The following is a 42,919-nucleotide window of genomic DNA, read 5'->3' as shown; positions in this document are numbered from 1 at the left end:
GCGCTGCAGGAGGGTCTCCCTCCGTAGGCGACTGGCGAACCCGAAGGGCGTTGGGGTTCCCGAGCCACTGCGTTGGGCGGCTGTGCCGACTTGAAGCATGTGGCGTCCCGTTGTAGCACCTGGCGTTTTCCCTCCAGGGCAAACTGTCCGTCCCGTTGTAGCACAAGCGCGTGAACAGGGGAAGCAACAGAAGTGCTTTCTTCAATGCTTAATGAGCACCCGCTATGTACGAAACTTGATATTATCCAAACCCCCTACTTCCTTTCTGGATGCGCCTTTTCTTCTGCTGAAGGAGTCCCCATGCGGTTAATCACTGCGATCAGTTGGTACAACCGCCCTAAATCTCTTTGATTGAAGTACAAAACCAGACGCGGTAGCTCAAACGTCTCATCTTGAGCTTCTTGCGGTAAAGCCTGACTTTTTTCAATGCGTCCTGTGACAAGAATGTCGCTGAAATCAGCATTGAGTTGTTCTACCTCAGCATCCGATAACTCTGCTTTGAGACGGATAACCAAGAGGCGATCGCCCACGTAACGGCTAGAGTGATAAACTTGGTAAAAACTGGTAATAGCATTGCAAGCGACATCCAAGTTGTCTGTCACCGTGTAAAGACTTGGGTCATCAGGACTAACCAGACCTTTTTGCACTAGTTGTTTGTCAATATATTCGCTCCAGGATCGCCAATAATCGCCACCAGGGTGGTCAATTAATACCAAAGGTACTGGACCAAACTTACCTGTCTGGCTCAAAGTCATGCACTCAAAAGCTTCGTCTTGAGTGCCAAAACCACCTGGAAACAAAGCTATGGCATCACTCTCCTTGAGGAGAAACAGCTTCCGCGTGAAGAAATATTTAAAGTGAATCAGCTTAGGATCTCCCTCAATAATCGGGTTTGCCTGTTGCTCAAAGGGCAGCTGAATGTTTAAGCCAAAAGAATTTTCCCGTCCAGCACCTTCGTTACCTGCTTGCATAATTCCGCCACCGCCACCTGTCATCACCATAAATCCTAATCGACAGACATCGCGAGCAAATTCATACGCCATGCGATATTCTGGTGTTTCTGGCGATAAGCGAGCCGAACCAAAAATAGCGACTTTGCGAACATGTCGGTAAGCATAAAACAGCTGGAAACCGCGCTCCATATCTGTTAATGAAGATGACAATATTTTCCAATCGAGGCGCTCAATTTCTTCACTCTTGTGAGCCAGACGCACTATAGTAGCTAGTGCCTGGATAATATACTGCCGATGCTTTGACATCGGTAAGTCTTCAAATAATTTAGCGATATCGGCTTGAACAGACTCTAATGTGTCAAACGACGCAGATGAGGTCATGATAACTGCTGCCAAAATGGCATTACATTTTATCTAAATTTGATCTGGAATGATAAATTGTTACCCGGAGTCCAAAGTCTAAAGTTTTTTGACTATTGACTTTTCGGTATTTTTCGACTACAATAAGCACCTTTTGTTAAAGATAATCCAAGGCGCTGTTGACAGCTATCGTCGCCAACCTATAGACAAGATTGCAAAAGTTAGTTTTGCACTTCTTGGGGAAAGGGGAAAGGTTTTTTATATTCTTTGCTCCTTACCCTGCAACTGACACGAAGTTTTATCTTGATGAGAGCAAACGGTTCGATATGTGGTTATATTTGCAACAGACGCAGCAAAGTACATCCCTACAATAATTTAACATTTATTTTATAAATAACTGCTGACAACAAACAAACTCCCCAAACATTGGCTAAACCAAAAAGTTCATAAATTTATGGAGAGGCGATTGTCGCCCCTCCACTGTTTACAAATCTTTACTTTAAGCTGTTTGAAATCAAATACTCTGTAGCAGTTTTCCGGCGGTTGTGTTCAAAGATATTTTTCCAAAGTGTTAGATAGTGTAGTTTTCGGTACAGCACCGACCACCATATCAACTTTTTGCCCACCTTTAAAAATCATTAATGTGGGAATGCTGCGAATGCCATACTGGCTGGCAACATTCGGATTTTCATCGGTGTTAAGTTTCACTACCTTAACTTGGTCTTTGTACTGGATAGCAATTTCATCGACAACAGGACCAACCATCCGGCAAGGTCCGCACCAGGGTGCCCAAAAGTCAACTAAAACAGGAATTGCGCTATCGAGTACTTCCTGTTTAAAGGTAGAGTCTGTAACTTGATCGCCTTCTGACATGCCTATAAACCTTCGCCTATTAATATGTTAGACTTTGCTGAAAATTCTACCATAGCAAAAACCACTGCTTAGCAGTGGTACACAGACTTTTGCATATGGATGTTCAACTTATTGAAAAATAATTTAATTATTAAGGAACCGCCCGAAGCATGTCCGGGCGGAGTGTGGTGTGAGGAGTGAACGGAAACATGCGTCTCCGCTATCTCTATTCTAGGCGACATATGCGATTTTTCCAGTAAGAGTTTAAGAGTCGAGAAAAATTTCATTAACTTATCCCCTAGCTGTAATAGTATCACTCCGTTTGACTATTACAGCCGGGGGATTTGTGAGTTGTTAATGGTTCGCACTATAAAACAGAGTTTGGGTGCGGTTTAGCCAGTGGTGAGATACCCTTCATTTACCCATACCTAATTGTTGTGCTTTTTGATAAACTTTACCTTCGGTTAACAAAGAAGGAGCAATCACAACTTCCACTTGTTGCATTTCTTTAATATTTTTTGCCCCCAAAGTGCCCATACTCGTTTTCAAGGCTCCCAAAAGATTATGAGTTCCGTCATCAAGCTGTGCTGGTCCAGTGAGGATTTGCTCTAGGGTACCAGTGGTGCTGACACGAATGCGCGTACCACGTGGCAAGACTGGACTGGGAGTTGCCATCCCCCAATGATATCCCCGTCCGGGAGCTTCAGCAGCTCTTGCAAAGGGAGAACCAATCATCACTCCATCTGCACCACAAGCAATGCACTTACAAATGTCGCCACCCGTGATTAAACCCCCATCAGCAATCACTGGAATGTATTTGCCAGTTTCTTGGTAATAATCATCCCGTGCGGCTGCACAGTCGGCGATCGCCGTTGCTTGTGGAACACCTACACCCAGCACACCACGAGAGGTACACGCTGCACCAGGACCAATTCCTACCAGTACGGCTGCTGCGCCTGCTTTCATCAAATTGAGAGTTACCTCATAAGTTACACAATTTCCCAGTATCACGGGTATAGGCATTTCTTGACAAAACTTTGCCAGGTCAAGTGGTGTAACAGATTCTGGAGAAAGGTGTGCAGTAGAAACCACTGTTGCTTGTATAAAAAATAAATCAGCACCAGCTTTTGCCACTACAGAACCAAATTTGCTTGCTCCTACCGGAGTCGCACTCACGGCGGCGATACCACCTTGTTGTTTAATTTCTCTGATTCGTTGTTCAATTAATTCTGCTTTTATCGGTTCAGCATAAAGTTCTTGCATCAAGGGAACAAATTCTTCTTTCCCGACAGAGGCAATACGGTCTAAAATTGGCTCTGGATTTGCATAGCGAGTGTAAATTCCTTCTAAGTTCAAAACACCCAATGCTCCTAGCTGTGACAAAAGCACAGCCATACGAACATCAACTACGCTATCCATTGCACTGGCAATAATTGGGATTTCGCGCTCAATATTGCCGATACGCCATTGAGTGTCAGCCAAACTTGGATCGAGTGTTCCATTACCGGGGGCGAGAGCAATTTCATCTATACCGTAGGCTCTGCGAGCTGTTTTTCCCCGCCCAATTTGAATATCCACGCTTGATGCTCCCAAATCTGTTTTAGATAGGGTATCAAAATTATGGGGGGATTTGCAGGGGTTTTTTGGATGAAACCGCACTAAGCAACAGAGAACGCAGACGACAAGAGATAAACACAGTTGCAATCGTCTGTCAAATATTTGATCCAGTAAATCTCGTAAGGCTTTCGGTTTTAGCGTAACTTTCTACACGGTTACTCATTTAAATTCGTAGTCAGTGGTAGCGTTAAATACAAAGTTAGTCTCAGAAGCGATCGCCAGAAAAAATTAGTCAATTCAAGTGCTTATCCTGACATTAAATTTAAGTAATGCTACGATAATATTTTTGAACTAACTAGTCTTGTACCTATTCAAACTCAGAGTCAGCAAATGGATATAGTAACTTTGACGACTTTCTTGACCCCATTTTTACCGTACCTACTGAAAGTAGGAGAGAAAGCAGCCGAAGAAACTGGTAAGGAACTGGGTAAAGGGTTTGGTGCTAATGCTTGGGAAAAAGCTAAGGCTTTGTGGACTAAGCTGCTACCAAAGATAGAGACAAAGCCAATGGCAAAAGGTGCGGCTCAAGAATTGGCTAGTTCTCCTGATGATTCAGATGCAAAAGAAACACTCCAGAAGCAACTCAAGAAATTGCTTGATGAAGATAAAAATTTGGCTGCTGAAATTGCCCGGTTGATGCAGGAAGATTCGGAGGCAATTTCTAAAGTTGTGAATAGCTTTAATCAAACAATATCTGGGAATGACAACACAGTCCAGAATACTGCGGGTGATGGGAATAAAGTTTTTGGCAGAGTCGGAGATGGTGCAACTATCAATTAAGTAAAAAAGCTAACTCAAAAAGCTAAAAGATAGGAAGTTAAAACAGTGCGGAAAAGACGCTTGAAAAGGTTATGGAAGCGGATAATACTTTTTCTGTCCAAGTTAGCTGGCTTTTTGAGAGGGAATCGTCGGAGATTAAAACGTAAGCGACATTCTCAGGTTGAACAACCAGTTTTAGGTAACTCACAAAAGGCTGAAGCTTCTGTAACCAGTTTAGCTCCCCATATTCAGTCTCAGGTTGAACAAACAATTTCAGGCAACGAAAATGTTCTCCAAAACATCAAGGGCAACAACAATATTAATGTTGGTGGGGTAGAAGGCAGCCTCACGATTAATTATCGTCGCCCAATTGACAGACCTTTTCAAGCACCGAGTTTACCTGCCAATTTTGTTGATCGCCCAGTTACTGTAAAAATCAAAACTCGTTTACTGGCAAATACATCTTCTGCTGGTGCTTTGCTCATCAGTGCCATTCACGGCTTAGGGGGCATTGGCAAGACAACTTTAGTTACTGCCCTTGCCCATGATCAAGATATCCAAAAACGTTTTTCTGGTGGTGTGCTTTGGGCAACTTTGGGACAACAACCAGATATTATCTCGCTGCTGAGTAGCTGGGTGCAAGCCTTGGGAGACAATGAATTTCGTGCCATTAATGTAGAGGCAACTTCAGCCCATTTGCGAAGCTTACTACGTGATAAGGCAGTTTTACTGGTAGTTGATGATGCTTGGGAACCAGATAAAGTTAAACCCTTTATGGTAGCAAGTTCCCAATCCCAGCTATTAATCACTTCTCGGCGTGCTGATGTGGCTGATGGTGTAGGTGCTTCTTTGCAACAATTGAATTTGATGACGCCACAAGAATCTCTGGAATTACTTTCTAAATCTTTAGAACGAGAAATAGAAGCAGTAGAGAAACAACAGGCTTTGAGAGTAGCCCAGACTGTGGGATACCTACCCATCGCACTGAATTTGGTAGCAGCCAGAATTAAATGGGGAATGACATGGGTGAAGCTGGAAACGGCTTTTAAACAAGAGGTTGCAAACTTAAAAGTCTTATACGGGGCGCGTCAAGAAAACTCTTTAGAAGCAACTTTTAATTTGAGCCTGAAAGCTTTGCGGGAGTATGACGAACAAGCTTGGAAAAATTTTATTTGGTTGGGGGTTTTACCAGAGGATGTAACAATAGCCGCACCAATGGCAGTGACACTCTGGGATATGGAATCACAGAAAAAAGCTGATAAGCGTTTAGAGCTACTTTGGAATGATGCCTTACTTCAGTCTGATTCGCCTATATCTGTCGGGGGTGTTGAGTGTAAAGGCTACAGGATACATGACTTATTGCATGATGTGGCTCGTAGTCGATTAATGAAATCTCCGCCTACGGGAATGGGTTTGAATTTACTTGATGTTCACAGCCAACTGTTAGAACGGTATCGGCAAAAGACTCAAAAAAACCTTTGGCATACCCTACCTAATGATGGCTACATTCATCAGCATTTACTTTGGCATTTGGAAAAAGCTGAACGGGTAGAAGAAATTCACTCCTTATTGCGGGAGGAGTCACAGACAACAAGCAATGGCTGGTTTGAAGCGCGGGAGAAATTAGGACAAACTGCGGGTTACATCACAGATATTTCTCGTGCTTGGGAATTAGCACAAGCGAATTGGAATGAATCAACCCTGCCCCAAGTTGTAAGTTTGCAGTGTCGCTATGCTTTGATAACTACATCCGTGAATAGTTTGGCAGCTAATTTACCAGTAGAACTGCTGCTTGCATTAGTCAAAAATAATGTGTGGACTCCTGAACAAGGACTAGCTTACGCTCTACAAAACCCAAACCTAGAGCAGAAAGTCAACTCGCTGACAGAACTAGTCAACTATTTGCCACCAAATCTTCAAGAACTCGTACTGCAAAAAGCCCTCGCTGCTGCCAGCGAAATTCAGGATGAGAGCGATCACGCCGAAGCTTTGAGTGCTTTAGCACAGAAACTGCCAAGCGAGTTGTTGTCACAAGTCCTCGCTGCTGCCAGAGAAATTCAGTCTCAGGAGTATCGCGCCAAAGTTTTGAGTGCTTTAGCACAGAAACTGCCAAGCGAGTTGTTGCCAGAAGCGCTCGCTGCTACCAGGGAAATTCAGGATCAGAGGTATCGCGCCAATATTTTGAGTGCCTTAGCTGACAAACTGCCAAGCGAGTTGTTGCCACAAGCCCTCGCTGCTGCCAGGGAAATTCAGAATGAGTATCTTCGCGCCAATGTTTTGAGTGCCTTAGCTTCCGGTTTGTCACAAATGCCATCTACCGAACTTTTTCCCCTCTGGCGAGATACACTTGATAAACTATCTCTTCGCACGCGCCCTGACTTACTGGAAGATATCAAGGCATTGTTTCCAGTTATCTTTGCATTAGGTGGTGAAGCAGCAACGGGATGTGGCGCGATGGTGGCGGTAACTAGGGGTGTAGGGGAATAGGGGTGTAGGGGTGTAGGGGAAGTAGGGGAAGTTAAGAGAATGGTAGGTTGGGTAGAGCGGAGCGCGAAACCCAACAAACGTTTGATATTGTTGGGTTTCGTTCCTCAAACGCCAGACTTGCCTAGGTCGGGAAAGCCGTCATTCGCGCTGGCTCCCCAACCTACGCCAGTATTAGTTTTTAGCTTTATCTGAACTCTATTGGCTTCAAACCGATCAACGGGAGTGGGTATACATTATTACACCCTTACACTCTTATTTATTGACAATATTCATATTTTGTGGTTCAACGCATGAAAGCCCAGTTCGTTGCTCAATTTCAGCCGCAAAGGTTAAGCCGCTTAGAGAACAGAATTGTTACAATAATTTTAGAACCCATGTCAGATTAGCAGTCCTTGATCCAATCTGAAACTCTAGAATTACTTGAATGGTCACGCCTGTGCCAGCATTTGTCTACCTTCGCGGCAACAAAGCTGGGGACTATCGCTGCACGCCATCTACAAATTCCTGGCTCCCAATCCCAAAGTGAGCAGTTGTTAGCACAAACAAAAGAAATTTACGAACTGGAAAACCGCCTAGGTACGGGGCTTTCGTTTGATGGAATCCAAGATATTGGTGATTCCCTAGAACGCGCCGAACTGCAAGGAATTTTGCAGGGAGATGAATTGTTGGCGATCGCCACCACTCTTGCAGGCACCAGAAATGTACGTCGTGTAATCGACAAGCACCCAGATTTAACAGTACTCAATGATTTAATTACTGATTTACGGACTTATCCAGAATTAGAACAAGAAATTCACAGATGTATTGACGAAAGGGGTCAAGTCACTGACCGCGCCAGCCAAAAACTTGGTGAAATTCGCACTTCCTTACGGCAATCACGCAGTCAAATCACCCAAAAACTGCAAAATATCTTACAAGTAAAAGCGAATGCCGTCCAAGAACAAATCATTACTCAAAGGGGCGATCGCTTTGTTATTCCCGTAAAAGCGCCTCAAAAAGACGCCATACCCGGTATTGTCCACGATACTTCCACCAGCGGTGCAACATTGTATGTGGAACCGAATTCTATCGTCCCAATGGGAAACCAGTTGCGGCAGTTGCTCAGAAGAGAGCAAATAGAAGAAGAAGCAATTCGTCGCACATTAACAGAGCAAGTCGCGGCTGTCAAGCCAGATTTGGAACAATTGTTAGCAATTGTTACTACCTTGGACTTGGCATTGGCAAAAGCGCGTTATAGTTTGTGGCTAAAAGCAAATCCCCCACGCTTCATTAACCCAGAGGAAAACGAAAGCATTACCTTACGGAAGTTACGTCATCCACTTTTGGAGTGGCAGCATTACCACGAGCAAGGACATTCTGTCATTCCCGTTGATTTGCTGGTTCAGCCACAAATTCGGGTAGTCACAATTACCGGACCAAATACTGGCGGAAAAACTGTGACGTTGAAAACCCTAGCTTTGGCAGCATTGATGGCGAAAGTCGGCTTATATGTGCCTGCACGGGAACCAGTGGAATTGCCGTGGTTTGACAAGGTGCTGGCAGATATAGGTGATGAACAATCCCTCCAGCAAAGTTTATCGACTTTTTCTGGTCACATCCGCCGCATTAGTCGGATTTTATCAGCGCTAGACGAAGCTTCTAAAGTAGGGGAAGTAGGGGAAGTAGGGGAAGATGGGGAGGTAGGGGAAGATGGCGAGGTAGGGGAAGATGGGGGAGAAAAAGAGTTAATGTACATTAATTTTACTCCCCCTACTTCCACTGCTCCCTCCACTCCCCCTACTCCTCCTCTCCCCCCGTCCTCCCTAATCCTCCTCGACGAAGTGGGTGCAGGAACAGACCCCGTTGAAGGAAGTGCTTTGGCAATATCGCTCCTACAATATCTCGCAGACCATGCTCTGTTGACAATTGCAACCACTCACTTTGGTGAACTCAAAGCGCTGAAATACGAAGATGACCGATTTGAAAATGCTTCTGTAGAATTTGACGAAAGTACCCTTTCACCAACTTACCGTCTCCTTTGGGGAATTCCTGGACGTTCCAACGCCTTAACAATTGCCCAACGCCTGGGGTTGAAATTAGCAGTTGTGGAAAGTGCGAAAACGCAACTGGGAGGAGCAACCGATGAAGTCAATCAGGTGATTGCTGGGTTGGAAGCGCAACGCCGCCGTCAGGAAACCAAAGCAGAACAAGCACAGGATTTGTTGCAGCAAGCGGAACGTTTATACAAAGAAGTATCCGAAAAAGCCACAGCATTGCAGGAAAGAGAGCGTGCTTTGCGTGTCTCTCAGGAGGTAGCAGTCCAGCAGGCTATCGCCCAAGCTAAAGGCGAAATAGCTCAAGTGATTCGCCGCTTGCAGCAAGGTAAACCAACAGGACAAGATGCTCAAAGCGCAACAAAAGCTTTAGGAGAGATAGCTAGTAAATTTATACCAGAGCCTCCTCCCAAACCGAAGGTGGGATTTGTTCCCAAAGTGGGCGATCGCATCCGTATACCCAAACTCGGGCAAACAGCCGAAGTTTTAACCGCCCCAGATGAGGATAGAGAGTTGACTGTCCGCTTTGGAATCATGAAGATGACGGTGAAACTAGAAGACGTAGAATCATTAGATGGTCAAAAACCTGAACCAGTTGTCAAGGAAGCGACGAGGAGCAAACCAGAGCCAAAAATCACAACCTTGCCAGAAACTCCTGCAATTCGCACGTCTAAAAATACGGTAGATATACGCGGACGTAGAGTAGCGGATGCGGAAATCATTTTAGACAAAGCAATTTCAGAAGCTACAGGGCCAATATGGATTATTCACGGACATGGCACGGGTAAGCTACGGCAAGGAATTCACGCTTTCTTAAAGCAACATCCAAGAGTCAGCCGTTATGAAGCAGCAGAACAAGCTGATGGCGGTACTGGTGTGACAATTGCTTACATAGGTTAAAACTAAAATCACAAAACAGAGAAACCCCTTCGGGTTCGCCAGTCGCCTGCGGAGGGAAACCCTCCCGCAGCGCTGGTCTCACCGGTTTTTGAAAAAATCCGGGTTTTTCTTGTGATAGACAGTATAACTAAAAGAATCACCAGTGAACAATTGGGCTATTTTGAACAGCGATTGGATACTAGGGATGATCTATATGCCAATGTTCATTGTTACTAAAAAATAAAAAAAGTTATTTGTGTTTGACAGATAAAGCACAATTGATTAAGATTATACTTTTTTCAAAACAGTTTTTCATCATAGAGTTAAGACAAAGACCTCTGCTGTTCACCAAAGTAATAGAAGCTGTAGCTCCCGGCTTCGGCTGATACTGATTGGAAACCAACCTTAATCCTTAAGATCTGGTTTCAAAATGGGTAACAGCACCAGCCCTCACTAGCCTGATCACCTATGCTAAAAGTTATGCACTCTGCCGCCGATTCACCCGCTCCGACTTCTCAGTGGGAGGATTTAATAAAGCTTCCAGCCCCAAACTCAGTTCATTGGGACAATATCAAAACTCAGCTGGACTTAGTGCTGTTAGCTTTAGAAACATTGACTGGCATTGGCTCCGAAGCAATGCTACAAGCGGCAATTAGTCTGAATTTAGAGTCAAGAGTGCCAGACCGTGTAGCGTTATGGCGACTGCGCCAATCAAATCCGCTACGTAAAGGTCAAGGAGGACGAAAAAAACTAGATGTGGAGGAAGCTAGGGCACTTGTTCTGATTACTTGTTACCTTACCAAACAACACCAAGAATTAATTCGCCGTGCTGTTGGTCTTTTAGAACAAATGGCGGAAGACAACCGCGAACCTCATCAGGCTGCTTTACTTGGAGATTATATTGATACTTTCTGCAACACTTATCAAGAGCGGATGGAGGAAGATGCAACAATCTCCACTAATGAATTAACCCACCTTGCACTAAAACTGCTTATAGATTTACTTTTTTACAGTAGTCCTGGTGGACATCGCCGTCTGTGGCTAGCACTTATCGACCGTTCAACCAAATTCTAGATTTGAGATTTGAGATTGTGTGATCAAAAATCAAAAATCAAAAATCAAAAATCAAAAATCAAAAATATCCTGCTCGCAGTTCCTGCCATGCCTGTATCAAATTCTGTGATCCGTCGGTATACACCGCCCACCTGCACGCTAGAAGTCTTAGCGCAGAGTTCAGCTTTGTCTCAGTGGATGGGTAAATCCGTCCTCAAGCAGCTACAGTTTGAACTTCGCTTTGATGATCCGCGATTGCCAGAGGAAAAGAGAATCGCAATTAGAGGCGACAGCGACCAGCTCGAGACTTTGTGTGCAGTAGTGACAGGTTACGTCCAAGAATTCCTGGAAATGTCTCCTGAAAGGTTTTGGACAAATTTCTCAGATACAAACTTTTCAGGAACACAAGACGTAACTGTAGTATCTGATCAGACTGAACAAACAAATTTTTACAACCCCCCTTCACAAAAAATTCCTACGAGAAACTCCTTTACTCACCCAAGCGATGCAGATATAAAAATCAAGCCTAGCGATCACTTAACTCACAATTTGTTTCTTGGTTCTTTAGCAAATCCAGCATCTGGCCCGGTGATTCAACTGAGTCTGCTGCAATTATTCGATTTAGCAACAGCCTTGGATGAATATTCTGCTGATGTCGTGGCGCTACCAAATCTCACACCTCGTTCTACAAGGAGGAGTGGCATACCCGCTTGGGCACCTGTTGCAGCAGTTCTAGTCATAGCTGTGGGTTTAGCACCAGTAACTTGGCAGTATGCTAACCGTGTCAGACAACAGCAGACAGCCAAAAAACCAACTTCGACAGAACAAAAGATTGCTCTACAAACCCCGCCTTCACAGGACTTGTCCGCATCTACTGCTATTCCTACACTCCCTCCCTCAAGTAGTAGTTTATCTTCCCCACCACTCCCACCCTTTGGATCTACCTTAGGAGTGCCCAATTCCAAAGCTTCTCCATCGATCGCTCAAACATTGCCTAGTGTACCTGTTACACCTCAAACATCTGTAAAGTCCACATTCCCTTCTGTTGCTCAAACATTTCCTAGTATTGGGAATGTCGCCAAAGCACCTCTAACACCTTTAGGAAATCCGTTGAGCATACCTGGAACAACAAATCCACCTGGTGGAACAACAAAAACTCCAAGCATCTCAACCTTTCCACAAAACACAGCACCAAAACAAGAAATAGCTCTTCAACCCAAATTACAGCCCAACACTACAGCATTAACGTCGAAGAGTGAGCTTCCTTCTACATTGGCTCCAAAAAATTCGACACCTAACAATTTGCCCAGCACAAATAACACCTCCAGCACCCCAACAGGAGCCTCACTCCTACGGGGTACTTCCCCCAAAGACGCTACGCGAATAGCAGCAGATCCTGGGAAAAATTTCCCCAACGGACAGGGAATCCAAGATGGGGAAACCTCATCACTTGGAACTTCACCTTTGTCAAGCACAAGTGCCAGCCGTGAGCCAGTTTCCTCACAACCAGGCACATCTACACCAAGTGGTACTGATGCATTAATTTCTAGATTGCGGCAAGCTCGCGCAAACAGGGCTAATATTCCTACAGAAGTTGCTACTAATAGTACAACTCGTGGAGCCACGTTGTTTGACACACCTCAAGTATCTGAAGCTAGAGACGCACTGAAAAAACGCTGGCAACCGCCTTCTGGGTTGAAACAAAGCATTGAGTACAGTTTGTCTGTGGGTGTTGATGGCACAATTGAGCGAATTTTACCGATGGGAAAAGCTGCAAGAGATTATGTAGATCGTACAGGAATGCCTCTAATTGGTGAACCTTTCGTTTCTCCTAATAAAAATGGACAATCAGTAAGAATCAGAGCTATTTTTCGTCCTGACGGCAAGGTGCAGACTTTTTCAGAAACTGAGTAACTCAGACTTGGCTTGGCGTTTGGTGTATCTGATCCGCAAGACATGTTGCGTCTTGCGGATCAGATACCCCATGAGTGAAAAACAGGAGGGCTGGTTTGACCAACCCTCCTATGTCATATGAAATGAATTTTAATAACGGGGTTTTTTACGGGTTAGTCTTTGCTTTTTGCGTCGCCGTTCGGCAGCAACAACTGCTCCGTCCACTTGGTATCCAATTAAGGGTATAACCTGATATTTGCGTTCTTCTTCTAAGTTTTTCAACTCGGTGTACTTCACCCAGTGGATGCAGTCTACAGGACAGGTGTCAATTGCCTCTTGAATGACCTCATGTGAATCGCCATCTTGACGTATAACACGCGATCGCCCATAATCTGGTTCAATATAAAACGTATTACGGGCGACATGGGCACAGTGTTTGCAGCCAATACAGGTAATTTCGTCAACGTAAACACCTTTTTGGCGCAACACACCCCCTAATTCAGGTTCAAAACCAGAACGTTCTGGGGCGTCTCGTAAAAAACCCCCCAATTCTGGTTCAAAACCTGAACGGTGATCTTCGCTTTGTTCCGGCGACGGCAAAAAATCAGACATTACGCACTCCAGCGCTGTACAAGTAAGCGAATGGAACCATCTTCATTTTTTTGTTGTTCAGCAACTTGAAATCCAACACGAGCAGTTTCTTTGACGACTGTATGATACGCGTATCGCTGTGTAACTTGCCGTAAGAAACCTTCTACTGATAAATTTTGTTGCCAATATTGTAAGTCAGCAACCAGTTCGTATTCTTTGCCATTCCATTTAAAGCCGATATCGTAACCATTTTCCTGCTCAATGGTAACTTCGGCATTATGAGTTTGACCGCGATAACCACGTACCTCACGTGGACCGTGCTTCCAATCTACACCTAAATCGCTCAGTGCATCCTTCAAGGAATCAACGTTACGGATTTGGGTCTTAATCTGGCTAAAGTGTGACATGGCGGTTGTGAATGAATGAACTAAACAATGAATGAAAACTTACCAATCGCTAAATGTGGTTTGCGTATTTACCACATTCGATTGCTGCACAATGGTCGCAAAATATTCTGAGCTTGGCTCGTGAGTTAGTACCTGTCCTAGCTGTGCCTCTATAGCTGCTGTAACTTCAGCGCAGGAAGCACCTATGATACCAGTGACTTTTTCTTGTACCCGACCGTCTGGAAAAATTACGAACTCTAATGTCTCCATGCTCTTTGCCAACCAAAATACTAGGCTTGGACAGTACTGCTATAGCAACTGACTACAAATGCAGCCCTCTGAAACAGCATTTTTCCTTAGCTACAAATTTGCCATTTGTTAACTAATGTTCCATCTCTCAAAATATATATCTCAGAAACTTAACAAAACTTATTACTCTTATTAGTTGTTACACCTGTTATTTGTAAGTTTCCCTTAACCATATCAATTTAGTCAAGCTAAAAATTCAACTTTTCATTTCAGTGGGGAAACGGCTAAAAACCAGCATTATTCAGAGAAAGAGGTGTAAAAACAGTGAGATTTGTTGAATACTTTTCTCATTATTCTCCGAATCATCCAATTCTCAGCTACAAAACTAGCCAAACCAGGACTCCCAACTGTTAAACGGTAGGATAAGCTGTTATCTAATTCTAAAAAGTTCATCATGAATGCAGAGCAAGTGACAGGTTCTACTCATCTCCCGAAAGCGATGCGCGTAGGAGTACTGGGGTTTGGCGGACTGGGACAAGCAGCTGCCAAAGTACTCGCCCCAAAACGTGAAATGCTTTTAGTAGCAGCGGCAGATAAACAAGGCTACGCCTACGCCGCTGATGGTTTAAATGCTCAAGAATGCATTGCAACTTATCAATCTCAAGGTTCGGTAGGTTATCTAGAACCCATTGGAACTTTAACAAATCAAAGTGTTGAGGATTTAATAGAAAAATCTTATCCTGTAGACGGGTATTTTCTGGCGTTACCCAATCTCCCCAATGATTTCATTGCCTCTGTCGCTCGCCAGTTTATCAAATCTGGATGGCGCGGGGTACTGGTGGATGCGATTAAACGCACCAGCGCTGTGGAACAACTGCTGGGAATGAAAGAAGAACTGCAAGCAGCAGGAATTACCTACATGACAGGATGTGGCGCAACACCAGGACTGTTAACAGCCGCAGCAGCTTTAGCCGCCCAAAGCTACGCCGAAATTCATCGAGTGGAAATTACTTTTTGGGTAGGAATCGCGAACTGGGAGGCTTACCGCGCTACCATCCGCGAAGATATTGCCCATATGCCGGGTTATAGTGTGGAAACTGCTAGGGCAATGACGGATGAGGAAGTAGAAGCACTTCTAGATCAAACCAATGGTGTGCTGACTTTAGAAAACATGGAACACGCTGATGATGTGATGTTAGAGTTAGCAGGAATTGTGGGGCGCGATCGCGTAACCGTTGGTGGCATAGTTGATACCCGCAATCCCAAAAAGCCCATTAGCACAAACGTTAAAATCACTGGTCGCACTTTTGAGGGTAAAATTTCCACCCACACCTTCACATTAGGGGATGAAACCAGTATGGCAGCCAACGTCTGTGGACCAGCGTTTGGTTATCTGAAAGCTGGCGTTGGATTACATCAGCGAGGTATCTATGGATTATTCACCGCTGCTGAAATTATGCCTCAGTTTGTGAGGTAGTGATTCGCTAAGTAGGTCAACTTTAAACAACGTAAGATAGAGCTATTAAGGCAGAAAGCAGGTGTGGTGAAGGATTTATTCATTTTGATTATTTTACGTTTAATTAGATTGACTTACTTATCAGCTTAAGTCTTTAATTGTTTATATTTTTTAGGCTGGGTTGAAAAATAAAACCCAGCTTATTTTTTTGACTTTGGACATTAAACAAATCTTTTGTCGTCATATCATAACTCCCAAACATCTCCATATCAAGAGCTTACCAACAAGAGGTTTAGACGGCTTCTAAACCCTTTAGCGTGGCGCTAATAGCACATCACCCACACCGTTTAGCGTGGCGCTATTTGAACGAATCTTTCATACCTGCCCACTCATTGTTTAAGCCAGACGTGGAGTAGTGATGTTTTTGATAGTGACCTAGAACGGATAAAAATTTGTTCCGGAAAATCACACTTGAAACGGGAATTCATTAAAATCCCAGAGCAGACTGGAGTATCGAAAAAAATCGGAAACACTTTAGTAAAACAACAAGAAAAGTTATTTGAGTTGTGGCATCGGGTTAGAGATGGAACTTTGAAGTGCTGTGAGTTTCAACTTCTAGTTCAAGAAATTCGCAATTCAATCAAGTCCTCCTTGTAAGAGGCTGCTCTAACGTCTTAAAGATGTTCAAGTCGTATATAGTTACAAACATTCCATGAAATTGAAAAGACGGAAAATACTCTATTTGCTGACTAGTATGTTTACATTAGTCGGTTTCAAAAATAGTATCCAGCGAGCTCAGGCACAGTCTAGCTCAGTGGTCGGTGTTAATAAAAATTTACTTGCCGCTTTGGATTTAGAACCAGACAATACAACCTATTCCGAAGTCATCGATTACAGTTTGAATGGTAGAGATCAACTACAGAAAAGTTCTGCTCAAAAAGTTGTACTCGACAACTTGGGAACAAACTCTAAAAACAATCCAGAACAAATTTATCAAGCATTTATTCAGGCTACGGCAGGTGGTGTTGAAGACAAACCAGTGCTTATGTATCAAGGTATTAATACCTCACCATACTCTGAACAAATTAAGGATTACCCCACTCGTTTAATGCAGAGACCTAATGGTAAAAATCTAGTTAGCGGAACTCAATTTAATGCTACATTTAGTCCTTATCCAGCAATAGGAAAAGTTCCTAACATTAATGAGCAAGGTCTAACTTTTCTTCATGAAGATATTAAAGAAGCCTGTGTTTGCATTGGTAATTTCGATAATCAACGAAAGTTCCAGACTAAATGGTTGGGGAGAAATGCACTTGCGTGCGATGAATTTTGGAGTAGTACTAAAATAATTGCGTTGCTTAATCTTGTTTCTCGCATCAACAGAAAAAATCCGGAAGTAGATTTTGACTCTTATAGTGTTAGAGGTATAGACACATCCGGGAATCAAAATAGTTTTCGCTTCCAAGATTTAGCTAGGGATATGGTCAGCTATGAACATAAAATCGCGACCTCAAATTCCTTGGGTGCAATGTTCAAGAGATTTTCTCTCCCACTGGATTTAGAGAAGTGGCTTAAACTCATCACAGGTAATCAGGACTTGATATTTCGCGGTACATACGGGAAAAAACCTTTTATCGAAGAACCAGAGTTAGTTGAGACCACTACAAACAAGGTGATTTTGAATGCCGATCAACAGCTTCCTAGATGGCAGTGTAACGTGGTATCTGCCTATGATTTAACAAGGATAGTATCCATGTTGGGTTGGCATAATTACATCCCAAGGCAATCGCGCATACCACATGCAAATTGGGAAAGTCTTACAACTGTCATTACCGCGATGGGAGCAGATTCAGCTCGTTTAACTGATTTAGCCATTCAAGTATTGGGTTTACAAAATGACCTTGAATCTGTTGCGATTATCTCAAAACTCGGCAATGGGAATACTTCTACTAGGGAGAGAACTGAAGCTGTCTACCTTGCACTCGTACATTTTGTAGATAGTCGTCCAAAAGCATTAGGAAAGCCAGCCAAACTGTTCACATTTACTATGGCTTTACGAGGAGGAAAGGCGCTTCAACCAAGAGACCCCAACCGAGAAGTGGTAGAACTTGATGCCAGGATGGCAACGGAAGTTACCGAGATTGTGCGGAGAGTATTGGCATTGGAATTAGATCTTGTGTAGTCCATAAAATTTTGAGAGTTTTCACAAGGGTTATAGCCTATGAAAAGTGCTCGAAAAACCCGACAGGTTAAGTTTTTCGAGCAAAATCGAGCAAATAATTATTAACAATTAATATTATTAAATGTCTTTTTCAGATTAAGATAATTGTTTATAGATTGACCTTGCCTACTAAGGGTATAATTGATATCCTTCCAATACACCGCAAAAGCCTCCCGAATTGCTTCTTCTTGGACATTAGGCGAATTTAGAAATTTTAATTTGCTATCAATACCTTTCTTTTGAGTCCATCTACCTCGCCAGTAATTCTTGTCAGCACCATATCCATAATAAATACTCGCTCTGTAGTAGCCAAGACGAATCAGGAGGATTTCTCCAAATTGGTACTTACCGATGAATGAAAGTGGATTTTCAAATTGTACTGCTTTGGATCTCCTTATAATAGACCTGTTTCACGAACTCCAAGTACTTCCAACATATCTTGGAAAGTTCCCTTGCTCTTATCAGATTGCTTTTTTTGAGAAATAACAACTCCCATCTCAGGTGTAAGCGACTTAAAGTTTTCTCCCATCAATAAGGAGTTTTTGTGATAACTTAGACTCAATAAATTGCCATCACTAGAAAGTAGTTGACAGATTATAAGCATTGTATAGTAGATGATTTTTGCAGCGCGATTTGGATTCCCAGGTTTCACCTGGGAACGAGTCTAAGGCGGAATAAACACTATTAGTAAGTCTGTTGTAGATTCTCAATTGTCAGATATTCTTCTTCATCAGCTATTTGACTCTTGTAATCAATGTTAATTTGAGTTGGGTAGCCGAGTGTAGAATTATACTTGACATCCAAGCTATCTGCTTTCTTGGCGATCGCATCCCTGATGACATCAAAAAGCCTGGGAACTGTATCATATTTTTGGAAGAATTCTGGATTAACTGGACCAGTGGCAACAGAAGTCACAGAAGTTGTTCTGCCGTTACGCACTTCAATGATGACTGGTCCTCTTGCTTCGGCTGTGCAGAAGCAACTCCGGCTAAATGTATACCGATAGTTGGAAATATTTTGCCGATTCCACAAACGCTGATTAGTTTTTAATTGCTGTGAATCATTTTGACTTCTGGCTGATGATTGTGCTACGACTATAGGGGATTTCGATATTACTGGTGTGTGCAAACTTAGAGACATCACTAATCCTGCACCAATAACAATCGGCAAGCGTATAGGCATTGATTTCATATTCAAGATTCTAAGCATTTAGCAAACTCCTGGGAATTTTTTCGCTCTCGCCTAATTTTGCGAAATACTTACCACATTACGGTATAACTAGTTTCTTTGTCAAGTTGCCTTCACAGATCTTAGGTAAGTGAGTTAAATAGCCTTTCCTTAAGCTTTTAAAGTATAAAACTTACTCAGTATAAATGATTGGTACGAGATGCTTTGAAATCTGGAAAAACCTGATCTCCTAATGTAGTTAGTATATAGGACTCGTATTTGATTTTTGACGAAGCTAGGTACACTTTCTGTTCCCTGTTCTCTGTTCCCTGTTCCCTGTTCTCTGTTCTCTGTTCCCTACTTCTACTTTGTCAATTCACCCTATGGCTAACGCCACGCCTTACGGCTATCGGGTGTGCGCAGAGCGCACGCCTTACGGCGAACGCCAGATGCCTACGGAGGGAAACCCTCCTGCAGCACTGGTCTCACCAAAAAAAACCGGATTCCTATATATGAATTTTACAAAAACCTATTTTTATGACGTTTTTCTAAAAATTTATAAAAAAAATACATTTGTTTACACACCTACTTTTACAAATAAATAACATGAATAAAAGTGTTTATTAACAAACATGTTTTTGACTCTTATTTAAGCGTCTACCAGTCATCAGCAGTTCAATTATCGATTCCTAAAAAAACAAAGAACGTGGAGTATTATGAACAGACGCAAAATTGTTAGCCTCCTTTCTAACAAATTGGGTATTCCAGGAGATGTAATTCTGATAACTTTGAGCGTTATCATAGTGTTAATAGCTACACTGTATCCATTTAATTTTCATTTTCCAAAAAGTTTTTCGCTACCAGCCCTTGTTGCCAGTTTTGATAACACCAGTTTTTTTAAAGACCAGGTAAACAATATTTTACTATTTGCGCCTTTCGGTTTCAGTTTGGCTAGTCTGTTACAGAGAATGAAGATGAAGCCAATAAATCAATTTATAATAGTGATACTTCTGAGTGCTGGCTTATCATCAACAGTTGAAGCACTGCAAGTGTTTCTCCCTTCTAGAACACCGACTCCTGCTGATATTTGTAACAATACTATAGGTGGATTAGTGGGTCTAATCTGCTTTTGTCTGTGGAATTCGGAAAGCTTTCTCTACACCTTAATACGTTTAGAAAATAGTAGAAAGAAGAATTCTCTTAAAAAACTTACTGTATTCTTTATTGGATACATACTTGTATCATTTCTTTTTTCTGTTCTCTGGCAGAATACAACTAATCTGAGTAATTGGTCTTTGAACTATCCACTCTTGATTGGCAATGAGAGAACAGGTAATAGACCTTGGCAGGGACAGGTTTCAGATGTTTATATTGCTGATAAAGCAATTTCTAAGCATGAAATATCACAACTTTTTAGTCAGAAGAATTATAGTGAAATTTTTGGTAAGTCTTTGCTAGCTTCCTATCCATTGAGTGGAACAGGAACTTATCAGGATCGTACGGGTCAACTCCCCGAACTATTATCCCAAGGTCAGTCACCAGATATCAAAGATGAAAAAGGTGTTGTTTTAAGTTCCAACCATTGGCTGAAAACAACAGAACCTGTAAGTTTATTGAGTAAAAGCATACGTGAAACTTCTCAATTTACAATAATTACTACCGTTGCTACTGCTGATACCGCTCAGGTTGGACCTGCACGCATCATCTCACTTTCAGGAGATTCTCTTCATCGCAATTTTACACTAGGACAGCAGGGAACCGACTTAGACTTGCGAATACGAACACCAATGACTGGAGCAAACGGGGCTGATACAAAATTAACTATTCCGAATGTTTTTGCAGATACTAATTCCCATCATATAGTCATCACTTATTCTGGAGCGACTGTTCAAGTTTATATAGATAAATCAAATTCTTATTCTTTGAATCTCTTGGAATGGTTTCCGAAAGAGCAGAAATTATTTTACTATGCACTAACTTTTATCCCTCTAGGGCTTTGCTTAGCGCTCTTAACGACTTTAGCGAAAAGAAAGTTAGCTTTTAATAGGTTATTGCTTCCAAGTGGGATATTATTACCCTCTGTGATACTGGAAAGTATTTTGGTAACTGACGGCGGTAAAAGTCTCAGCCTAAAAGGTCTGTTGCTTGGTATATTATTAACAGCCGGGACAACACTGATATTAAGATGGCGAGCTTCGATGGTGCTTAAAACAGTGAACAGTTAACAGTTAACAGTGAACAGGGAACAGGGAACAGTTAAGTGTTAACAAAAGCAAAAACACCTGGCTATACAGACAAAGCCTGCCTCCGCAGGCTAGATGTATTAGTCCGCGCAGGCGGTGAGACAGCGCTGCAGGAGGGTTTCCCGACCTAGGCGACTGCGTAAGCGCAAAGCGTACGCCAAGGGCGAACGCGTAGCGTCTCCGCAGGAGATACCCGAAGGGACTTGGTTTGTATAGCCGAGCCACTGCGTTGGACGGGTTTCCCGGCTTGTAGACGCCGGAGGCGGCTTCCCGCAGGGTAGCACCTGGCGTCCAGACTTCCAGTCTGAGGGGAATTTACATATTTGGGATGCTCCCTCCGTATTTTCTGTTGTAACTGGTAACTGGTAACTGATAACTGATAACTGGTAACTGGTAACTGATAACTCTGTCCTGTTATACAAACTAATGTAGTGGGAGACGACTGTTGTGTCACCTCACCCTGATATAAGTCAAGATTCAATTGTTGAATTACTTACCGCTCAAGGCTTAAAGATTGTTCCTCCAAATCTTATTGAAGAACATCCAACAGCAAAATTACCCTTAGTTCGTTTAACAGGTTCTCCAGAAGAGATCGGAGCAGAACATGGTACTAAGCTTAGTCACCGCATTGAAAAAGCTTTTGAACTTTACAGAGCAAAACTTTTTGCCCAATGGACTGATGCTTCGCTCAAGGCGACTTCGTTAGCATTTTTTGAGCGGATTCAAGAATTTTCACAGGAGTATGCTGTTGAACTAGAGGCGATAGCATATCACGCAGGGCGACAACTTTGGGAAGTCGTCATGCTCATGTCCCGAACCGAAATACTTCGCTCTAGTGCACCTAATGAATGTACCTCTATCTACTTCAAACAGAGTCGTATTCTCGGGCAAAATTGGGATTGGGTAAAAGAGTTTGAAAACTTAGCTGTCATTTTTGATGTAACACGACAGGATGGTTTCCGCTTTGTTGCTTTAGGAGAGCCAGGTTTTGTCAAAATCGGCTTCAATACTGCGGGTATTGGAGTTTGTCTCAACATTCTTAAATGTCGAGCAAGTACAGGAGGAATTCCTGTACATATACTTTTGCGAAAAGTTTTAGATTCTACCTCACTCAATCAAGCGTATCATGCAATCATTGCTGCTGAGCGAGCAACGATGAGTAACATTCTGATCGCTGATGATTTAGGTAGGTATGTGAATCTTGAACTTGCTGGGAACGAATTATTTACTCTCAATGAAAACGAAGTTGAAGTGAATAATGTTGTTGTTCACACGAATGGATTTCTTACTTCAGAAACAGAAAAGATTGACTTACCCGAAGAAACCGAAAGTTCAGCGGCGCGAATTGTTCGAGCAAAGTTTCTTACGTCCACTCAATCGGGACGACATGAAGCTGATATGTTAAAAATTCTTCTTGATCAAGAAGGAAACTTACCAATATGTCGCCAGTCAGAGAGAAATATCTTTGATGGACTCACCTATGGAACTGTATCAACGGTTGTTATGAATTTGAGGGAAAGAAAACTGATTTTCTCACAAGGTAATCCTCGTAATGGAATGTTTTCTTGTGTCTCTATTTAGGAACATCCAATTTTGCCAAAACACCCAAGGGCAATTCTAATGAGCTTTGAGAATACCTTGAGCTTTACAAGCGAAGCAAAATAATGATTTGATATAATCTCCGGTAAAATACTTGTGATATGTCATTGCGAGTGGAACGAAGTGGAGCGTAAGCGCAAAGCGCAGGCTAAGAGCGAACGCGCAGCGTGTCCCCTTGAGACTCAGCAATCACAGGGGTTGAGATTGCCACGCTACGCTACCGCTCCGCTCGCAATGACAAGTGATCATCCGGACTTGATATGACAGGTTATCCTGAATAACGATTTGTTCTGCTGCTTTTCAGACTTTTCGCACGCCAGCCAAAATCAACGCGATCGCCTCTTGAGAATGTTGTCCTAACATTGCTTTACTCAAAAGCCTCTTGCCTTGAGGATAATGCTGAATATTTCCAATGCCAATAAAGTAGAATAAGCAAGTTCCCATAATGTTAATGGCTGATTGGAAAGGATCGAGTTTACGAAACGCACCTGTGGTGACTCCTCGTTCTAAAATTTCGACTAATACTTTGTCAATATTAAGAGAACTACTGCGTTTGTAATATTGCCCTTGGTTTTGCACTGCTTCGTGAAACATAATCATCGGTAACTTTGGATTGCGCGATACACAATCAAGCAATGCTGTGAGAAATGTCTCCAAGGCAGCTTCAGGAGAAAGATGATCTAAATCTAATTGAAGACTTGTTTGCACAAGATCTGAGTGCGATCGCTCCAACACCGCCTGATACAAGCCTTCCTTGTCCTTAAAATAGTAATAAATCATTGACTTTGCCACACCCGTTTTAGCGGCAATTGCTTCTGTCCTAGCGGCGGTGAAACCATGCTGAGCAAATTCCTCTTGGGCTGCTGCCAAAATCACAGCTTGAGTTGCCTCGGCATCTCGGACTTGTTTAGTATTCAAAGACTTTGCAGCTTTTGTTTGACGTGCCACGGTTTTTAGTTCGTCATTAGTTCGTCAACAGAGTTGTCAGTTAGTATAGCCTGTATTGCTTTTGCCGAGTTCATTATAAGCTTTTATCGACCAAAAAGTCAGTTGACAAGAGAGCCAAAAATCTGTTCTGATAGAAATTAGTCAACTGACAAGTCGGTCGATTAGACAAGAAAAATGCAAACACCAAAGAAAATCATCATTATCGGCGGCGGAATTGGCGGTGCTGCGACTGCACTTGCTCTACATAGAGTTGGTTTTGAACCAGTTATCTATGAGCGAACAAAGGAGTTACGGGAGGTAGGGGCTGGTATTGCACTTTGGGCAAATGCGACACACATCCTGAAAAATTTAGGCTTGTTGGAGGAGGCGCTGCGCCTTGGCTATCTGACAACAAACTATCAATTCAATTCCCAAAGCGGCAAGGAGTTGGTTAATATACCCATTGATACCTTTGAGTTGCCTGTTATTGGCATCCATAGGGCTGAATTACATCAGCTATTTTGGCGTAATGTACCGCATGAAAAATTTGTTTTAGGACAAACTTTCCTTGGATTTGAGCAAGAAAGAGAGAAAGTTCACGCTTACTTCAGTTCTGGCTTAACAGTCGAAGGGGATGCTTTGATTGGGGCTGATGGTTTGCGATCGCGCGTACGAACCGCCCTCCTCGGTGAGCAACCACCCATCTATCGCAACTTTAAGACTTGGCGTGGTTTAACAGATTACGTTCCTAGAGGATATCGTCCCGGCTACATTCAGGAATTCTTGGGGCGTGGCAAAGGCTTCGGTTTCATGATGCTGGGCAAGGGACGGATGTATTGGTATGGAGCAGCAACTGCACCCTTAGCACAGCCGGATGCCCCAATTGGTCGTAAAAAAGAGCTTGAAACCATGTTTCAAGATTGGTTTGCGTCGGTTCCTGAGTTAATTACAACGACGGATGAAGCCAATATTCTGACAACAAATTTGTATGATCGTGCCCCGACTCAATCTTGGAGCAAGCAGAATATTACACTGTTAGGTGATGCTGCACATCCAATGCTACCAACTATGGGACAGGGAGCATGTACAGCATTAGAAGATGCTTTTGTAGTCGCTAAGTGTCTGAAAGAGCAAGCAAATCCGACAGCTGCTTTCCAACAGTATGAGTCCTTGCGGTTTCCTCGCACGAAGTTAATCGTTGAACAATCCTTGCGGTCAGGGAAAATGGGTGAATTAGATCATCCTTTTGGTGTGGCATTACGAAACACATTTATGAAGTTCATGGGTTCAACTATCAGCAACAACTTCAAGTCGCTTCATGCTTACAGAGCTTAATTATAAACAGATGACATTTCAAAAAGCACTCATCAACCACTTGATGTTAAAAGTTATTTACTTAAAAATCTTGGTAAATAGTAGATAATACATTTATCTGTCAGTGGATGCAGGTCATGTTCTGTTGCCTCAATCCAACTTGCGACAACCCGCCGAATCCTGATGGCACAATGTTTTGCTCTAACTGCGGTACAGGGCTAGTAGTGCTAAGAAACCGCTATCGCCCAATTAAATCATTAGGTGGTGGGGGATTTGGTAAAACTTATTTGGCAGAAGATACTGATAAACTCAATGAGCATTGTGTTATCAAGCAATTTGCACCGCAAGTCCAGGAAACAGGCGCACTAAACAAAGCCACAGAACTATTTGAGCAACAAGCAAAGCGACTGCAACAGTTAGGAAAACATCTCAAAATTCCCGCACTGTTGGCGTATTTTGAGCAAGATAATCGCCTGTATTTAGTGCAGGAGTTTATCGACGGGCAGAATTTATTAGTTGAATTACAACAGCAGGGAATTTTCAACGAGCAAAAAGTCAGAGAATTATTGCTTGATTTGTTAGATATTCTCAAAACAGTTCATCAATACAAAGTCATTCACCGCGATATCAAGCCAGAGAATATCATTCGTCGCAAGTTACAACTCAAATCTATGGCTATGTTCGTTATAGCTTATTTCCAACTAATCCCATATCTGTAATTGCTAGCAAAGATAGCGATGTTTTCTTAAAAAGAACCCTCACAGGGCATTCTGGTGAGGTTTATTCCGTCGCGATTAGTCCAGATAGTAATACCCTTGCCAGTGGGAGTAAAGACAAAACCATCAAACTGTGGAATCTCGCAACAGCAGAGCAAATCCGCACCCTCACCAGGCATTCCGATGAAGTTAATTCCATCGCCATCAGCCCAGATGGCAAAACCCTTGCCAGTGGTAGTGCTGACAGTACCATCAAACTGTGGAATCTGGCAACGGGAGAGCAAATCCGTACTTTCACAGGGCATTCTGGCTCGGTTGATTCCGTCGTCTTTAGCCCAGATGGCAAAACCCTTGTTAGTGGTAGTTTTGACAAGACCATCAAAATTTGGCGGCTACGGTAGTCAGTGCTGAGTTAGGAGTTTTGAATATTTAGCTAGATTAGGATTTCTATAGCAATTGACAATGTTTTAATCTCGTGTTTCTTCAAAAGGATTAAAAACCACAATCTCTATCCCATCAAAATCTTTTTCATTACGAGTCACTAAAGTATAGTTATAATATTTTGTTGTAGCAGCAATAAGGGAATCTAAAGGAGGTAACTTTCGCCCCTTTTTCTCTAACTCTCCTACCAACTCACCCCATAACAATATTACGGATAAGTCTAAGGGTAAAATTCTCTCCTCGAACTGCACAAGTAATTCATTCTCAAACCAATCTTGAATATTCTTTTTTCGCAATGATTCAGGTAGTTTTTCAATTCCCTTTCTAATTTCACCAATGGTGATTACACTCAAAAAAGTTCGTTTTGCATCTACACCTTTAAGCCACCCGATTACCTTTTGGTTTGGCTGGACAGATATTAATTCAGAAATAATATTTGTATCTAAAATATAGTTCATAATTCTACTTGGCGGTTGTCAATATCTCTTTGACGTTCTAAATCTATATCCACACCAACTAGAGGAGAGTTTTGAAAGAATTCAACTAAATTTTTTGATTCGATTGTGAGGTATTGATTTTCTATTTCTCTAGTCAAATAATAGATTAATTGTATCTTTTCTTCTCGGCTTAAATTATCAATCTCTTTTAATAACATTTTCACGGATAAATTGCTCATTTTAATATTCCTGTTAAAAAAAACCAGATTATTAATTTACCGCTAATTATAGCATTGCCAATTGGGATATATAATGAATAGTAAGGTAATAGTGTTTTAGAAATTAATTTCAGCGATATTAAAGTATGAGTAGAGAATTAGCGTCAGTCAAGATTATCTAGAGCTATAGCAAGCGATAAGTCAGAGGCTTGACGCAGAGTGTATCGCACAGCTAATCAATAAAAGTTACCAAGAACACAGGACTATTGATCCTGATTATTCTTTTCTTGCTGGACTCTTTTGGCGATCACTTCCTCCATTAGCACCGCTAGGGAATTAATCAACCATATCCAGCAATCAGTAAATTTGCAACTGCCACAAAAACAATTACTAGAATTAATAGAAACAATCTTAGTTTATAAATTTCCTAAAATGAGTAGAGAGGAGATAGAAGCAATGTTTGGCTTAAGCGATTTAAAGCAAACGCGGGTTTACCAAGAAGGACGTTTAGAAGCAAAATTAGAAGCTGTACCTAAGCTTTTAGCATTGGGCTTAACTGTGGAACAAGTAGCACAGGCTTTAGATTTAGATGTTGCACAAGTCCAGCCAGCAGAACAGCGAACGCAATCAAAGGAATAGTAATACCAGTTCTCTGTAAACTTGCACTTAATACTTACTCTTTAATTCTTGGCGTTCTTGGCGTCTTGGCGGTTCGTTTAATAAATATTAAGTGCATCTTCATGGAGAATTGGTATAAGGTAATTTTCAAATTATTTTCTATAAACATCTTTCCGATGCTTGCACTGTAAAAGTTGCACGAGTTGACTTTCATCATCAATCTCATAACGAACTCTATAATCACCAACCCGGATACGATACTCGTTATCAGAGCCTTTTAATTTGACAACTCCATCGGGACGCGCTTCCTCTGCAAGATTTTGGATTTTCTCAACAACACGCTCTATAACATCATTTGGCAAGTCGTCAATCTGCTTTTGTACCGACTTTGAAATAATGATAGTGTAGCTCATGATGCTTGATTTGAGCGGTTAGCAAGATATTCATCCATAGTCGTGTACTCACCAACTGCATACTCAGCGCGAACGGCTTGAATTTCTGCCTGTGTTTGTGCATCATCTTCGTACAGCGCTTCTTCAGTTTCAAAAATTTGTTGCTCAATTATCTCTTGAAGTTGACGTTTTTCTTCTAAATTCAGAGAAGATATCACTTCTGCTAAAGCTTCCAAGGAGAGTTGTAGTTTAACAATGGCTGGCATTTTTCTCCAATTGGTTTTGTTGTTTTTCGTATTCTTAGACTATGAGGTTCGCCTCATACTCTGTGTTGGGTACAATACAAGTCGATAGTAGGGGCACAGCATACTATGCCCCTACCTCATGCTATGCACTACAGATTCTTCAAATAATCCAAAAGCGCCTCATTCACCAAATTAGTCATCGCCTTGCCTTGACGCTGAGAGATTTCCTTCAATCTGTCGTAAACCTCATCCTGCAGGGTAACGCGATGACGGTTTTTGCTTGTCGCAGTTGTTGTGTTAGCGATCGCCACTTCCTGACGATCGCTCTCTTCTGTAATTGGTGCAGTCGTAGAATCTGCCATTGCCTCAACTAAACCATCACCATCGTCTGTGATTTCTGGTGATGCAACAGTTTGAGATTCGTAGTTAGCAGCAAACTCGCGGATAGCATCAAAACCCATGCGATCGCAAAAATCACCGAATGTTTCTTCTGTCTGGCGCTGCTGTTTGAAGTAAACAAAAATCGGTTCTAGCTGGGTTTCTATATCATTATCGTGCAGCCGTTCCATGTAAGGTAACGCCAGCCGTGTTTGATTTGGCGAACCTCCCAGCCAAACTTGGTAAGATTCAGGTGCGCTACCCACAAAGCCAAGTTCCGCCATGTAAGGACGAGCACAACCGTTGGGACAACCTGTCATCCTTACCACAAAATGCTCGTTTGGTAAACCTGTTTTATCCAAAAGCGCACGAATCCGTTCTAAAATTCCTGGAATTGCCCGTTCTGATTCAGTGATAGCCAAACCGCAAGTGGGCAAAGCTGGACAAGCCATAGCATACCGTACAAGGGAGTCGATTTTTTCTGGTTCAAAAATCACTCCGTGACTGCTAAGAATCTTTTGAATCGCTTGCTTGTTCTTTGGTTCGATATCGTAGAGGACGAGGTTTTGGTGGGGTGTTAGGCGGATGGGCAAGTTATACTTTTCAACAATTTCCCGCAAAGCGGTTTTGAGTTGGAAGTCGCCTTCATCCTTAATTCGACCGTTGTCGATGGAAATACCTAAGAACAGCTTACCGTCGCCTTGTTCATTCCAACCGAGGAAGTCATGATATTTAAACTCTGGCAGTTTTTTAAAGGGTGCGAGTGATTTGCCAAAGTATTCTTCGACTTGGGAACGGAACTTATCAACGCCCCAATCGTGGATGAGATATTTTAACCTGGCATGACGGCGGTCAGTGCGATCGCCATAATCTCTTTGAGTCGCAACAATCGCTTTGACGAGATCGTAAACGTCATTCTTATCTACATAACAAATTGGATCTGCTACTCTGGCAAAGGTTTCTTCTTTATTATGTGTTCGTCCTAAACCACCGCCAGCAAAAACGTCAAATCCCTCTAACTCTTCCTTGTCATTGGTTATGACTACCAAAGTCAGGTCTTGACTATACAAATCAATCGAATTATCTCCTGGAACCGTCACACAAGCTTTGAACTTGCGCGGCATATAGTAAGTTCCGTAAAGAGGTTCTTCTTTGTCGTGAAAGATTGTGCCAGTGCCATTTTTCTCTCGCGCCGCCTTCACCTCTGGGTTTTCCTCAGCGCTAATTGCCATTTCCCCATCTAGCCAAATTTCGTAGTAAGCGCCTGTTTGGGGTGTTAGCAAGCTGGCAATATTGTCAGCATATTCCCAAGCATATTGATACTCAGGCTTATTTTTGAAAGGTGCTGGAGGTGCCATAACGTTGCGGTTCACGTCGCCGCAAGCGCCCAGCGTTGAACCCATGTTTTTGATAATAGCTGCAAATGCTGCCTTAAGATTTTTCTTTAAAATCCCATGCATCTGAAACCCTTGACGAGTGGTTACTCGTAAGGTGTTGCTACCATATTCATCTGCCAGCTTGTCTAAAGTCAGAAACAGCTGTGGCGGGACAAACCCACCCGGATTTCTCGTCCGCAGCATGAATTGGTAGTCTTTTTCCTGTCCCTTGACCCGATTATCACGGTTATCTTGTTGGTAGGAACCATGAAACTTTAGTATTTGTATAGCATCTTCACTAAAGTGAGTTGTATCTTGAAGTATTTCGGTTGCTACAGGTTCACGCAAAGAATTGCTGCGTTCCTTGATTGCTTCTACTTTGGAGGGCTTACGGCTTGTGGTCGGAGGAGCAGATTTAACCATTAGAGTGGATCGGAGTTTTTTCAAAAAATGATCACAATGTGCCGTAAAGTACTTGAGAAGCACCCTTTCGGCTGATTTTTTTCCGATAATCCGGTCGGAATTAAGAGAAATACGATGATCTTAACACGCCGAAAAGCCGGGTTTTTCAGTGATGTCACACTTAAATAAACCCAGCAATATTACTTATACTATTGTTATGAGTTATAACTTACCATTTGGCACTTGAAAAGAGGCAAATGATTCGTTTATAATTCCTCAACCTAACGGGATATAGTTCCTGTGAGGATTCGCTTATCGCTGTGGTTCAACCCGACAATTGAACTACAGCTTTATCTAAAACGATAACCAACACCACCACTGACGTTGAAAGCAGAAGCAGGGCTATTTTTGTAAGCATCAACTCCTAAGTTAGCGTTGCCATAAAGCATAAAGCTATTACCGACTTCTGATTCTATACCAGCAGTCAGGGCTACACCATCTTTGTTGCCCAACGGACTTGGTTTACCATCTTTCTCCACAAAAGAGTAACCAGCACCTAAATAAATATTGGTACCTTTAGCAATCCCTAAATCTGCGGAAATTTGTGGGATGATTGCAGTTGTTTCATTACCCCAAAGAAGTTGACCACGTGCAGATAAAGGTGTGTCTCCTAATTTATAACGAGCTGTGACATTTCCACCAACAGCTGCGGCATCACCCTTTTGCCCACCATTGCTGAGACCAGCAGAACCACCAACACCAACATAGCTAGCGTCAGTACCGTTTTCTGTTGGTCGAGGCAAAGCAGAAGCTTGACCCGCCGAGAGAAAAATTGGAGCAACCACAACAGACGACAATGCAGAAATTGTCACTAAAGACTTAAGCAACCGTTTCATAATCTTTACCGATATTTTGTAGGTATTGATTTTAAATACATGTCGAAAAACTAACTACAAAGTTCCAGAAATTTTAGAAAAAATTTCCTTCTCTGTTGTTATTAATGCAGAAGATATCAAGTAATTTTTCTATATATAAATAAGACTTTTATTATTACACGGTGTTATTTTTTGATCCGGAATTTTATTTGGCAAAGTAGACACTTAGTTGACTGGCACATAATTTTCGTAGCACAGATATGGCTTTGGGGCAATTTCGCGACATTCAGTCAGTTTTCATTAAGGATTGCAGTACAGACATTGTGCTGGATCTGCCTCTTCTAATTCATCTGGAAATAGCTTATGTTCAGAAAATCCACATTTTTGACATTTATATACTGCTGCAATCGTGAGTTGTGTGGGTGCGTGACAATACGCGCAAGGTAATCCTTTTATTCTTTGAACTAGTTCAAAACCGGGACAAGAACAGTTGGGACAGGCGTGATTGAGTTTTCTGACTAAGTCATGAGTCGATGCAGCAATATTTTTCATCCTTGTGGGATTATATAAAGCCCGCATATCCGTTTCCAGATAAACTTTGCCATCTTTGGAACTGTTTAAAGCAAGTTGAACTGCTTCTACAAGTTCCTCTGTAGTCTTGATACCTTTGATCATTTCATCTTGACTTGTGGGTGAGGAACTCAAGCTTACGACTAGGGCATGTTCCGGAAAGCCAACTGCATCTGCAAAATCTTGCGCTTGTTCTAAACTGTCCACAATCCGATGACTGAAGTTTGTTTGAGTAGAAATTTCTTGACCAATAATTTCTAGTCCGTTTGTTTTGTCTAATAGAACGACAACTTCCCGATTACAAGGCAGAAATGGGCTAGCAGGGTGTGGACCAAATGTACCTTCACTAGCTATTGCTAAAGTTTCACCCATAGCTAATGCTGTTTCTGCTTTTAGCCTTGCTGCTTCGATTTGCGTTCCTATCCGTTTGATTTCTCTTGTAAATGTACCGAAAGAGTCAGTATTAAATTTTTGGGGGACTACAACTTTGATGCCTAACTCTTGTTCAAGGATAGGAGCAATAACCTTTTCCTTATAGTGCATCGTTACCAGTACTGCTACTCGGTTGCTAAATAGAGGATGGTGATTCATCATTCTTTACAATCACTTAGATAAGATAAACCGGAGAGCACTCTTGTTTTTATGGGAGTGACTAATTTAGGTTCTTTTCTTGACTTTATAGTGATTTAGCGTCAAGGAAAACTTTTTTAAAATCATCAAGGAGTCATTGGTCAAGACAATAGTTACTATAAATGAAAAGTTATAGTTTTTTCTTACTTGGGCAAAAAGATAATAGTTATTATTGAAAAAACTCTATGTAATAGAGTCGAGCCATAAAAGTAAATATTTAGTTAAGATTTTTCTTATAGGATCCATATAAGATTTCTTTAATGATTTTGCTTGAGACATTAACCACTGCTGATGAAAAAGTGGTAAGTTGATTTACAACAGTAAATTCTGCTAATGACAAACACCTCAGTTCATCCAACTGAGGCGCGAATAGATTTCATATTAGGTGTGAATAACACATAAAAAAGCAATGAACATAATTGTTCTGTTGCCCTGATTTGGATACCCAAAAACAATTGTAATTAACAAGTTTTAATGTTATGGCTGACTTTTCAAATCAATTTTCTCGACGTAAATTTTTATTAACCGCTGGAGTTTCTGCTGTAGGATCTGTATTCCTCAAGGGTTGTTTGGGAAATCCTCCCGACACTGCCAGCACAAGTCCAGTGCAACAAGTTGTTGCAACCAATATCAGTGCAGCAGATAAACCAGAAACAACCAAAGTTAAGCTAGGGTATCTGCCTATTGTTGAAGCTGCTCCTTTGATTATTGCAAAGGAAAAAGGTTTCTTTGCTAAGTATGGTCTGACCGAAGTTGATATCTCCAAACAAGCTAACTGGGGTTCGGCTAGAGACAACGTAGAAATTGGGGCTGCTGGAGGTGGTATTGATGGTGGTCAATGGCAGATGCCTATGCCCTATTTGATTTCTGAAGGACGGATTACAAAGGGTAACCGAAAAATACCCATGTATATCTTGGCTCAGTTGAATACTCAGGGTAGTGGAATTGCGATCGCATCTAAACACCAAGGCAAAGGTCTTAGTGTGAAGATTGCTGGTAAAGAAACATTTTTTGCTCAGCTCAAATCAGCAAAAAATATCTTTAAAGCCGCCATGACTTTCCCTGGAGTGAATCAGGAGTTTTGGATTCGCTACTGGTTAGCAGCATCGGGTGTCGATCCAGACAAAGATGTTCAACTACTAACAGTACCAGCAGCTCAAACGGTTGCCAATATGAAGACGGGGTCGATGGATGCTTTTAGTACAGGTGACCCTTGGCCCTACCGAATTGTCAAAGATAAGATTGGCTTCATGCCAGTATTAACTGCAGAAATCTGGAAAAATCATCCAGAAGAATATCTTGCAATGAGGGCAGATTGGGTTGATCAAAATCCCAAGGCGACTAAAGCGCTGTTAAAAGGTCTCATGGAAGCACAGCAGTGGTGCGATAACTTTAACAACAGAAAAGAACTCGCTCAAATCCTTTCAAAGCGGAATTACTTTAACGTGCCTGCAGACGTTCTCAACGACCCATTCATGGGTAAGTATGACATGGGTGATGGTCGCACTGTTAACGATAAAAAAATGGCATCTCTGTATTGGAAAGACGAAAAAGGTAACGTATCCTATCCATATAAGAGCCATGACCTTTGGTTTTTAACTGAAAGTGTGCGCTGGGGCTTTTTACCACCAGATACTTTAGCAAATGCCAAAACACTGATAGATAAAGTTAACCGTGAGGATTTGTGGAAAGAAGCTGCAAAAGAATTGGGTGTTCCAGCTGCGGACATTCCCACCAGTACGTCTCGTGGTGTTGAAGAATTTTTTGATGGTGTCAAGTTTGACCCTGAAAATCCAAAGGCTTATTTGCAAAGTCTGAAGATTAAGAAAGTGAAAGTTTGAGCTCAATCATCACTCAATAAAAAACACAACATTAGAAGAGGAAATAAACAATGGTAACCCTACAAAGACGCTCTCGGACAAATACTGGTGATAATGCTTGGTTCTCCCGTCTGCAAAAGCAATATCCTGGTTTGATACCACCGATTATAGCGATCGCCATATTTTTAGTTCTATGGCAGTTGTTTGCTTGGACTCCTGGTGCAGCGCTACCAGGACCAATCCAGGTCATACAAGACACTTGGATACTGATTCTGTATCCCTTTTATGACCGAGGCGGTACAGACAAAGGTTTATTTTGGCAAATCTTGGCAAGTTTACAACGGGTAGCAATTGGTTACTCACTTGCGGCAATTGTCGGTATTAGCTTGGGGATTGTGATTGGTACAAGTAAAGTCATGTCCAGGGCTTTAGATCCAATGATTCAATTATTCCGAACTGTACCACCTCTGGCTTGGGTGCCGATTTCTCTTGCTGCATTACGACAAAACGAACCTGCTGCACTGTTCGTGATTTTTATTACGGCGATTTGGCCCATCTTAATAAACACGGCAGTTGGTGTAAAACAAATCCCTCAAGATTACAACAACGTTGCCAAAGTTCTGCAACTTTCTCGTCGGGAATATTTCTTTAATATCCTTATTCCTGCTGCTCTCCCCTACATTTTTACAGGTTTAAGAATTGCGATTGGTTTGGCTTGGTTGGCGATTATTGCGGCGGAAATTATCATGTCCGGTATTGTTGGAATTGGCTTTTTTATCTGGGATGCGTATCAGAATAACAAAGTCAGTGAAATTATTTTGGCTCTCGTTTACATCGGTGTGGTTGGTTTGATACTCGACAAGTTGATGGTTTGGGTACAGTCGAAAATTTTGCCAGAAGAACAGAAGTAATTGTTAGTTGCTTCTTGAGCGAAGAAGATTTATTTAATGAACCGCGAAGGCACGAAGAGCGCAAAGAAAGAAGAAAAAGAGAAGATAAGTAATCTTGTCGCGGGAAAAGAGTGGTTATTCATCCTTTGTCATTAGTAAATGGCAAAGGGTAAGAAACAAATAATAAAGAACAAGGAATAAAAAAATGAGTGTTTTTGTTGCTGTTGACCAGATTGATAAAGTTTTTTCCTTAAGTAATGGTGGTGAATATATTGCTCTTAAAGGAATTGACCTTCAGATTAAAAGAGGAGAATTTATCTCTCTGATTGGTCACTCTGGTTGTGGTAAATCCACGCTGTTAAATATGATTGCTGGTTTGGATTTACCAAGTGAAGGTGTGGTAACGCTAGAAGGAAGAAGAATTACCAGACCTGGTCCAGATAGGATGGTGGTGTTTCAGAATTATTCACTCTTACCTTGGCGGACAGTACGAGAAAATATTGCTCTTGCTGTAGACTCAGTGCTCAATGATTACTCTGTGGATGAGCGCAAGGCAATTATAGAACAGCATATCGATATGGTAGGGTTGCGTCCTCATGCTGACAAAGCCCCAGCAATGTTATCGGGTGGACAAAAACAGAGGGTGGCGATCGCCCGCGCCCTAGCAATTCGCCCGAAATTACTCTTGCTAGATGAACCTTTTGGTGCATTAGATGCACTCACACGAGGCAATTTGCAAGAACAGTTGATGCAAATTTGTCAAGAAAATCAAGTCACCGCCGTTATGGTGACTCACGATGTCGATGAAGCGGTGCTGTTGTCCGACCGAATTGTGATGCTGACAAATGGACCAGAATCCAAGATTGGAGACATTTTGGAGGTGGATATTCCTCGACCCCGTAAGCGGATGGAAGTGGTAGAACATCCTAGCTACTACAGCTTGCGCAGTGAGATGATTTACTTCCTGAATCAACAAAAACGGATTAAGAAAATTAGGGCAAGGAAAACAGCAGCGATCGCCCGTCATGGTTTAGAAAAAGTCAACCTGGAAATAGGTTTCCTTCCCCTGACTGCTTGCGCCCCTCTGGCTGTCGCTAAAGAAAAGGGCTTCTTCGCCAAACATGGTTTAGATGAAGTGACTCTGGTGCGCGAAGCGAGTTGGCGCGGAATTACTGATGGGATTAGTGGCGGATATTTAGATGCAGCGCAAATGCCTTCTGGGATGCCAGTTTGGATGACAGTGGGAGGTGATAAGGGTCGTCCTGTACCAGTTGTTAGCGCCCTTACACTGACTCGTAATGGTAATGCTATTACCCTGGATAAACGTTTTTACGACCAAGGAATATATTCCCTGGGAGACTTTAGACGATTATTACAATACTCTACAGACCAACGCCATACTCTTGGGATGGTTCATCCTTCCTCAATGCACAACATGCTGTTGCGTTACTGGTTAGCAGCTGGTGGAATTGATCCTGACTATGATGTTTCCCTGAAAACGATTCCTCCAGCTCAAATGGTCGTTGACTTGCAAGCAGGGACTATTGATGGTTACTGTGTGGGCGAACCTTGGAACCTCCGGGCATCAATTGAAGGAATAGGCTTTACCATCGCTACAGATTTGGAAATATGGCTAGGACACCCAGGCAAAGTTTTAGGAGTTCGGGAAGACTGGGCAAATGCTTATCCTAACACCCACGTTGCCTTAGTCAAAGCCTTGTTAGAGGCTTGTCGATACTGTGCTGATGAAAATAATTTTCCGGATATTCGTGAGATTTTATCTCGGCCAGAGTATGTCAGCACAAGTGAGGATTACATTCAACTTGGTGATCCAAACTCCTATGTATGTAGTCTAGAACAACCAATGCGGCAGTATGCCCATCACCTATTTTTCGGAGATGGTGTGAATCGTCCCAGTCGAACAGAACATCTATGGATGATGACTCAGATGGCACGTTGGGAAGATATTCCCTTCCCCCGGAACTGGTTAGAAATCCTGGAACGAGTTTGTCGAGTCAGTGTGTTTAGCACCGCCGCACGAGAACTCGGTCTACTTGATATTAAGTATAATCGCGGCCCGATTGAGTTGTTTGATGGCAGTGTGTTTAATGCTGATGATCCTATCGCCTATCTCAACAGTCTTGACATTAAACGCAATTTCTCAGTAGCAGAAATTGCTATTAACTCACGCCAGGTTTCAGCAGTTAGTTGAGAATTGTAGATTTTTGATTCTGAATTTTGAATTGGGAAATACTGACATGTACGAGCGCACTTTTTCTAACACTTACAGACAGTCCGGGGCAACAGCTACACACCAAAATCCTTTCTTACTGATTGAGAACGTTTCCAAAATCTATCCCACATCAAAAGGTCCTTATACAGTCTTACAAGACGTGAACCTCACCGTGAATGAGGGCGAGTTTATCTGCGTCATCGGTCACTCTGGTTGTGGAAAATCAACTATGCTGAACATGGTTTCTGGGTTCGCCACACCCACCCACGGATCAGTGTTGCTCAACTCCAAACCCATCACTCAGCCAGGACCAGATAGAATGATGGTATTCCAGAACTATGCTTTGTTACCCTGGTTGACGACTTCGGAAAACATTTACTTAGCGATTAACGCCGTTTTCCCAAGTAAGCCAAAAGCACAGAAGGCAGCAATTGTACGCGAACATTTAGCACTGGTGGGATTGACAGAAGCTGCTGATAAAAAGCCGACGCAAATTTCTGGGGGGATGAAACAGCGGGTTGCGATCGCACGGGCTTTAGCAATTCGTCCCCAAGTTTTAATCTTAGATGAACCTTTTGGGGCGTTAGATGCAATCACCAAAGAAGAATTGCAAGAAGAATTGTTGAAAATTTGGAACGAACGGCGATGCACAGTGTTGATGATTACTCACGACATTGATGAAGCATTGTTCCTAGCAGACCGTTTGGTAATGATGACTAACGGACCTGCTGCTAAAATTGGTGAAGATATCCAAATTCCTTTCTCTCGTCCGCGCGATCGCGCCCGGATTATGGAAGATCCAGAATACTACAGACTGCGGAACCACGTCCTTGATTACCTCTACCGCCGCTTTGCGCACGACGAGTAAATGTGACAAACCTAAAATCTCGTTTCCAGGTAGAACCTGGAAACGCAATCAAAATGCCCCCTCACCATTAAGTGAAGCGGTTTCGTTTCGTTTATAGTATTCTCTATTCCCACTAAATGAAAGCTATGAGAATACTCATTTTAAAAACGACATTAGCAACTGCAACAGCTTTAATTATCGCATTGACGGGAATAACTCCCGCTCATGCTATTACCGTGAACTTCAACTGGAATGGTAATAATAATTATTCCGCTATTGGTTCATTTAGTTATGATGAAAACACCGCGCCAGCAACTTTTTCAGAAAAAGGGGCTGGACAGACTTATGTTTTACAATCGCTCAATGTTTCTTTCTTCGATCCTCTGAAGAATGTTATTGCTACTTATAATAACGTTGTAGATGGCGTATCAATACCTAAATATTTCCAATTCAACTTCAACACCGTCACGCAAGAAATCTTTGGTTTAATAGATTTAGGAGGCGAAGTCGCAGGCGAGACTTATTTAAAAGGAACAGTTAATACTGACTTATCACTATTTCAAGTTCCTGAATCTGGTACTGATGTAACAATAGACAGTAATTCAGGAGCTATTGTTGTTAAGCCTGCACCATAACTGAGTTGTTCAGTGAAGTATTATAGCGTTAAATTGAAACTCTTAAAAAGGCAGATCCCACCCAAATCAAAATGATGGGTGGGGAGTGCGCTCAACATTTTTGTTCAAACACCCTCTAAGAAACCGCCAAAGAAATCTAACGTTTCCTTCAACGCTTTCACAAAAACATCTATCTCTTCACGAGTATTGTAAAAAGATAAACTTGCCCGTGCAGTCGCCGCAATACCTAAATGACGGTGCAATGGTTGTGTGCAGTGGTGTCCAGAACGAATGGCTATGCCTTCTTGATCTAATAATGTCGATATGTCGTTAGCGTGGATTTCGCCAGCGGTGAACGCAGCAAGAGCAGCTCTACCCAAACCTGCTACTTTAGGTTTAGGACCGTAGATACGAAGTTGAGGAATTTGTTCTAACTGCTCAAACAGATAGCCAGTCAACTCAGCTTCATATGTATAGATTTTGTCCATACCAAGACTGCTAAGATAGTCTACCGCTGCACCAAGAGCAATAGTTTCGCCAATAGCTGGTGTCCCCGCTTCAAATTTATGTGGCAAATCTGCGTAGGTAGAATGGTCTAAAAACACCTCAGCAATCATTTCTCCACCACCCAAAAAAGGAGGCATTTCTCGCAGCAAGTCTAACTTGCCATACAAAAAGCCAATCCCACTTGGAGCACACATTTTATGACCAGAAGCTACCAACCAATCACAGCCAATTTGCTGTACATTGATAGGCATATGAGGGACACTTTGGCAAGCATCAATTAATACTCTAGCACCGTGTTGGTGAGCAATTTCGCAAATTTCCTTCACAGGGTTAATACAACCCAAAGTGTTAGAAACGTGCACCACCGACACCAATTTCGTTTTGTAGGAAACCAGTTTTTTGAACTGTTCCAAATCAAAAGTTTCTTCTGCAGCCAGTTCAACAAATTTCAGCACCGCGCCCGTCTTTTGGGCGACAAAATGCCAAGGTACTAAATTACTGTGGTGTTCCATCACCGAGAGGATGATTTCGTCCCCTCGCTGCAAATTGCTCATTCCCCAACTGTAAGCAACCAAGTTTATCGCCTCAGAAGCATTACGAGTGAAAACAATTTCCTGGCGCGATGCAGCATTTACAAACGCAGCAACCTTGTCTCTGGCTGCTTCGTAAGCTTCCGTCGCCTTAGCGCTCAGAGCATGTACACCGCGATGTACATTGGAATTGTACTGCTCGTAATAGTCTCGAATCGTGTTGAGAACAAGCAGAGGTTTTTGTGACGTAGCAGCGTTGTCGAAGTAAATTAAAGGTTTGCCGTTAACTTCTTGGTGTAATATCGGGAAGTCAGCACGGACTTGATCAGCAAGGGTTCTTTCTTGGGTATAAGTCATATTAGTTATGAGTCCTTAGTCATGAGTCATTGGTAATTGACTGATAACTGTTAACTATTTGTGTGAGTCTTTCTTGTAAAGAGGGGACAGGTATTTGGTTGATAACTTCAGCTGCGAAGGCATTAATTAATAAATTACGAGCATCATCCTGATCAATACCCCGACTTTGCAGGTAGAAGATTTCATCATCCTCCAACTGACTAACCGTAGCACCATGAGCGCACTTCACATTATCTGCAGTAATTTCTAACTGAGGCTTAGTATCAACCCTAGCCTTCGGCGATAGCAACAAATTCCGGTTCAACTGTGCTGCATCAGTCAACTGCGCAGGCTTAGGAACAAAAACCTTACCATTAAACACAGCATGAGCGCGATCGCCAATAATACACTTATGCAATTGCTGACTTCTGCCATACGGATAATTGAGAGCGATCGCACTATGAGTATCCGCCAACTGGTTCCCCCCAATCACCGTCAACCCATTCAGAATCGTTTCCGTTTGCTCACCAGCCTGTAAAATCTCCAAATTGTGACGCGACAGCCTTCCACCAAAAGTGATTGCATGACAAGTATACCGACTGTAACGAGCTTGAGAAACAGCAGTCTTCCCAATGTGGAAAGCCTCCGCACCTTCCAACTCAAGCCGAGTGTGATTCACTTGAGCATTTTCCTCAAGCCAAATCTCCGTCACCGCATTGGAAAAGTAAACCCTCTTCTCCTCTTTCTCCTCTGCGCCCTCTGCGCCTCTGCGGTTCGTAAATTCCTCAACCAACGTCACACTACTACCAACCTCCGCCACCACCAAACAACGTGGTAAAGAAATCGTCGCACACTCACCAGCAGTAACAAACACCAAATGAATCGGTGTTTCCACCACCACATTCTTCGCCACCCAAACCACAGCTACATCTTTGATTCCACTCGTATTGAGCGCAGTAAACACCTCATGCGCCCCCTCAGTTTGAGCCAAATACTGCTGCACACGCTGGCGATCGCCTACAGGTAAATCAGCCAAATTACTAACGATAACCCCATCAGGCAAACCTGCAACCGCAGATAACTCAGGCGCATAAACCCCATTCACAAACACCAAACGGTTCGCAGCTTCTGGTATCGAATGAATATCCGATAAACTGATATCTGCTGGCTGACTCCCAACACCTTCAAACTTTACCTTCCGCAAAGACGACAAATCGCTAAAACGCCATTCCTCATCGCGAGTGGTGGCAAGAACCGATTTACGCACCCAAAGCGTAGCGCGATCGCGTAACTCCTGCAACCAAGCATCAGCACCGTCAAAAGACGTGTGTTCATCTATGATCTGATTTAATAACCCAGTCAGTTCAGCATCCCTATCCAACACAGCAGACGCCAAATCAACTGGATTTGAATTAGGAACCGGACTAGGAGAAACTAGAACGCTCATCACACACCCACCTCATCAAGCGCATCTTCCAACACCCAGTCATAACCGCGTGATTCTAACTCCAACGCCAGTTCCTTACCACCACTCGTGAGAATTCGTCCATTTGCCATCACATGAACAAAATCTGGCACAATATAATTCAGCAACCGCTGATAGTGAGTAATCATAATCGTGGCATTTTCCGGACTCGTCAGCTGATTCACCCCGTTCGCCACAATCTTCAACGCATCAATATCCAAACCTGAATCAGTCTCATCCAAAATTCCTAACTTTGGTTCTAGAAGCGCCATTTGCAAAATCTCATTACGCTTCTTCTCACCACCAGAGAAACCTTCATTCAAACTCCGACTCAGGAAAGCAGGATTCATCTTCACCACATCCAGCTTTTCCTCAATCAAATCATCAAAATCAAACGCATCCAATTCCTCTAAACCCTGCGCCTTACGACGAGAATTATAAGCCACCCGCAAAAAATCCAAATTACTCACACCCGGAATTTCCAACGGATATTGAAACGCCAAAAATATACCACTTCTCGCACGTTCCTCCGGTTCCATCTCCAGCAAGTTTTGCCCCAGGAACGTCACCTCACCGCCAGTCACCTCATACGCCGGATGTCCAGCCAGAACCTTAGAAAAAGTACTCTTACCAGAACCATTCGGTCCCATAATCGCATGGATTTCACCCGAACGTACCTCAAGATTCAAACCCTTAAGAATTGGCGTCCCATCAACTTCCGCTGTCAAATCTCGTACTGACAGCACAACTTCACTATTCTCAATAATCATCGCTCTTCTCTCTCTTCTCTTCTCTTCCTTGGCGCACTTGGCGTCTTGGCGGTTTTTTATTCTCCTCGTTCCCAGGCTCTGACTGGGAATGCTATCCACAAGGCTGAGCCTTGCATCTATCATGAGGCTGAGCCTCACAGTATGCGTTACCAGGCTCAGCCTGGTAACGAGAATTAACCAACACTACCTTCCAACTTCAAACTCAACAGCTTATCAGCCTCCACCGCAAACTCCATTGGTAGCTGATTAAACACATCCTTACAGAAGCCACTAATCATCATCGAAATAGCATCTTCTGACGAAATGCCCCGCTGTGCGAAAAAGAACAATTGATCTTCCCCAATCTTAGAAGTAGAAGCCTCATGCTCCACCTTGGCAGTATTATTCTGTACCTGAATATAAGGAAAAGTATTCGCGTGAGCATTATCCCCAATCAGCATAGAGTCGCACTGGGAATAGTTCCGCGCCCCTTGAGCCTTAGGATTAATTTTCACCAACCCACGGTAGCTGTTACTAGAGTTACCAGCGGAAATACCCTTAGAAATAATCGTGCTGCGGGTGTTCTTACCA

35 protein-coding genes and 2 pseudogenes (1 of these 37 running past the window's edge) are annotated in these 42,919 nt (G+C 42.6%); 18 read left to right on the top strand and 19 right to left on the bottom strand.

The annotated features are described in order from the left end of the window. Positions 1-254 precede the first annotated feature (254 nt). From AC5590_RS06030 to AC5590_RS06020, 3 genes are all read right to left on the bottom strand, one after another. Positions 255-1,334 (bottom strand): LOG family protein, encoded by a 1,080-nt coding sequence (locus AC5590_RS06030; protein WP_169263362.1) that lies wholly within the window; start codon positions 1,332-1,334, stop codon positions 255-257. A gap of 528 nt (positions 1,335-1,862) precedes the next feature. Further along, positions 1,863-2,186 (bottom strand): thioredoxin, encoded by a 324-nt coding sequence (gene trxA, locus AC5590_RS06025; RefSeq protein WP_169263361.1) that lies wholly within the window; start codon positions 2,184-2,186, stop codon positions 1,863-1,865. Positions 2,187-2,579: 393 nt separating this feature from the next. Beyond that, positions 2,580-3,743: a GuaB3 family IMP dehydrogenase-related protein gene (locus tag AC5590_RS06020; protein ID WP_169263360.1), complete on the bottom strand. Its 1,164-nt coding sequence runs from the start codon at positions 3,741-3,743 to the stop codon at positions 2,580-2,582. Positions 3,744-4,112: 369 nt separating this feature from the next. On the opposite strand from AC5590_RS06020, the gene AC5590_RS06015 reads away from it, so the two are divergent. From AC5590_RS06015 to AC5590_RS05995, 5 genes are all read left to right on the top strand, one after another. Next, positions 4,113-4,562 carry a hypothetical protein gene (locus AC5590_RS06015; RefSeq protein ID WP_169263359.1) on the top strand — a complete coding sequence of 150 codons (450 nt, stop codon included), beginning with the start codon at positions 4,113-4,115 and terminating at the stop codon, positions 4,560-4,562. Between the two features lie 45 nt (positions 4,563-4,607). Continuing rightward, positions 4,608-7,028, top strand: coding sequence for an NB-ARC domain-containing protein (locus AC5590_RS06010; RefSeq protein WP_169263358.1), 2,421 nt, complete (start codon positions 4,608-4,610; stop codon positions 7,026-7,028). A gap of 392 nt (positions 7,029-7,420) precedes the next feature. Next, positions 7,421-9,961, top strand: a complete 2,541-nt coding sequence (locus tag AC5590_RS06005) for an endonuclease MutS2 (protein ID WP_169263357.1) — start codon at positions 7,421-7,423, stop codon at positions 9,959-9,961. Between the two features lie 447 nt (positions 9,962-10,408). Continuing rightward, a complete protein-coding gene (locus AC5590_RS06000; RefSeq protein WP_169263356.1) occupies positions 10,409-11,014 on the top strand; it encodes a DUF3038 domain-containing protein in 606 nt (201 codons plus the stop codon). 87 nt (positions 11,015-11,101) lie between these two features. Continuing rightward, positions 11,102-12,907, top strand: coding sequence for a DUF4335 domain-containing protein (locus AC5590_RS05995; RefSeq protein WP_169263355.1), 1,806 nt, complete (start codon positions 11,102-11,104; stop codon positions 12,905-12,907). 129 nt (positions 12,908-13,036) lie between these two features. Here AC5590_RS05995 and AC5590_RS05990 read toward each other — a convergent pair whose 3' ends face one another. Genes AC5590_RS05990 through AC5590_RS05980 form a run of 3 tightly spaced genes read right to left on the bottom strand, consistent with a single transcriptional unit; the run spans position 13,037 to position 14,133 of the window. Continuing rightward, positions 13,037-13,498, bottom strand: coding sequence for a ferredoxin (locus tag AC5590_RS05990; RefSeq protein WP_169263354.1), 462 nt, complete (start codon positions 13,496-13,498; stop codon positions 13,037-13,039). Further along, positions 13,498-13,884, bottom strand: coding sequence for a DUF1257 domain-containing protein (locus tag AC5590_RS05985; protein ID WP_048867388.1), 387 nt, complete (start codon positions 13,882-13,884; stop codon positions 13,498-13,500). The genes AC5590_RS05990 and AC5590_RS05985 overlap by 1 nt, the downstream gene beginning before the upstream one ends. Positions 13,885-13,923: 39 nt before the next feature. Next, complete coding sequence (locus AC5590_RS05980) at positions 13,924-14,133, bottom strand: DUF2997 domain-containing protein (RefSeq protein ID WP_169263353.1); 210 nt, start codon at positions 14,131-14,133, stop codon at positions 13,924-13,926. 433 nt (positions 14,134-14,566) lie between these two features. On the opposite strand from AC5590_RS05980, the gene bioU reads away from it, so the two are divergent. Together bioU and AC5590_RS05970 are read left to right on the top strand one after the other, a co-directional pair. Continuing rightward, positions 14,567-15,589, top strand: a complete 1,023-nt coding sequence (bioU, locus tag AC5590_RS05975) for a (S)-8-amino-7-oxononanoate synthase BioU (protein ID WP_169263352.1) — start codon at positions 14,567-14,569, stop codon at positions 15,587-15,589. A 733-nt stretch (positions 15,590-16,322) separates the two neighbouring features. Next, complete coding sequence (locus AC5590_RS05970; RefSeq protein WP_211178273.1) at positions 16,323-17,750, top strand: hypothetical protein; 1,428 nt, start codon at positions 16,323-16,325, stop codon at positions 17,748-17,750. 723 nt (positions 17,751-18,473) lie between these two features. On the opposite strand, the gene AC5590_RS05965 is transcribed toward AC5590_RS05970, so the two are convergent. Continuing rightward, positions 18,474-18,965, bottom strand: a complete 492-nt coding sequence (locus tag AC5590_RS05965; RefSeq protein WP_169263374.1) for a DUF6174 domain-containing protein — start codon at positions 18,963-18,965, stop codon at positions 18,474-18,476. 374 nt (positions 18,966-19,339) lie between these two features. Between AC5590_RS05965 and AC5590_RS05960 the strand changes: the two genes are divergently transcribed. The 3 genes from AC5590_RS05960 to AC5590_RS05950 all read left to right on the top strand — a co-directional run bounded on the left by AC5590_RS05960 (position 19,340) and on the right by AC5590_RS05950 (position 22,780). Beyond that, complete coding sequence (locus tag AC5590_RS05960; RefSeq protein ID WP_169263350.1) at positions 19,340-19,561, top strand: hypothetical protein; 222 nt, start codon at positions 19,340-19,342, stop codon at positions 19,559-19,561. Positions 19,562-19,672: 111 nt separating this feature from the next. Beyond that, the gene (locus AC5590_RS05955) at positions 19,673-21,181 is read left to right on the top strand and encodes a VanZ family protein (RefSeq protein ID WP_169263349.1); all 1,509 of its coding nucleotides are present in this window, start codon (positions 19,673-19,675) and stop codon (positions 21,179-21,181) included. Positions 21,182-21,646: 465 nt separating this feature from the next. Further along, on the top strand, positions 21,647-22,780 hold the full coding sequence (locus AC5590_RS05950) for a C45 family autoproteolytic acyltransferase/hydrolase (RefSeq protein ID WP_169263348.1): 1,134 nt from the start codon (positions 21,647-21,649) through the stop codon (positions 22,778-22,780). A 318-nt stretch (positions 22,781-23,098) separates the two neighbouring features. On the opposite strand, the gene AC5590_RS05945 is transcribed toward AC5590_RS05950, so the two are convergent. Beyond that, the gene (locus AC5590_RS05945; RefSeq protein WP_169263347.1) at positions 23,099-23,746 is read right to left on the bottom strand and encodes a TetR family transcriptional regulator; all 648 of its coding nucleotides are present in this window, start codon (positions 23,744-23,746) and stop codon (positions 23,099-23,101) included. Between the two features lie 174 nt (positions 23,747-23,920). Here AC5590_RS05945 and AC5590_RS05940 point away from each other — a divergent pair, with 174 nt between their 5' ends. Both AC5590_RS05940 and AC5590_RS05935 read left to right on the top strand, forming a co-directional pair. After that, positions 23,921-25,060, top strand: a complete 1,140-nt coding sequence (locus AC5590_RS05940) for an FAD-dependent oxidoreductase (RefSeq protein ID WP_169263346.1) — start codon at positions 23,921-23,923, stop codon at positions 25,058-25,060. A 116-nt stretch (positions 25,061-25,176) separates the two neighbouring features. Continuing rightward, positions 25,177-26,150, top strand: a pseudogene (locus tag AC5590_RS05935) (protein kinase domain-containing protein); the annotation flags it as partial. 72 nt (positions 26,151-26,222) lie between these two features. On the opposite strand, the gene AC5590_RS05930 reads toward AC5590_RS05935, so the two are convergent. Next, on the bottom strand, positions 26,223-26,654 hold the full coding sequence (locus AC5590_RS05930; RefSeq protein ID WP_169263345.1) for a type II toxin-antitoxin system VapC family toxin: 432 nt from the start codon (positions 26,652-26,654) through the stop codon (positions 26,223-26,225). Then, positions 26,651-26,872 (bottom strand): hypothetical protein, encoded by a 222-nt coding sequence (locus AC5590_RS05925; RefSeq protein WP_169263344.1) that lies wholly within the window; start codon positions 26,870-26,872, stop codon positions 26,651-26,653. Before AC5590_RS05925 ends, AC5590_RS05930 begins: the two co-directional genes overlap by 4 nt. Before the next feature lie 291 nt (positions 26,873-27,163). On the opposite strand from AC5590_RS05925, the pseudogene AC5590_RS05920 reads away from it, so the two are divergent. Further along, positions 27,164-27,490, top strand: a pseudogene (locus AC5590_RS05920) (DUF2887 domain-containing protein); the annotation flags it as partial. A gap of 131 nt (positions 27,491-27,621) precedes the next feature. On the opposite strand, the gene AC5590_RS05915 reads toward AC5590_RS05920, so the two are convergent. From AC5590_RS05915 to AC5590_RS05895, 5 genes are all read right to left on the bottom strand, one after another. Next, positions 27,622-27,882 carry a type II toxin-antitoxin system RelE family toxin gene (locus AC5590_RS05915; protein WP_169263343.1) on the bottom strand — a complete coding sequence of 87 codons (261 nt, stop codon included), beginning with the start codon at positions 27,880-27,882 and terminating at the stop codon, positions 27,622-27,624. Further along, the gene (locus tag AC5590_RS05910; RefSeq protein WP_169263342.1) at positions 27,879-28,127 is read right to left on the bottom strand and encodes a hypothetical protein; all 249 of its coding nucleotides are present in this window, start codon (positions 28,125-28,127) and stop codon (positions 27,879-27,881) included. Before AC5590_RS05910 ends, AC5590_RS05915 begins: the two co-directional genes overlap by 4 nt. 128 nt (positions 28,128-28,255) lie before the next feature. Continuing rightward, on the bottom strand, positions 28,256-30,283 hold the full coding sequence (gene sir, locus AC5590_RS05905; protein WP_169263341.1) for a sulfite reductase, ferredoxin dependent: 2,028 nt from the start codon (positions 30,281-30,283) through the stop codon (positions 28,256-28,258). A 329-nt stretch (positions 30,284-30,612) separates the two neighbouring features. Next, positions 30,613-31,158, bottom strand: a complete 546-nt coding sequence (locus tag AC5590_RS05900) for an outer membrane beta-barrel protein (protein WP_169263340.1) — start codon at positions 31,156-31,158, stop codon at positions 30,613-30,615. Between the two features lie 279 nt (positions 31,159-31,437). After that, positions 31,438-32,298 (bottom strand): DUF6671 family protein, encoded by an 861-nt coding sequence (locus AC5590_RS05895; RefSeq protein WP_169263371.1) that lies wholly within the window; start codon positions 32,296-32,298, stop codon positions 31,438-31,440. 518 nt (positions 32,299-32,816) lie between these two features. On the opposite strand from AC5590_RS05895, the gene AC5590_RS05890 reads away from it, so the two are divergent. The 5 genes from AC5590_RS05890 to AC5590_RS05870 all read left to right on the top strand — a co-directional run bounded on the left by AC5590_RS05890 (position 32,817) and on the right by AC5590_RS05870 (position 38,762). Continuing rightward, entirely contained in the window at positions 32,817-34,178 is a 1,362-nt protein-coding gene (locus tag AC5590_RS05890) for a CmpA/NrtA family ABC transporter substrate-binding protein (protein WP_169263339.1), read from the top strand. 50 nt (positions 34,179-34,228) lie between these two features. Further along, a complete protein-coding gene (gene ntrB, locus AC5590_RS05885; protein WP_169263338.1) occupies positions 34,229-35,068 on the top strand; it encodes a nitrate ABC transporter permease in 840 nt (279 codons plus the stop codon). Between the two features lie 184 nt (positions 35,069-35,252). Next, a complete protein-coding gene (locus AC5590_RS05880; RefSeq protein WP_169263337.1) occupies positions 35,253-37,259 on the top strand; it encodes an ABC transporter ATP-binding/substrate-binding protein in 2,007 nt (668 codons plus the stop codon). A 46-nt stretch (positions 37,260-37,305) separates the two neighbouring features. Next, entirely contained in the window at positions 37,306-38,148 is an 843-nt protein-coding gene (locus AC5590_RS05875; protein ID WP_169263336.1) for an ABC transporter ATP-binding protein, read from the top strand. A 125-nt stretch (positions 38,149-38,273) separates the two neighbouring features. Further along, positions 38,274-38,762 carry a hypothetical protein gene (locus tag AC5590_RS05870; protein WP_169263335.1) on the top strand — a complete coding sequence of 163 codons (489 nt, stop codon included), beginning with the start codon at positions 38,274-38,276 and terminating at the stop codon, positions 38,760-38,762. Between the two features lie 104 nt (positions 38,763-38,866). On the opposite strand, the gene AC5590_RS05865 is transcribed toward AC5590_RS05870, so the two are convergent. The 4 genes from AC5590_RS05865 to sufB all read right to left on the bottom strand — a co-directional run. Further along, the gene (locus AC5590_RS05865) at positions 38,867-40,135 is read right to left on the bottom strand and encodes a SufS family cysteine desulfurase (RefSeq protein ID WP_169263334.1); all 1,269 of its coding nucleotides are present in this window, start codon (positions 40,133-40,135) and stop codon (positions 38,867-38,869) included. A gap of 19 nt (positions 40,136-40,154) precedes the next feature. Further along, complete coding sequence (sufD, locus tag AC5590_RS05860; RefSeq protein ID WP_169263333.1) at positions 40,155-41,561, bottom strand: Fe-S cluster assembly protein SufD; 1,407 nt, start codon at positions 41,559-41,561, stop codon at positions 40,155-40,157. Then, positions 41,561-42,349 carry a Fe-S cluster assembly ATPase SufC gene (gene sufC / locus AC5590_RS05855; protein WP_169263332.1) on the bottom strand — a complete coding sequence of 263 codons (789 nt, stop codon included), beginning with the start codon at positions 42,347-42,349 and terminating at the stop codon, positions 41,561-41,563. Before sufC ends, sufD begins: the two co-directional genes overlap by 1 nt. Before the next feature lie 173 nt (positions 42,350-42,522). Beyond that, positions 42,523-42,919 carry the final stretch of a Fe-S cluster assembly protein SufB gene (gene sufB, locus AC5590_RS05850; RefSeq protein WP_169263331.1) on the bottom strand. Its footprint extends 1,043 nt past the window's final position, so the window shows 397 of its 1,440 coding nt (coding positions 1,044-1,440); the start codon falls outside the window, past its right edge; the stop codon is at positions 42,523-42,525.

Source organism: Brasilonema octagenarum UFV-OR1, from assembly GCF_963888615.1.
Classification (GTDB): Bacteria; Cyanobacteriota; Cyanobacteriia; order Cyanobacteriales; family Nostocaceae; genus Brasilonema; species Brasilonema sennae.
The sequence above is the reverse complement of the archived record's forward strand: the minus strand, read 5'-3'. Positions and strand labels throughout refer to the sequence as shown.

What these genes read in the sequence shown, in the direction of transcription:
- AC5590_RS06030 (WP_169263362.1), bottom strand. Translation starts at nt 1,334, where the DNA reads ATGACCTCATCTGCGTCGTTTGACACATTAGAGTCTGTTCAAGCCGAT.
- trxA (WP_169263361.1), bottom strand. Translation starts at nt 2,186, where the DNA reads ATGTCAGAAGGCGATCAAGTTACAGACTCTACCTTTAAACAGGAAGTA.
- AC5590_RS06015 (WP_169263359.1), top strand. Translation starts at nt 4,113, where the DNA reads ATGGATATAGTAACTTTGACGACTTTCTTGACCCCATTTTTACCGTAC.
- AC5590_RS06000 (WP_169263356.1), top strand. Translation starts at nt 10,409, where the DNA reads ATGCTAAAAGTTATGCACTCTGCCGCCGATTCACCCGCTCCGACTTCT.
- AC5590_RS05995 (WP_169263355.1), top strand. Translation starts at nt 11,102, where the DNA reads ATGCCTGTATCAAATTCTGTGATCCGTCGGTATACACCGCCCACCTGC.
- AC5590_RS05990 (WP_169263354.1), bottom strand. Translation starts at nt 13,498, where the DNA reads ATGTCTGATTTTTTGCCGTCGCCGGAACAAAGCGAAGATCACCGTTCA.
- AC5590_RS05985 (WP_048867388.1), bottom strand. Translation starts at nt 13,884, where the DNA reads ATGTCACACTTTAGCCAGATTAAGACCCAAATCCGTAACGTTGATTCC.
- AC5590_RS05980 (WP_169263353.1), bottom strand. Translation starts at nt 14,133, where the DNA reads ATGGAGACATTAGAGTTCGTAATTTTTCCAGACGGTCGGGTACAAGAA.
- bioU (WP_169263352.1), top strand. Translation starts at nt 14,567, where the DNA reads ATGAATGCAGAGCAAGTGACAGGTTCTACTCATCTCCCGAAAGCGATG.
- AC5590_RS05970 (WP_211178273.1), top strand. Translation starts at nt 16,323, where the DNA reads ATGTTTACATTAGTCGGTTTCAAAAATAGTATCCAGCGAGCTCAGGCA.
- AC5590_RS05960 (WP_169263350.1), top strand. Translation starts at nt 19,340, where the DNA reads ATGGCTAACGCCACGCCTTACGGCTATCGGGTGTGCGCAGAGCGCACG.
- AC5590_RS05955 (WP_169263349.1), top strand. Translation starts at nt 19,673, where the DNA reads ATGAACAGACGCAAAATTGTTAGCCTCCTTTCTAACAAATTGGGTATT.
- AC5590_RS05940 (WP_169263346.1), top strand. Translation starts at nt 23,921, where the DNA reads ATGCAAACACCAAAGAAAATCATCATTATCGGCGGCGGAATTGGCGGT.
- AC5590_RS05930 (WP_169263345.1), bottom strand. Translation starts at nt 26,654, where the DNA reads ATGAACTATATTTTAGATACAAATATTATTTCTGAATTAATATCTGTC.
- AC5590_RS05925 (WP_169263344.1), bottom strand. Translation starts at nt 26,872, where the DNA reads ATGAGCAATTTATCCGTGAAAATGTTATTAAAAGAGATTGATAATTTA.
- AC5590_RS05915 (WP_169263343.1), bottom strand. Translation starts at nt 27,882, where the DNA reads ATGAGCTACACTATCATTATTTCAAAGTCGGTACAAAAGCAGATTGAC.
- AC5590_RS05910 (WP_169263342.1), bottom strand. Translation starts at nt 28,127, where the DNA reads ATGCCAGCCATTGTTAAACTACAACTCTCCTTGGAAGCTTTAGCAGAA.
- sir (WP_169263341.1), bottom strand. Translation starts at nt 30,283, where the DNA reads ATGGTTAAATCTGCTCCTCCGACCACAAGCCGTAAGCCCTCCAAAGTA.
- AC5590_RS05900 (WP_169263340.1), bottom strand. Translation starts at nt 31,158, where the DNA reads ATGAAACGGTTGCTTAAGTCTTTAGTGACAATTTCTGCATTGTCGTCT.
- AC5590_RS05895 (WP_169263371.1), bottom strand. Translation starts at nt 32,298, where the DNA reads ATGAATCACCATCCTCTATTTAGCAACCGAGTAGCAGTACTGGTAACG.
- AC5590_RS05890 (WP_169263339.1), top strand. Translation starts at nt 32,817, where the DNA reads ATGGCTGACTTTTCAAATCAATTTTCTCGACGTAAATTTTTATTAACC.
- ntrB (WP_169263338.1), top strand. Translation starts at nt 34,229, where the DNA reads ATGGTAACCCTACAAAGACGCTCTCGGACAAATACTGGTGATAATGCT.
- AC5590_RS05880 (WP_169263337.1), top strand. Translation starts at nt 35,253, where the DNA reads ATGAGTGTTTTTGTTGCTGTTGACCAGATTGATAAAGTTTTTTCCTTA.
- AC5590_RS05875 (WP_169263336.1), top strand. Translation starts at nt 37,306, where the DNA reads ATGTACGAGCGCACTTTTTCTAACACTTACAGACAGTCCGGGGCAACA.
- AC5590_RS05870 (WP_169263335.1), top strand. Translation starts at nt 38,274, where the DNA reads ATGAGAATACTCATTTTAAAAACGACATTAGCAACTGCAACAGCTTTA.
- AC5590_RS05865 (WP_169263334.1), bottom strand. Translation starts at nt 40,135, where the DNA reads ATGACTTATACCCAAGAAAGAACCCTTGCTGATCAAGTCCGTGCTGAC.
- sufD (WP_169263333.1), bottom strand. Translation starts at nt 41,561, where the DNA reads ATGAGCGTTCTAGTTTCTCCTAGTCCGGTTCCTAATTCAAATCCAGTT.
- sufC (WP_169263332.1), bottom strand. Translation starts at nt 42,349, where the DNA reads ATGATTATTGAGAATAGTGAAGTTGTGCTGTCAGTACGAGATTTGACA.